Below are 57,671 nucleotides of genomic sequence, written 5' to 3'. Positions count from 1 at the left end.
GCCTACTACAAATGGACGCAATGGGTCTTTGCACGCCTTTTTGAGAGTTATTACGATACGAAGAGCAACTCGGCTCGCCCTATTGAGTCGCTCGTTGCCCACTTCGAGGAACACGGATCCGAAGGGATTCATGCCTATACCCATACGCCTTGCAGCTTCTCTCGCGAAGAGTGGCTCGCCTATACCCCCCAAGAGAAAAGCGATGTGCTCATGAACTACCGCCTTGCCTACCTAGGCGAGTCTGTAGTGAACTGGTGTGCAGAGCTGGGCACCGTGCTTGCCAACGACGAGGTAAGCGAAGGGGTGAGCATCCGAGGAGGGCACCCCGTAGAGCAACGCAAGATGAAGCAATGGTGCCTACGTGTCTCTGCCTATGCCGAGCGACTTCTCACTTCTCTGGAGACCCTAGAATGGACCGATGCCCTCAAAGAGATGCAACGGAATTGGATTGGGCGGTCAGAAGGTGCCGAGGTAGACTTCGAGGTAGAGGGCACCCATACTCGCTTTACGGTTTTCACCACTCGCCCTGATACCATCTACGGAGTTTCGTTTATGGTACTTGCGCCCGAAAGCGATTTGGTAAGGGAGATTACCACCCCCGAACAAAAAGCCGCCGTAGAAGAATATCTCGCTGCCACCAAACGCAAAACAGAGCGTGAACGCATTGCCGATCGGCGTGTAACGGGGGTATTCTCCGGAGCTTATGCTCGCAATCCTCTCACGGGTGCAGTTATCCCCATTTGGATCAGCGACTATGTACTCGCCGGCTATGGTACGGGGGCTATTATGGCGGTACCTGCCCACGATACGCGCGACTTCGCTTTCGCTCGTCACTTCGGGCTCCCCATTACTCAGGTGGTGCTCCCCAATGGAGAAGAGCCTTCTGAGACAGACTCGTGGGAAGATGCCAAGGCTAGCAAAGAGGGAACTCTTATCAATAGCGGCATACTAAACGGCTTGTCCGTCGCCGATGCCATCAAGACCATGAACAGCCACATCGAAAAAGAGGGGCTGGGCAAAGTCAAAGTAAACTACCGCTTACGCGATGCTATCTTTAGCCGCCAACGCTACTGGGGAGAGCCTTTCCCCATCTATTATAAGGAGGGAATCCCAACCCTTGTTGCCGACGATCAGCTCCCCCTCAAGCTCCCCGAGGTAGATGCCTTCCTCCCCACCGAGACAGGCGAGCCCCCTCTAGGACGTGCAGCCAACTGGCATACACCCGAGGGATACCCCTACGAACTCAGCACAATGCCGGGCTTCGCAGGGAGTAGTGCCTACTACCTCCGCTATATGGATCCCCACAACGATCATGCCCTCGTGGGCGAAGAAGCCAATCGCTATTGGCGTCACGTTGATCTCTATATAGGCGGTACCGAGCACGCCACAGGGCATTTGATCTACAGCCGATTCTGGAATAAATTCCTCTTCGACCTAGGCGTTGTGTGCGAAGACGAACCTTTCCGCAAACTGGTGAATCAGGGGATGATACAAGGGCGTTCCAACTTCGTGTATCGCATCAAAAACAGCAACACGTTTGTCTCTCTAGGCAAGAAAGATGAGTACGACACCACAGAAATACATGTGGATGTAAACATCGTACACAACGACAAACTAGACCTAGAAGCCTTCCGTGCATGGCGCCCCGAATACAACACCGCCGAGTTCATCACCGAAGAAGATGGTAGCTACCAATGTGGCTGGGCCGTAGAGAAGATGAGTAAGTCGATGTACAACGTGGTTAACCCCGACGACATCATCGCATCCTACGGGGCAGATACCCTCCGTCTCTACGAAATGTTCCTAGGGCCACTTGAGCAGAGCAAACCTTGGGATACCAAGGGGATTGATGGGGTGCACCGCTTCCTCAAAAAACTCTTCGGACTGTTCTATAAGGGAGAAGACTTGGCCGTAACGGACACGGCTCCTACCCCCGAAGAACTCAAATCTCTACACAAACTTATCCGCAAGGTTGGGCAAGACATCGAACAATTCTCGTTCAATACCTCTGTCTCTGCCTTTATGATTTGTGTAGGAGACCTACAGCACCTCAAGACCTCCTCACGCGCCATCCTCGAGCCTCTACTCGTTGTGCTTAGTCCCTTTGCACCGCACATCACCGAGTATCTCTACCGAGCACTCGGGAACTCAGGCTCTATCGTAGATGCAGAGTGGCCTCAATTTGAAGAAAAATATTTGGTAGAGAGCGTCACAAAGTACCCGGTAAGCTTTAACGGCAAAGTTCGTTTCACCCTCGAGATAGCAGCCTCTGCAACACCCCAAGAGGTAGAGAGTGCCGCCCTCAGTGCCCCGGAAGCCGCCAAATGGCTCGAAGGGAAACAACCCAAAAAGGTGATTGTGGTACCTGGACGCATCGTAAATATAGTACTCTAAAGAACGAAATTAAAAACAAGAAAATATCTCTCAAGATGACCGAATCTAAGTTGCAGCTCCCCAAGCAACGAGGGGCAAAATTGCGCATTGCGCACGATCTTCTGATCATGTTTATCGGCGTAGTGAGCTATGCTTTTGGATGGACAGCCTTCATTCTTTCTCAGAACATTACCTCCGGTGGTTTGGCAGGTATCACTACCATCATCCAGCTCGCCACCAACATCCCCGCAACTGTCCCCTACTACATCATCAATGTATTCCTCTTGGTGCTCGCAATCCTCTTCTTAGGGTGGCGCTTCACACTTAATACTCTTATCGGGGTAGGGATGATTTTGCTTGTACTCCCCTTTGGTCAAGCCCTCTTCACAGACCCCGTGGAGCAAGCAGAGGTACTCAACAACATCTCCCCATTTATCCGCAATCTCGTACCCAACGTAGGGCCTTTGCTCGCAAATGACGAACCCTTTGTAGCACTGCTCTTAGGATCGGTATTCTGCGGTTTGGGATTGGGATTCGTGTTCTCTGTTAATGGATCTACCGGAGGTACGGACGTAATTGTTGCCATCATCAATAAGTACAAAAATGTATCGCTTGGTCGTGCCATGATTATGGTCGATAGCGTGATCGTAGGTACGGGCTGTGTCGTAAGCCACTACATGGGACCCCAATACGACTGGACGGTAGCTTTTGGTAAACTTGCCTTCTCATTTGTAGAAATCGTGGTGGTAGCCCAAGCTATGGACTTCTACCTCAACAGCAACAAACAGAGCGTACAATTCTTTATCAGCAGCCTCAAGTATTCCGAGATCAACGACGCTATTGTCCATCGATTGCACCGAGGTTGCACCATCTTAGAGGCTACCGGAGGGTACAGTCAGCAACCCACCAAAGTATTGATGGTAGTTATGCGTAAGAATATGCGCACCCCTCTTATGCAGATTGTGCGCGAGATTGACCCCAACGCTTTCGTGTCCGAAGGCATTGTACATGGTGTGTATGGCGAGGGCTTCGACGCTATCCGTAAACAAAAATAGCCCAACAGAGATCCCAAAACAGGAGGTAGGATGAAATACTCCTTCACTCGTATTCTAAGCATAGGTGTAGGGGTGGCAATTGTGGTTGCCCTCCTACTCCTTTTCTTTTTCAACCCTGAGACAACGCCCATTTACCCACGTTGTCCCTCACGTCTACTCACGGGCTACCAATGCGCCGGTTGCGGGAGCCTTAGAGCTACCCATGCATTATTACATGGTCGCCTGCTACAAGCCTGGCACTACAACCCGATTCTTTTCCTTGGGATGCCCCTAGTCTTTTTCCTTCTTGCGATTGAGCGTCTACGCCATCGCCACGCTTGGGCAGAGCGTATCTACCTCCGCTGCAATAGACCTCTCTTTATCGGGGTCCTCATTCTCATCACCATAGCCTGGACCATTATCCGCAATTTATAAACTCCTAGAAGCGAGGCTAAGACTCTATTTCTGCCGCATTTTAGTTTCATTTCCGATTTTTCCCCAGCAAAATACAACTATATTGTACTATCTTTGCCTCAAGAAAATAAATAGATAGCACCTAAATGACAACAACAAATTCTCCTAGCTCCCCCTCTAGCGAGAGCCTCTCTCGTTTTAGTATGAAGGGCGTTTGGGCCTTTCTTATCGTACTTTTCAGTATGCCCCTAGGGCATGCTCTCATGATTTTGAGCGAAAAATTTGCCGGTGATGCCTATGTATTTCACGCTGCACTAGTCATGGGATTCATCGGAGTAGCACTTCTTCTCTGGGGATTTATAGCACGAAACGCTACACAGCAGACCATATTAGGATTCCTCGGAGGGGTGCTTTTCTGGACCGGTTGGGTGGAATTTGCCTTCGTCTACTATGCTAGACGCTACGGTATAGAACCCCTACTAGACCCTGTAACCAAAGAGGTTATAACCAAACCTGAGTACCTAATTATGCCCTCGAGCATTAGCTTTTGGGCTATGATGATGCTCGGCTATACCCTTAACTCCCGCACGGGTTGCAACCTATTCAATTGGATACAGCGTCACTTCCTCCCCAAAGAAAAAGTGAGAACATTCCGTGCTCCGGTACACAACGTGGCCGTTACCACCTTTATGGAGTTTAATGCTGTCATCTGGACTTGCTACCTACTCCTTCTCTTTGTCTACGACGAAGCCTTTATTGGAGATAGGCACCCCATTGCCTACATCATAGCCTTTGGCTCTCTTGTTTGGGCTATGTATCTCTTCTCTCGTCTCATCCGTATCAAAAACATTGGAGCCGCCATCCGCTACGCTATACCCACGGTGATTATCCTATGGAATACGGTAGAGATCTTAGGAAGGTGGAATCTTTTCAAAGAGATCTGGGTACACCCCTTGGAGTATGCCCTTGAGATGACTCTCATTCTTGTCTCCTTTTTCGTATTTATTGCTATCCTCTACTTCAGCGATAAGCGTCATATGAAGCAAAAGGCGGACAAGAATACTCAAAAAACAGACGAGACAAAAAGCTAATTCTTGAGCGGCGAATTCCATCTCGCTGCAAGGATATATAGAAAAAAGTAGTACCTTTGTGGAAAAGAGGACAGAAAAGGCTCATTGCTCACTGTTCTTGTTTGTTTTAACTCCTCCCATACATAGGGAGGTTCCACTAGGATATTCACCCATAAATATAAAACGATATGAAATTAGGACTTCGATTACAAAGTTTAGTGGCTTGGGCCTTGTCCCTCGCACTCGTAACCATCGCCCTACCACAACTTAACGCACAAAATCCTGTCATTACACTAAAGACCTCCAAGACAAAGGGAGAAAAACTCCTCTTTAACATCTATCCTAAAGCCTCCTTCACAATAGAGGGTGTTAAAGCCAACGGGATAGACCCAGAAACAAATAAGCAGATTTATATTCTTGACTCCGAAGATGGAAAAATCTCAATAAGTGGGCCAGTACTCTTCTTTGAATGCAGTGGCGAAAATATAACCTCTCTAGACATTTCTAAGAACTCGCAGCTAAAAGTGCTAGACTGCTCCCAAAACAGTCTCACATCTCTAGATGTATCGAAGAATACAAATATTGGAACGCTTAATTGCTCCAATAACAATCTCTCCTCATTGAGCATATCAAAGAATACTGTTCTAAGCATCCTCAAATGCTCGGATAATAGGATCGCCTCTTTGGATCTCTCGAAGAACACAGGTTTATTTGAGCTGAGATGCTCCAACAATAAGCTCACATCTCTGGACCTCTCAAAGCATAACAGATTGCAGGAAGTGCATTGTGACAATAATCAACTTTCCTCCTTAATTGTATCCAAGCAAGCTACAGAACTTATAGAAGTTCGCTGCACACAAAATCAGATTCAAGGGGCATCTATGGATGCTCTCATCGCCTCTCTTCCCAAACTCAACAACCCTGAGAACCCCGGAGTCCTCGCCATCTATGATAACAGCAAAGATAGTGAGCACAACACCTGCACATCGGCACAAACCGCTGCAATCAAAAAGCTCGGCTGGGTTCCCTACACGTACAACAAAAGCGCGAATACTTGGAAAGAATACACCCCTGCTACGTTTTTCCTCACCTACGCTCAACCCTCAAATGGAGTTCTTACGGTAAAGAATGGAGCCAGTACAATAGCATCTCAATCTTCTGTTGAGATAGGAACCCAACTTACTGTCGTAGCAACTGCCAACCAAGGCTACGAACTCGAGGCGTTGATGATCAACAATAAAAAGGTAAACCCCACATTCGACCCAACACTTCGCACCTACAAGGCAAACTTTACCGCTGAAAAGGCGACAACCATCTCCGCTACCTTCAAGCGAAAGATTGAGAAAGTAACCATTACCTACAAGCCGGCGACCAACGGCAACCTCATCGTAAAGCAAGGGCGAACACCCTAGCATCCGGCACTTCGGTAGAGAAGGGAACTCAACTCACTGTCGTAGCAACTGCCAACCAAGGCTACGAACTCGAAGCGTTGATGATCAACAACAAGAAGGTGGAGAACCCCACATTCGACCCAGCTCTCCGCACCTACAAGGCAAACTTTACCGCTGAAAAGGCGACGACCATCTCCGCCACCTTCAAGCGAAAGATTGAGAAAGTAACCATTACCTACAAGCCGGCGACCAATGGCAACCTCATCGTAAAGCAGGGAGCGAACACCCTAGCATCCGGTGCTTCGGTAGAGAAGGGAACCCAACTCTCTGTCGTAGCGACTGCCAACCAAGGCTATGAGCTGAAAAATGGCAAAGTACTTTTGGGGGATAAAGAACTAGCACTGACTCGTGAAGGACAGGTTTACACCGGTACATTCGTGGTGGAGGCTTCTGTTGAAATCTCTGCGGAATTTATCGCAACGACTGCCCTCTCGGCTATAGACTCCCCAAGCATCTTGGTCTATCCCAACCCTGCCAGTCATAAGGTACAAATCAGCAATGCTAACCCCAATAGCGAAGTAGCTCTCTACAATATGGATGGTCTGCTCCTCCAACAGGTGACCACCAACGCTGAGGGAGAGGTTACCCTCCACGTTGCTACCCTCCCCACAGGTCACTACCTTGTACGGATCGGTTCATCAAGTATTTTAGTAGACATCAGACGTTAATACTGACACTCCATAATAAGATAAGACGCCGAAGAGAGAGGGCAATACAATACGAAAGTTGTTCCTTTCCTCTTCGGCGTTTTATCTTTTACAATCCACTCTTTATCTATATCTAATCTCCATTTTATCCCTACCTTTGCGCCAAACAGAATGGTGCAACAGCAAATGACACAAGAAAAGAAGTATCCACTTCTACTAGGGATTGAGAGCTCCTGCGATGATACCAGTGCCGCCGTAGTGCGTGGGTGCGAGCTACTCAGCAACGTAATTGCAAGTCAAGCAGTGCACAGTGCCTACGGAGGAGTAGTACCTGAGATGGCATCGCGAGCACATCAACAAAACATAGTACCTGTAGTAAGCGAAGCCCTCAAGCGTGCAGGAGTATCGGTGCACGATTTGGATGGCATTGCCTTTACGGCAGGACCCGGATTGCTAGGGTCTCTGTTGGTTGGGGTCAACTTTACCAAAGGCTTACACCTCGCACTGGGTACGCCTCTCATCTCAGTAAATCACTTGAGAGCGCATGTGCTGGCTCACTTTATCTACGAACCCGGGGAGGAACACCAAAGCCCCGAATTTCCCTTTTTGTGTCTATTGGTCTCGGGAGGGAACTCGCAGATCATCAAAGTAAATAGCCCTTACGACATGGAGGTTGTGGGGCAAACAATAGACGATGCGGCAGGCGAAGCTTTCGACAAATGCGCCAAAGTAATGGGGCTAGGTTACCCGGGAGGCCCTATCGTAAATAAGCTAGCCAATGAGGGGAATCCCCTCCGTTTCCAATTTAGCAAGCCTCAAATCAAAGGACTCGATTATAGTTTTAGCGGGCTCAAAACCTCATTCCTCTACACGCTTAGAGACGAACTAAAGGAGAACCCTAACTTTATAGAAGAGAACAAAGCGGACCTTTGCGCTTCCCTCCAAAAGACGGTTATCGACATTCTTATGGGTAAGCTCCTAAAGGCAACCAAGCAATATCAAATCAATCGGGTGGCTGTAGCCGGAGGCGTTTCTGCCAATACGGGGCTTAGAGATGCCTTTGCCGATTATGCCTCTCGCTACGGATGGCAGATCTTTATCCCCAAGTTTGCCTACACTACAGACAACGCTGCCATGGTAGCCGCCGCCGGATACTTTTCGTATCTAGCTGGAGATTTTGCCTCACGAGACCTCGTTCCCTTTGTACGCACTACGCTCAAAGAGAACCTATAAATAGAGAGATCCGAATGACAACGCTCCACCCCCTTGTAGTACAAATAGCACGACTACTCCTTGCTCGGCAGGAGACAATAGCGACGGCCGAGAGCTGTACGGGGGGGCGACTTGCCTCTTACCTTACCGCCCAAGCAGGGGCTAGTAATTGGTACGCAAGCGGAGCTATCACCTATAGTGAAAAGCAAAAGGTGGAGCTATTGGGGGTCGATCCCTCGCTCATTGCCCGGCATGGCGTAGTAAGTCGGGAGGTGGCCCTTGCCATGGCTCGGGGCGCACAAGCGCGCTTTGGCGCAAACCATGCCTTGGCAACAACAGGATTTGCCGGACCTCTAGGAGGCACTCCCGAGTCGCCTATTGGCACTGTTTGGATTGGGATAGCCCTCGGGAGCCAACTTTATGCACACAAACTCAGAATACAAAAAGGGCGAGAGGCTCTCATCTCGGAGGTCTGCCGTGAAGCTCTACAGCTCTTTATCCATCACTATACAACGAAGAAATAACTCTAGAGAAGCATACGATGAAACTTAAACACCTTCTTCCTCTAACTTTGGCTACACTCCTTTTGGGATTCGGTAGTGCAGAAGCTCAAACCTCCAAGTCTAAGAGCCAAATCTGCCGCATTGGGCTGGAGTATCAGATGAGTTACAACGAAAATTGGGGAGCCAATCGCCCTATCATCCTCTCTATCGAGCCCAATTCTCCTGCAGCTCTTGCCGGACTCAAAGTGGGGGATATAGTGGAGAGTATCAATGGTCGGTCTCTCAAAGATCTCTCCGAGCAGGAGTTTGTGGAAATCTTGCAGGGAGGAGACGCTGCCATACAGCTGGAGGTTAGCAATTTCTCTTACAAGAAAAAGAGCCGTACCCTCCAACCCGAGTGCCACGACCGCTCCCTACTCGACGAGCGACTACTCGCGCAAGCCTTTGCCTTTTATAGCCTCGAAGACGAAAGCGAACGTGCCATCGTTTATCCCTTCGACACGGGACGTGAGGGAAAAACGAGCTTCGAAAACTTTGGCAACTTTGCTTTTGCAGACGAGAGCAAAGCCCTCTCTAGCACCGATATTGCCCTAAACGAAGTAATCCGCAAGCAACTAGAAGCCAAAGGTCTACGCTATGACGCTTCCGACCCCGACATCGTTATCGACACCTATTACACGTTGGCACGCAATCCCTATTTCGACGCCAAAAAGGCAAAGAATGCAGATAAGCTCTGGGATGTACGTATAGACCCCGACCAAAAGAGCCTTGTACAAGTTCCCTTCCTAGCCGTAGGGGCCGACAAACAGCTTGCCGACTATGTGCTTACCATAGGAATACGGATCTTTAATGGGCGCAATCTCAGTATTTTGCTCTGGAGCTGCGAAGCCGTAGAGCACCTCACCGAAGAATTTTCTATCGAGGAGTATGCTCGCCTTTCCATCCCCATGATGATGGGACAATTCCCCTTCGTTCGCTACAATATCAACCCCAAATGGCGCATTGCCACGCATCGACACAACTACACAGGGCTCTACCTACGCACCTCCGATCTCGGAGACGTTGCCTACGTAGCACCTAACTCTCCTGCCGCCAAAGTCGGAATACGTGCAAACGATGTGATAGTAGCCATCAACGAAAAGCCTATGGCCATGGTGGATCAGCTCAATGCCGCTTATCGTCTCTTCGTAGAGAACACGCTGCAATACCGAGACGAAAGCAGCATGTTTACGGATCGTAATGGAGTAAAATACTGCCGCTATTGGCGCAAAGACAGCTACTCGTCTATCCAGAAACAGATCGCAAAGGAGAAATGCCTATCCATCTTCTCCTACCTCTTTGGTTTCCGTCCCTATATCCTTGGAGAGCGTTCTACCCCCTACTATACTTTCGACGTACTAAGCGAGGGAGTAACTCAACGCCTCAATGTGATGCCGGAGCTACACGACAATAGCTATATCACGCTCGATTAACCTCGGAAGAGACACGAATGTCACACCCCAAGAATACAAAAAAGGGAGATCGAGAGCCTGCTCGCCAGTTCGGTACAGGTCTTCGCAAAATCACCTTTCTACACGAAGATGAAGTTGCATCTCCGCCATCTCGCCTCCCTGCTCAGCCCCCTCTTTCCTCCCAAAATCCCTCTTTGGGAAAGTGGGCGGCTCTAGAGGTATTGCGTATCACGCCTCCCGGGGCTTACCTTGCCGTTGATACCGAGGAGGTACTATTGCCTCGTCGGTATTTCCCGGAAGAGGGGCTACAAGAGGGGGATCTCATCGAAGTATTTATCTATCATGACAATGAGGGAAGGCTCATTGCCACTACACTCCACCCCTATGCTCTCTTAGGCGAAGTCGCTTTTTTAGAAACAAAGGCAGTGACCAAAGAAGGGGCTTTTATGGCATGGGGGATTCATCGTGACCTCTTCGTTCCCTTTGCCGAGCAGCCTACACGCTTTGCCCAAGGCGCCAGCTACCCTATTGTTGTCTATATAGATCATATTAGTGGCAGGCTTACCGGCTCCGGAGAATTGCGAAAACATATTGGGAACGAGCTTCCCAACTACATCCCCGGCGAGGCCGTGGAGGCTCTCATTGTGGAGAACCACGAGAGGGGCTATCGGGCAGTAGTTGATCATCGCTATTGGGGTATGCTCTACCATAGCGACCTCGAAGTCCCCCTTATAGTAGGCTCTCGCACGACTTCCTATATAGTACGCACACGAGAGGACGGCAAGCTAGATCTCGCTCCCAACCCGATAGGGGTGGCACGACTTAAAACCAATAGCGACTATATCCTCCAACTACTAACAGAGCAAGGAGGGAGCCTTCCTGTTGGGGATAAGAGCAGTGCTGAGGAAATTGCAGCCCTCACCAAGCTCTCCAAGAAAGCCTTTAAGATGGCAATCGGTGTACTCTACAAACAGAGACTCATAGAGCTAACTCCTCAGTCTATTCACCTAGCAAAAAGGGAATAAAGACCTCCTAGATACAAGTACAACCTGCACAGAAGGAATAAAAAACGAGATACTCGACTCTCTTTTGCTGCCAAGTCGCAAATTTTTCGACGACATTTATTTCTCCAGAACAAGAAAATTGTACTTTTGCAATCGGCAAAATAAATAATTCAAACAACCAAAACGACAATGAAAGGTAACACCCCCCTATTAGTAAAGGCCCTATTGGCTCCTGTGCTAGTAGTAGCCTCGTCTACCCTATTTGCCACGGCGCAAATATCGTATGGAGGTACTCCTGCAAGTTTTAACCACTCCGCAAGCTCTAGCGTACTCCGCTCCACTGCGGCTCCTAAGGTGATAAAGGTACTTCCCAATTTTAATCCAGACGACGTAAAGAGCACGAACGGATGGGATGTAAACAGACTGCATGTAAAGCCCTTGACGATAGGCAAAACCATTGATACCAATATTGACTTTGCTCGTGATGCTGAGCGCATTACGCTAGACAATGGTACCACAATGTACCGCCTTACCATAGACATAAAAAATGCCAAGGCGAGCCTGCTCTACTACGACGACTTCTTCATTCCCAAAAATGGGGGTGAGCTATATATTTATACGCCAAACCGTCAGAGGGTACTTGGGAAGTACACGCACGAAACGCACCCCACACATGGAGCTTTTGCCACAGAAATGCTCCCCGGTGCGACAGTCGTGCTTGAGTACTATCCCTATATCAATAGCCAAGAGATGCCCTCAATCTTGATTTCCTCAGTGGGGCATATCTTCTCCACACGCGAAGCCGGACTTAGGGATCCCGGTGAAGACAGTGCACACGATGATTGCGCTTTCAACGTAAATGCAGCCGAAGGAGCCGAGTGGCAGGACCAAAAAGCGGGTGTTGTACAAATAATGATGGTACATGGGGGACGGATTAGCGTATGCTCAGGAAACCTCCTCAACAACACCAATGAAGACTTCAAACCCTATATTCTCTCTGCAGCACACTGCGAGAGCACAACAAAAAACAAGACCTCTAGCGCAAGCGATCTCGCCCAATGGATCTTCACCTTCCACTACGAAAAGCCCAATAGCAGTAACGGCGCCATCGCCATCGTTAGAAATCAAGCTAAGTCGATGGTAGGCTGCGACATTAAAGCATTCCTACCCATTGATGGTCAGTCGGATGGTCTTCTTCTAGAGCTAAAACAAGAAGTTCCCGAGTCGTACCGAGTGTATTACAATGGTTGGGATAGATCGGATGTACTCCCCAATAGTGGCGTAGGGATGCACCATCCTGCCGGTGACGCAAAGAAAATTTCGGTGTACAACGGAGGAGTTGTCAGCAAAACTTGGGACAACCGGTATAATGGAGAAGGGAGCAAAGGTGCAGACAACGCACACCTCTTCTTCCACTTCACCAAGGGAGAGACAGAGGGAGGTTCTTCGGGTTCTTCTCTTTGGAACGAAAACAAACTTGTAGTAGGTACGCTCACCGGTGGGGCCGGTCGCTGTACAACGGGGACCAACTATTACGGCAAACTCTCGTACCACTGGGATAAGTTTTCCGAGAAGATGTCGACCTTCCTCGACCCCAAAACAAATGGAACTGCGACTTCTCTTCAAGGGGCTTGGAGAAAAAACAAAGATGGCGTAGAGCTACGCCCCTTACCTCATGTAACAGGTCTCAAAATAGAAAAAGATGGAGAAAACCTGAAAGTGAGCTGGGATCCCGTGCCCACAACACACCTTGCTCCCGGATGGAAAGTGAAGTACAATATCCAACGCAATGGAAAGGTGTTAGAAGACAAGCGTACAGAAGCGACCTCGTTCTCCGAGCCCGCAAAAGATGCTGAGAACTCAAGCAAAGACGAGAAGGGATTCTGCCAAACCATTACTTATGCTGTACAAGCTCGCTACGAATATGGAACAGGTAACGACCTGACAACCCTCAACCCTTCTAAACCCGAGCGTTATGCGGAGACAGACTGGATCGAACAAAGTATTTTCGTGGGCGAACGCTCCAAGTGGGTACCGGTAATTGGCAAGAGTAAAGAGAACTCTGGCGGCATGCGTATCTCCTGGAATCAGCCTTACAACTTCCAAGAAGTAACTCTTTTTGGGGCTCCCAAAAGCGATGCAACCTACAAACCCACCTCTACAAGAATTAAAGTCGCATTCCAAGGATACCCTGTTCCCAGAGAGATCACGCTCTTCAGCAAGTTCCCCTCGGATGCACTCCGCTCCGATGGCAAATCGGTATATGTACATGGCTTGCGCCTCATGCCCGCCACGGCCGGAGGTTCATATAAAGCATTCTTACAAACATCCAAAAGCTCCAATGATATTGTAACCAAATCTTTTGATGTACCCTCTAGCTGGAAGTCGGGGGATTGGGTTACCGTCATGTTCGACAAACCCGTGCAAATCAACAATGAGAAGGTGCTCTTTGCAGGAGTAAGTGTACCCAATGTCATAGGAGCCAAACTCTTGAGCTACTACGAATACTCCAGCGATGCTTATCGTGATTACTCTGACGGATCTTTTGCTTTCGACCTAAAGGAAGGAGAGCTTTTCTACATGTCTCCTTCTCAGGCAAGCACTCTCTACGCTGAGTCACCAGCTGGTTACTATGCCATTGGTCTTTTGCTAAGTACCAATAATAAAAAATCCTCATCTGAAGACAATCTTAGCGTCTTTGCAACGAATAAATCGCTTGCCCCCTTCCCTGTTGTAAAAGAGTTTATCGTAAAACGTAATGGACAAGAGATCGCTCGCGTAAACACTCGTGAGTACTTAGATAAGAACGGAAAGGAAAGCGATAAATACGATATTGAGGTAGCATACGAAGAGGGTGTATACACAGGCAACCAAGAGATACCCTACGAAAAGGAGGCTCCCGGTGTATATCCTACCAAGATTGGCAATGATGCTCTTTTGCACCTAACCAATAGCTCTTCTGTCACAGCCGTCTCTATCTACACGGTAGATGGTGTACTCCTCAAGAAGGTAGAGCATCCATCAGCAAGTATCTCAGTAGAAGACCTTGCCGCCGGTAATACCTACATTGTTGTCCTTGATGGTAATGCAGGACGCAGTGTACACCGCATCTTCCGATAATGCTCTAGTTATACCGGCATAATAAGCCGGCTAAAATCTCAGAGAAAACCCTGCCCTCTTTTTTATAGAGGACAGGGTATTTTTTAGTCGAAAATCGGTCTAGAAATATTCTCGTCCTGCCCAAGAATGGAACAAAAGACAGCTGAGAACACTACAAACTGTCAGAGTCTCATAAAAGAACAAGCAATCACAGCAAATCGCATATTAAACTGAAAGAAAATCGTATCTTTGCGTGAGGTAGAAAAACTAATCTAGAAGACTCAGACAATCATACTAACAATGAGATGTAACAAACACCTATTAACGAAAGCTCTGCTGAGCACTACGCTAATAGCCTCTTCTACGCTGTTTGCCGCGGCGCAAATATCGTTTGGAGGAGAGCCTGCAAGCTTCCGTCAGCCAACTAACTCCCTACGTTCTACGGGAGCTAACAAGGTAATAGAAGTACGACCCGACTTCAATCCGGATGACATGCAGAGTCTGCAAGTGTGGGATGCTCAGCAAGTACACGTAAAACCGTTGATTATTGGGCGCACTATTGCCACAGACATCAATTTTGCTCGCGACGCCAAGCGTGTAACTCTCGATGATGGTACCCTTGTGTATCGTCTCACTGTTGATGTAAAAGGAGCTAAGGCAAACGTTCTCTATTACGACGATTTCTTTATTCCCCAGAATGCAGGGGAACTCTATATCTACACCCCCGATCGTAAAAAGGTACTCGGTAAGTACACCTACGAAACACACCCCACTCATGGGGCTTTCGCTACGGAACCCCTCCCCGGTACTACGGCTGTACTTGAGTATAGACCGGCTCTCAATAGTAAAGAGATGCCCACTCTTCTGATCTCTTCCGTAGGGCACATATTCTCCAAGGCTGCAGCTACTGTAGACCCCGGAGAAGACCAAGGAAGCGACGATTGTTCTGTAAACATCAACTGCCAAGAGGGTGCCGAGTGGCAAGAACAAAAGGCGGGAGTTGTACAGATGCTAATGCTCCATGGTAGATACATGGGGCTATGCTCGGGCGACCTCCTCAACAATACCAACGAAGATTTTACCCCCTACATTATCTCGGCAGCGCACTGTGAGAGTGTAACTACTGATAGGAAGGCATCAGAGGACGACCTCAACCAATGGATTTTCACCTTCCACTACGAAAAGTTGGGCTGTAGCAGTGGCTCCTTTGCTTTGGGGCGTGCTAAAACCATGGTCGGTTGCGATCTTATGGCTTTCCTTCCCATAAAAGGGCAGTCGGATGGGCTCCTCCTCAAACTGGATCAGATGATCCCGGACTCTTATCGCGTCTACTATAACGGGTGGGATCGCTCAGACGCCATCCCCAACAGAGGTGTAAGCATCCACCACCCTGCCGGAGATGCTAAAAAACTCTCCGTCTATAATGGCAATGTTATGACCAGTACTTGGCGCACCCAAGAGGCTGTAGGCGGACCGGATGCTCACTTCTTCTTCCACTTCACCAAGGGGGAGACAGAGGGAGGTTCTTCCGGCTCTTCTCTTTGGAACGAAGATAAACTTGTGGTAGGTACGCTCACCGGTGGTGGTGGACGTTGCCAAAGCGGCACAAACTTCTACGGAAGACTACAATACCACTGGGATAAGTACAAAAAGGATGGAGACGCCACCACACAAATGGCCTCCTTCCTCGACCCCAAGACTAATGGGCAAGCAACAAAGCTACGTGGTAGATGGAAAGATGAGGCAGGTACACTTCGTCCTCTTCCCATTGTTACAGGGGTCAAGATTAGCCGCGAGGGAGATAACATTAAGGTTACCTGGGATCCCATCCCCCGTACGCACCTCGCCGATGGGTGGAAAGTGAAGTACAACATCAGCCGCAATGGCAAAGATCTGGACAAGCGCACGGAAGCTACTGAGTTTACAGAACCCATTACTGAAGCAGAAAAAGACAACCATGGCTCCATCACCTATGGCGTACAAGCTCGCTACGAGTACGGGACAGGCATCCCCACAGAAAATCCGGATAGGCCTGAGCGATACGCTGTTACCGATTGGGTTGAGCAAGGTATCTACATTGGAGAGAAGAGCAAGACGGTACCTGTTGTTTCTGTAAAGAAAGAGACTAATGGAGTGCGCATCTCCTGGAATCAACCCCATAACCTCCAAGAGGTTACCCTCTTTGGTGCTCCCAAAGAGACATCGGAATATGAAGATATTACTCTCCGCTATGTAGGCGCAGTTTACACAAACAGCCATCCCAATGGTTTTATTCCTTCGGAGATTACACTTGCAAGCAAATTCCCTACCGGCTCTTTTGATGCAAATGGTTCTGCTCTCTATGTGCATGGGATTCGTGTAATACCGACCCAAAAAGTCTCGGGAGTGTACAAGGCTTATGTACACTCTAGCAAAATGGTAAACTCACAGTACTATGTGAATCAACCCTTTGATGTACCTGCAGATTGGACTCCAGGGCAATGGGTCACGGTACTATTCCAAAAACCTATCGCCATTGACCTAGAGAAGGTCTTATATGCCGGTGTAACTGTTCCTAATAAGAATACCACCTCATATCCATCCATCAGCTTTGTTAAGTACACGAGCGATGCTGTACGCGAATACATCGACGGAAACGTTGTTTTGGAGAATGGTCAGGATATTTTCTCCTATAACGATGCTGTATCCTACTTGCGGATTGTTAATAAATATAGCGGCTACGCTGCTATCAGCCTCCTCGTAAGCAATGTAAAGAAACCCATTACCAGCGTAGACGATCAACGCATCTATGTAACAGGGAAGAACATAGTTGCTTTCCCAAAAGTAAAGGGTTTCACCATCAAGCGTAATGGCACAGAGATCGCCACTGTAGAAGCTGTGCGCGAATATGTAGACCAAGGGGGTAACGAAAATGACACGTACACCGTAGAAGTAAAATACGAAGACGGTATATACACAGGTTGCAAAGATATTCCTACAGACTCGGCAAATCCCAGTGTATACCCCACAACAATTGGTACAGATGGACTCTTGCATGTAAATGGTAGCGAAGCACTCTCAAGCCTCACGATCTATACAATGGATGGTCAGCTCGTGAAGTCGGTTCATCAGCCAGCGAGCACCGTTTCTATGGAAGACGTGCCTTCCGGCAACTACATCGTGGTACTTGACGGCTCTTGTGGACGCAAAACGCAACGCATTATCCGATAAGAATCAGTAAGTCTTTTGACATAAGATTCTCTTGAGAGAGGGGAGGCTCCGAAACAAAGGGTCTCCCCTCTCTTCTTTTTATACGGCTACTGCAATAGTAGCAAAAGGCCTTTTACCCCGTTTCTCGGTTGCTATCTGATGAGGCAACCGAGAGAAAAGAGAGAGAAATCAATGCCCCAAACGTTTCTACTGCGGTTTAGTAGGGGCTGAAAGGGGCTAGCTTGTGCCCTCTCTCCTTTCTGCCCAGGATTTTTTTGAGCTGTAGGCCTAAATATTTTTTGCTCCTGCCCATGAAACTTTTTTATTCTACCCTATTCCCAAAAAAATGTAGGGCAGGGGGGCTTCCGTTTCACGGGAAGGCTCTCCTCAAGTTTATAACATTCTCGTACAGCAAATTGGTTACCATCCATTGCAGTTGCTACTTGCATCTGCACTATAGGTTATTGGGCAATAGTAATGTTTCACTACCTTTGTGCGACGTAGATCCTATCGAAGAAGTCTTTTATGAAAAGGAAAAAACCTGTGACCTCTAGGCTCCTTATCGGCAGCTTTTTAGTGGCAATCGCTACGCTTACAGGCTCGGCGCAAATCTCGTTCGGCGGCACTCCTGCCTCTTTCCAAGATAGTGTAGAAACACTTCGTGCGAGTGCCCCTGCCAAGGTTATCACCATCCGCCCAAACTTCAACCCCGATGACGAACGCGCGCTACACCTCCGCACGCATACTAATCTAACAGGGAAACCCCTCTCCATTGGGCGCAGACTTTCCTCCCATATCGACTTTGCTCGCAATGCCGTACGCACACTACTCAATGATGGACGCATCGTCTATCGCTTGCAAATTGAGCTAAAGGGTGCTAGAGGGGTACTCCTAACCTACGACGATTTCTTCATCCCTCAAGGGGGAGAACTATTCATTTACACCCCCGATCGGAGCCAACTACTTGGGGCTTACACCCACGAAACACACCCAACACACGGAAGATTCGCCACCGAGCCCCTCTCGGGTAGTAGCGTTATCTTAGAGTATACCCCTCCTGTATCAGGAGAACTCCCCAGCCTCCTACTCTCTAGTGTAATCCATCTCTTCGCTACAATGGGACTACCCGACCCCGGAGCTCTCCATCGCGACGAGGCTTCGGACGAATTTTGCCAGATCAATGTCAATTGTAAAGAGGGTGCCGAGTGGCAAGCCGAAAAGGCAGGAGTAGTACAAATGTACATAATCAGCAAAGAGGGCGCCAGCTTCTGTACCGGCAACCTTCTCAATAATACCAACGAAGACTTTCGCCCCCTTATTCTCTCGGCAGCCCACTGCGAGAGTGCCTCCAACCAACTACATAACACTCCGGAGGAGCGTGACCAGTGGATTTTTACCTTCCACTACGAAAAACCGGGATGCAGCAATGGCAGGCTCTCCCTGTTCCGTGGCAAGAGCATGGTAGGGTGCAAACTGCTTTCTTTCCTCCCCATTGCCGGACAATCCGATGGACTTCTACTCGAACTCAACCAAGCCATCCCTCGGAGCTACCGAGTGTACTACAATGGTTGGGATAGGCGCAAAGTACTGCCCACCAAAGGGGTAAGCTTACATCACCCTAGAGGAGATGCCAAGAAAATCTCGGTGTACGACCACGCGCAATCGCCCGTAATGGATGGCACGTGGTACAGCGGATCCATCATCGAAAACATCAAGGGAGATGACGACGCACACATTCGCTTTAGCTTTTGGCAAGGCGCTACAGAGGGAGGTTCTTCCGGCTCTTCTCTTTGGAACGAAAACCACCTCGTGGTGGGGACCCTCTCGGGAGGGACGCCCGGATGCGCTCTAGAAAGTGAAAACCTCTATGGCAAACTCGCCTATCATTGGGATAAGTATAAAAAAGAGGGAGACCCTACCACCCAAATGGCAACCTACCTCGACCCCAAAGGGAGTGGCAGTGCCGAAACACTCAAAGGACGTTGGCGCGACGAAGCGGGTTACCTACGCCCTCTTACGCCCATCCACGATCTCAACATTCGCAAAGAGGGCAACCTCCTCAAAGTTACTTGGACTGCCCCCTCTCGCGAGCATATCCCCTCGGGCTGGAGCCTCGACTACAATCTGTACCGCAACGGGGCAGAAATTGCCAAAGGGATAAGTGCAACCGAATTCACCGAACCCTACCCAACGGCCCTCGAAGGGGCTCACGGCTCAGTCGTCTACGGCGTACAAGCCCACTACACCTACCATGGAGAGGTAATAGAGCCTAGCGACGAGAGAGAGGCTTTTGCCGATTGCGTCGAAGAGGGCATCTACATAGGCGATGCCACCCGCACCCTATCTCCCGAGAAAAAGAAGACTTCTCAAGGAGTTACCCTCTCGTGGCATCGCCCCTACAATATGCAGGAGATTTCACTCTTTGGCTACCCCCAAGATCCTCAGTATAGCAAGCTAGATCTGCCCCACATCAGCAAAATTGCCCCTGAGGCTATAGACCCTCAATATCAAACTATTGCGAGCAAATTCCCGAGCGAATACTTCACTTCGCACAACAAAGAGGTCTATATCCACGCCATTAGCTACATGCCCACACGCAGCGCCATGGGCAACTACAAAACCTTCTTGCGCTACGGCAATTTGTGCAACGCCTCAACCACCGTAACCCAACTATTCGATGTACCCGAGGGATGGCAAGAAAAAACTTGGCATACCGTCTATCTCAAGAAGCCCTTTAAGGTGGATGCGCAACGCTCCCTTTGGGTTGGCTTCTCAACTCGCAACGAAAAGACAGATATTGCTTCTATCTATTCGGTAAAAGGGACCGGCGACAGTATTCAGCAATATGTAGACGCTCTTTTCTCTCGCGACCTCGGGAACCATTTCTTTGGCAGGTGCGCAACAGACGGATATCTAGCCATTCGCCTCCATGTGAGCGACAATCCTGAGAAGATAACTCCGGAAGACGATACCCATATCTATGCCGGAGGGAAACGACCCGTACCCTTCCCTATAATTAAAGAGTACATTGTTAAACGGAACGGACAAGAGGTAGCACGCGTTGGTGATGCCCTCAGCTATACCGATCAAGAAGGAGGTGAAAACGACATCTACACGATAGAGGTAGTGTACGAAAATGGCGAAGTGCTCCCCACAGAAAGGGTGGCAAACGAGGAGCAGCCCGGGGTGTATCCCTCCCAAGTGGGCGAAGATGGCCTACTCCATCTCACAGCTCCCAGCCGTGTAATACGCTTTAGCCTTTATACTCTTGACGGGGAATTGGTACAAACGTGGCTTCACCCCTCCGCCACCCTATCGCTAGAGGGGATAGCTCCAGCCCCCTACATCGTAGTACTAGAGACCGAGACGGGGCGCATCACACAGCGCATTATCCGCTAAAAAGAAGCTTTGAGAACGAGTATCATCGGTTTGTTCGCCAAGCCGAGTTACTCCTTCTCATAGACAGCCATGCATGGGACATCCGTCCAGCCCCGGCTGATGGACGCAAATACCCTACCATCTAATTCGGACATCGAACCGCATCCCCTTGACTCAAAAATAGGCAAAGTCGTTTCGATTTGTCGCATTTCTTGCGTAAACTCTTGTACTTCTCAACACAAATGCTTAAGTTTGCAACAAATAGTCAAGGCGACGATAAATCCTAAAGTTCGAACGACGATGAAGACATTAGTAAAGCACTATACAGCAAGTCTCCGCACAGCTCTGCGAGACTCCGGCGCTAGTGCGTTTTACATGCTCGCCATGTGTCGTTCTCATTCGTTCGAGGGAGGGGACATTTCAGGCGTTCCTGTGCCATTTACGGAACGCACCTCTCCAACAAAAACCATATACGGAAGGCTCTGCCAGCATCTCTGCGTCAAAGAGATTCGGGCAGAGTCTTTTAGCATTATGGAGTTGCCCACCACGGCATCACAACCTCCAATTAACAAACAGATATTCAACATATAATCATTAAAAAGTTATGAAGAGACAATTACTCCACAATGCACTCATGGGCATCGCCGCTCTATTTGCAAGCATCGCGTTGCCCGCCATGGTACAGGCACAAAGCACAGAAGGCTACGCAGTGATGAACGTCGCAGACAAATCCATGACTTTCTATTACGACGCCAACAAGGCCACACACACCGAGGGTACCGTTTACGATTTCCCCGACTCCAACACCGGCTACCCCGAATGGTGTTTGGTGTATAACAGAAAGATAATTACCACCGTGACTTTTGACAATTCGATGGCGGACTGCCACCCTACCACCACGAGAATGTGGTTTGACGGCTTCGAGGAGCTTACCACCATCAACAATATAGAGAACCTCAATACCGACAAAGTAACCAACATGGGAGGTATGTTCTCCGGCTGCAAAGCCTTGAAGCAACTCGACGTATCGGCATTCAAAACTCAAGATGTGACCTTTATGGACTATATGTTCGATAACTGCGAAATCTTGACCGAACTTGATGTATCGGGCTTCGACACCCAGAAGGTAACCAAAATGGGCTTTATGTTCTATAACTGCAAAGGCTTGACTACACTCGACGTCTCGAGCTTCAACACCGAAGCTGTGGAGGACGTGAGCGATATGTTCCATGACTGCGAATCCCTCACCACCATCTACTGCGATGAGACCTGGACGACCGAAATGTCTATCAACATGTTCAAAAACTGCAAGAACATAAAGGGAGGAACAGACGGCACCGTTACCTACGACGATGAGAGAATTGATATAATGATGGCAAACCCCACAACGGGTTACTTCACAAAGAAAAAGTCCATCGCCATTGATACACCGGTAGCCAATAACAAAGCAGAGACTGCGTACAAGGGCATCTATACCCTAGAGGGCATGCATCTGGGCGACGACTTCGACCGCCTACCGGCAGGTATCTACATCGTCAATGGCGAGAAGGTGATGAAGCAATAAGGAAGAAGTCCAAACTCATAGGACAAAAGAACGCGTAAACAGGAACTATAGAACATCGAGGAGCCATCGCAACGCAGTGTCGTTTCGGTGGCTCCTCTATTATGATTTCCTTTGTTCATCTTTTTGGATGTACAAAATCCTCCTGCATGGGGAAGCGAGAAATCTAATCTCCACAGTAAAAAGCATTATGCAAAAGAAGTTGCAGAAAAGGTTGCAAAGTAGAAAATAAAGTTGTAACTTAGTGGCGTAAGTAAAGACAACGAGTACTAACAACTAAACGGATTGACCCATGACTAAAACGATCACTTTCAACGAACTGAGAAGGATCAAAGATAGCCTTCCCGATGGAGCCACGCAACGCATCGCTGATGAGTTGGGGCTTAAAGTAGAAACAGTACGCAACTATTTCGGTGGTGCCAATTACGAAAATGGAAGAAGTGCGGGTATTCACATCGAACCGGGTCCCGACGGAGGTATTGTAGAGATTGACGATACAACGATACTAGAGAAGGCTCTTGCACTGATTGGAGAGATGGAAGAAGTCTCCGAGCCAGAGAAAGAAGAAGCTTAACTCTAGTAGAGCGAAGCATACAGAAGGCATGGGAGGGGCAAAACAAGCATCGCTCCCGCGAGAGGGTGAGTTTACCGCTCCGTGCCTCTTTAGCATAGGGCTGGGGTTTTGAGGAATTTCGGCCGGTTACCTTGAGAGGTTCTCCCTCGGGAAGGATCTCAAAAGCAGGGGTGGAGGGGTTGTGTGCTACCACACTCCGGACACGTTCTCTGCTCTTACGTGCGTAATAGAATAGAAAGTGGCATTAAACTAAGGAATCCATGAGCAAAAACAATCCAGAACAACAAGAAAAACTCGTTACCGTAGCTATCCATACCTTCGAAAAGGCACAGATACTACAAACACTGCTACAAAGCGAGGGAATAGAGGCTACCCTGCAAAATGTTAATCAGATACTTCCCGTAGTCTCGGCTGGGGTGCGTGTGCGCATCAAAGAGAGCGACTTACCCCATGCACTAGACGTGATCGAGAACAATAATTGGAATCGTCCCGAACTATATGCCGAGCTTAATCAGGTGGATGGTTACAACAAAGAGGGGAAGTCGACAGAAGCCACACCCTACGTACTCATACCTGTAGACTTTAGCGATTTCATGCCCAATGTGCTACAGATTGGGTTCCACTTTGCTCAGCGCAGAGGTCTGCACGTGAAGTTGCTCCATGTCTACTTCTCGCAATTCTACTCTGTTGCCCCCATGCTATCCCCCGACATCTCCGTTTACCAAGCCAATAAAGAGCTTAACATTCGTCGGGAACATGAGCGTGCCGAGCGCAAAATGAACGCTCTAGAGAAGGAACTCAAAGAGAAAATGGAGAAGGGGGAAATCCCGAAGGCACCCTTCGAAACCCAGCTCATTGATGGTATCCCCGAGGACGTAGTGCTATCAACAGCGCGCAACCGTCCTCCCATCGCCATCATCATGGGTACGAGAGGGAAGAGCCGACGCAACGAAGATCTCATCGGATCCGTTGCCGCTGAGGTTATTGACCGCGCCAAGGTACCTGTACTCGTCGTACCAGAAGATGCCAAGGTGGTAGACCTTGCGGATGTAGAAAATGTAGGGGTAGCTACAGGGTTTGACCAACGCGACCTCGTACTCTTCGACCGCATGATGCAGCTCACAAAGCCTAATAAGCCCAATTACATGCTCTTCAACGTCTCTAGAATTACGGAAGACTGGAGTGAGATTGAGTTGCGCGCCATGATGGAGTACCACAAGCAACACTACCCCGATAGCAACATCGAGTTTACAACGCTGGATCCCGGCGACTTCTCCCTTGCGCTGGAGAAATTTGTCATCAGCAAGCATATTGGTCTTATCGTGGTTAATACGTACCGACGCAGTCTCTTTGCTCGCTTCTTCAATCCCGGGATGGCGCGTCGCATGCTCTTCCATGCTGGCACACCACTTCTAGTTATGCATAGCAATTCTTGGAGGTAAATCCTCATTAAATCATCTCTATACTAGCAGAGTAGAGGAGGATAGGTCAGGAGATCTACCCTCCTCTTTTTTAAGGGGGAAGCAGACCAGCCCCTCGAGAAGTAGAGGGGATGTTTTGGGAGAGAGCCCCCAAAGGCGAAAGGTAGAATGAGAGGGCTAAAGGTGCAACAAGAGAGCAATCCCCAGCTCAAAAGAGAGACGAAGCGGAGTGGCTACGACGTTGTCTTCGGAACTTGACGCCCCCTCCTCTTTGGGATAATAGGCGGTAGAGTGCGATGCCCCTACAAAAAAACGGAAGCTCCTATGGGGTCGAATGTCGTAATCTAAGAGGGCACGCAAGCCCAACTCTCCGAGTAGTACAGACCCGGGAGCAGAGGGAGCTGCAGGATAGACATAGTAAAAAGGAGCCGCCCCCAAGGCAATACGAGGGGCAGGATAGTAGCAAATATCTCCCTTAAAACCGAAGTACCAATCCGTATTGTTGGGGACATCATAACCCGAGATTTGTAGCAAGTTCCCTCCCACTACGCCGCAATCAAGGAGGACTTCTTCCTCAGAAGAAACAGGAAAGAGAAGTGCAACTTCGTTGCGAATAGCTTGGCGAATGGAGGCTTTATAGTAATGTTGCGTAAGCTGCGAGGTGCCGTAGTGGATAGATAATGTGTGGGGGAGATCTTTGCTTGAGGGGATTTCGTAGAGAAAGGTTCCCTTCTTCCCCCAAAGGAGGTCACTTAGGATAGAACCGATCTGTGCAGACAGAATCCCCACGCCAGCCCCTGCCCATACATCACTCGCCCAGTGGCGATTGTTGAGGATACGCCCCACCCCCGTAGCGTAAGCAGCCGAGTAGCCCAATGCCGATAGCCACGGATAACGCGCTCCATACTCTATATCCAGCAATTCCGCCCCCATAAATGCGGTAGCCGTATGCCCCGAAGGGAAAGAATTAGCACTCGAACCATCGGGGCGAAGACGATGGGTAAGCCATTTTGTTGTGTTCACCAAAATCAACGTACTCGCTACCGACAGGGCATCAGTCGTGAGGAGTTCGTAGGGCGAAGAGTGGCTTCCTTTAAGCCCAAACAACGCTGCCGATAGTTGCAAAGCCAAGGGCGAGTACTGCAAATAATCGTCGTAGTGGGAGCGAAAGGGGGGGAGAGATTGCATACGAATCCCCCGAATAGCCCCATCCAGCGACGGAGCAACTGCCGCGGCCACCCCCATAAAGGGTAAAGTGGATACGCCCCACTCCCAAGGCTGCCGGCGAAGAGTAGAATCCTCCGTGCGAAGCGAATCGGTCTCAGCCTGAGCCATAAAACTCCAAAAGAGGACTAGGGGGATAAAGAGAGAGAGTCGTTTCATCAACAACAAAAGGCTATAGCTAGTAGATTTTCTCCCCTCCCGGGGTTTTGCAGTAGACGTGCCGATAAAGTTCTTGCGCGTAGTGTTCGCTATCTTGCCCCTTTGCTGCCCATTCATTCCCCATCAAGTAGAGGGGGATAGCCGGGCGATCCTCGCCATAAGAGGGCTGTATATAGGTGCGAGAAAGCACCTGCATACCCATTGATTCGTAGAAGGCAAGGCGTCTTCTACTCCACTCATCGAGAGGAGGTTCGATCTCAAAAACAAGGGGGATACTCGATGCTGCCCCACTCTTTAGCAAGTGCAATACCTCTCGCCCTATGCCCCGATTGCGCTCGGTGGGGAGTATCGCAAAATGCTCTCCGTAGTAAAAGCCCTCCAAATGCCACGTAGAGAGGAAACCCACAAGAGCCTCATCACGATAAATCAGATGCAGCAGAAAGCGAGGCTCCGAAGCCAACAGGGCCTCGAAGTCTCGCCTAGATCGCCGCTCGGCGGCAGGGAAAGCCTCCTCCATCAATTGGTAAATGAAGGCGAGTTTGTCGCCATCATCCGCCCATCGGAAGGGGATTAAAACAATTCCCATAAGGGGGGGAATAATTATTTATTGATAGCTACAATGCCGGGGAGATCTTTGCCCTCGATAGCTTCGAGCAAGGCACCTCCACCGGTAGAAACGTACGAAACCTTATCGGCTACCTCGAAGAGATGCACACAGGCCACACTGTCGCCGCCCCCTACCAGAGAGTAAGCTCCGGCCTCTGTTGCTGCCACAATGGACTGCGCCAATGCCTTAGAGCCATCGCGGAAGTTGCTCATCTCGAAGACACCGGCAGGGCCATTCCACAGAATCGTTTTAGCCCCACGGATTGCTTCGTCGTAGAGAGCCATTGTCTTGGGACCTACGTCAAGCCCCATCCAACCATCGGGGATATTGTCAACGGGAGCCACCTGGGTATTAGCATCATTGCTAAAGGCATCGGCCACCTTTGCATCTACGGGCAAAACGAGATGCACCCCTTTTGCCTTTGCTTTCTCTACGATGGCACGAGCCACGTCCATCTTATCGTCTTCGCACAAAGAGCTACCCACCTTGCCGCCATAGGCCTTGGCAAAGGTAAAGCACATACCACCCGTTATAATAAGGGTATCCACTTTGTCGAGCAGGTTGTCGATAATATCAATCTTAGAAGAGACCTTAGAACCTCCCATGATAGCCACAAACGGACGATGGATGTCGCCCAAAACTCGCTGTACGGCATTTACTTCTTGCTCCATCAAGAAGCCAAACATTTTGCGATCAGCAGGGAAGCTATCGGCGATAAGAGCCGTAGAAGCGTGCGCACGATGAGCGGTACCAAAGGCGTCATTCACGTAGCAATCGGCAAGGGCGGCAAGTCTCTTGGCAAACTCGGCTTGACGCGGTTTGAGGGCTTTCTTAGCCTCTTTCTTTTCTTCGGCTGTGGCATCTTCGGCAAGACCTCTAGGCTTACCCTCCTCTTCTTCGTAGAAGCGAAGATTTTCTAAGAGAAGCACATCCCCGTCCTGCATCTCGGCAATAGCCTTCTCTACCTCGGCTCCCACGCTATCGGGCACAAAGGTCACAGGGCGACCTAGCAATTCGGCAAGATGGGGCACCAGATGGCGGAGCGAAAGTTTGTCGCTCACCCCTTTGGGGCGACCTAGATGCGAAGCAATGATCAGGCGACCTCCGTCTGCAATAATTTTGTTGAGCGTGGGCAAAGCAGCACGCATGCGCGTGTCATCCGTAATTTGTAGGTTGTCGTCGAGGGGCACATTGAAGTCCACTCGCACAAAGGCTCTCAGTCCTTTGAAATTAAAATCCTTGATGTTCATTCTCTTTGGAATAGTATAATTGGGTTTTAGATTCTGTATAAAATCTTGGTTCCGGAGGGCGATGGCTCCATCCGCCAAAAAGCGAAGACGATCAAAACTTATCGCGCTCCTATCTAAGTTCCTGCTATCCTCTTGCATCTCGCGGAATAGCTCACTAGGCTCGTCGTAATGCTCCAGCGCCATACGCATGGCCGCCAAAGCCTCTCGCTCCTCGCCCTGGGCAATATGCACATAGGCACTATTGAGGTAGTCGCTAGCCTTTGCACCGGGGAGGGAGAGAAGGGTACGATAGTAACCTTTTGCACGCTCGTAATCTCCTTTGGAGAGGAGGCACCAAGCCACCAAACGAGCTACCTGCCTCTCGCCATCGGGTGCCGAGAACTCGTATTTATAGAGATAAGAAAGAGCCTCATCGTAGGCTTTCATCTCCATATAGACCCCTGCAATCTTTAGCAATGGGGTTAGATTTTCGGGATTTTTCTTGAGAAGCTCCTCAAGTGTCTCTATTGCCTTCTCGGGCATGTTTACGCGCTGATAGCAAACGGCAAGGCGTGACAACTCTTTGGGGGATGCATCCTCCACGAGGTCGGCATGGCGGTAGTGCCTAATGGCTTCTCGGTAATCTCCCATAAAGAAGCAGCTATTACCCCAAATATTCAGGGTGTTGGCATCGGTATCAAAGAGCTGAGGGATCGAGCCAATTTGCATCCTCACCTTGGCATAATTCCTACGCGAGTAGAAAAATAGAGCCGCCCCACGCACCATAGACTCGATGGGGAGAGCTTCCTTTAGGATAGGAAGCCTTGCCACCATGATATCCTGCCGGAATATATCCACAAACTGCTCATGCAGGGGGAATAGCTTGGTGAATCTGTAGAAATCTTCGACGTAGACTTTCGCACACTTAGGCATCAAAGACTCAGCCGATAGCTCATTCAACATCGCTCCGTTGAGCTCCTCCGGCATCTCTATCCCCATCACTTTTATTCCCATCCCCATCCTATCGAAGGTGATAAAGAGGGAGTATAGATCCGAATCACAGAGTTTCCCTTTGAGTAGGGGATAGAGCTTTCGGAGATTTTCGTTCCTGGTCAAAACTCCCGCAATGCGGCTATGCTCCTCGTCAAAAGGCAGGAACCACGAAGAAATGGAGTTGAAAAAGTAATCGCTTTTATTCTCTTTGAAGCTACTAAATAAGAGGTCTTCGCCCTCCTGCTCCAGCGTCCCAAACTCTTGGAAGAAGGTGCTCATCTCCTCCGAGCCCGACACTTTGTCGAAGAGCTGATCCAGCTTATCCTCGGTTAGATTCTCATCCGTATCCTCTTCTATGGAGCTCCATTTGGCCTTCATCTCTTGCAGCATATTGGGCATGAGCTCTCCTATTTTTTGGGAGAGCTGCTCCGTCTCTGTAGCATGCGTGTAGCGCGTCCAGAGATGGATAAAAGCCGTTACAAACAACGGATTTTGGAGGGCATCTTTTAGGAGCGGCTCTAGCCACGACATAAAGAGAGGCAACCTATCGCGATAGAGGTAGAGGCTGACAAAAACGCCCATGGCAAGCCGCACCATATAGGCTTCGCTCGTAGAGGAGGAAGCAGCCTCACGCAGGAGGAACGCCATCTTACTCTCATCCCAATACGACATCAAGCCCAGCGTAATAGCAGAAGAGGTGACCAAGCGCACATATTCACTCGAAGCAGAGAGGCGGTCTTGCTCCACCTCCGTGAGCGACTCGGATACCCACAGCGTCTCAAACAGAAGATCGACAAGCGTATCGAAGCTATCGCGCTCCGCCTCTTTGAAGGCAGGGCGTGATAGATCTTCGAGCAAATTCTCTACCGACAATCCCTTACGAGCCTCCACCACTGCCCAACGGCGGAAGTAGAGCGAACCCGAGTCTTTGCTTCGTACAGCCCGATAGACTCTATCGCTTAGCTTCAGCAATTTCACTTTTAGTTCCTCTATAATATGCGCTCTATCGGGGTCTACAATGCCTTTATCGAGGTAACCCAACATCATTCCATAGATGCTCTCTTCTCGGCTCAAGCTATCTCCCAAGCTATACAGAGCATGCTCTTCGATGACTTGTTTGAGTAGAGAAATAGCTTCGTAAAAGCGGTTGGATAGGATATACTCGTTAATGGTTTTTCTATTCATAACTATGGATGGGGAGAAGGGATAGTCTATACAGTATTGTGTATTATTTCTTTTTTAGTGATGCTTCGGCGCGCAAAAGTCGCTGATGATGGCAGAAGAGGAGCTTTCCCTCATCGTCGTGCAGGTGCATTCCGTTCCCCTCACAGTAACGCCACTGGAGGCACTCGGCACACTGCCCTTGGCGAGCCCAGCTCCGATCGCGATAGGGGAGGAAGCGATTCTGCCATACGGTCCAGAAGTCATCTTCACGTACATTGCCCTGCTTATAGTCGAAGCGGATACTCGGGCAGGCACTGATCGTACCATCGCAGAGGATAGAAGCCACCTCCACACCTGCGTAGCAAGTATAGGGATGGGGACGTACCTCGCCCTCAAAACCGCCTAAAAAGCCCTCGCAACCATAGGAAGCTGCAATGCGCCCCTCTCTATTGGTGTCGCGAATAAACTCCATAAGGCGGTAAAAATCCACATCGCTAAGCTGCAAATTGGGGTCCTCAGCTGCTCTCCCCACGGGGAAAATGGTAAAAAGCCGCCACTCTTTAAGCCCTAAGCCAATCAAGTAGTCTCGGAATTCGGCGAGGTAGCCAAAGTTCATCGGATTGACGCAGGTAACCACATCCCAGCGCACCTGCTCCGTCTTTGCCATAAGCTCAACGGCGTGAGAGGCTCGGGCAAAACTCAAATGATGCCCACGGAGGTAATTGTGCGCTTCTTCGAAGCCATCTAGACTAATTGTGAGGGAATGCAAGCCGCTGCGCAATAGACTCTCGAGACGCTCTTCGTTGAGAAGCATCCCATTGGTTACAAGACCCCAAGGGTAACCTCGGCGGTAGAGCTCAAGCCCAATGGCATCAAGGTCCTGACGCACCAAGGCCTCGCCTCCCGTAAAGATGACGAGTACCTTATGCGGATCTACATGAGGCGTTATGCTATCGACCACGCGGAGGAATTCCTCTCCGGAGAGCTCTTTTGCATCACTATCTACGTGACAATCGCTACCACAGTGCTTGCACGCCAAGTTGCATTTGAGCGTACACTCCCAAAAGAGCGTATTGAGTTTGTGCTCTGCCACGCACTTGCGGCGGTAAGAACGATGCGCCTCTAGCGAAATGCGCTGGCGAAAAGAGATTTTGCTCCCGCTCATTTCGGAGTATTTTCTTTAGGGACCGGAGCCATGGTGAGGGTTACCTCTTTTTTAATAGTTCCTTCATACCAATGCCCCTTCGACTTGTCTTTGTGGATATCAGCAGAGGTTATCGCTACCGAATCCACCTTAGTTTCCCAACGGCCGTTCTTAGCTCCGTCTGCATCCACAGCGCGCACGTAGAGCATATTTCTAGCAAAGCCCGATGCATTATCAAATATTTGAGCGACGCCGGCGGCATTGGTTCGTTCGATTCTACTCCATGGTACAAGATCTCTATCTGAGTAATCTGATTTCTCAAGAAGAGTAACTTCTATGCCCTCGATAGGCTTGCCCTCGGGGGTCTGCACCTTGGCTTTGACTTCGTACTCCACATAGGGGCATCCATACTCTTCTCTACCCCCGCCTCCTAATCTGTCGCAAGAGGTGTGAAATAGTCCTAGGAAAGCTGCACTCCCGATACTGAGGAGGCTTGCTACGCGTTTGGTTAGTTTTTTCATTGTGTTGGTTGTTTATAGGGTTTCACTTTACCAGATTAAATCCATTGTGATGGTTCTTCTTATCCAATATCCCGGGGAGGGATGAGTGCAAACGGACGCTTACTTCGAAGGGGTTTCGTCTTGAGCCGGATCCATGGTCACGGCGATTCCCTTTTTGAGGACACCCATGCACCAACGCTTCTTCGGTTTCCTACTTTGTATATCTGATGGGAATAGGGGTATCGAGTCCACCTTGGTAGCCCAACGGCCGTTCTTAACTCCGTCCACATCCACAGCTTGCACATAAAGCTTATTTCCCGATCCGCCAAGATTACTCGCTTGTGATATTTGTGCAATACCCGAGGAATTCGTTTGTACAGGGGGCACCAATTTTACTATGCGGTCTCCCTCTTCTGTATGATATTTCCGAACTACAGCTACCTCTATACCCTCGATGGGGTTTCCATCGGGGCTCTGTACTTTTACTTTCACATCGTACTCCATGTAGGGAGTACCATACTCCACTCCCCCTATTAAGTAACAGGAGGTGTGGAATAGCCCCAGAAAGGCGGCACATCCGATGCTGAGGAGGGCGGCTACTCGTTTGGTTAGTTTTTTCATTGTGTTGGTCGTCTATAGGTGTTCACTTCATCAATACATCCATCGTGACTATCCTGCCTATCAGACATTAGGCTCTAGAGAGCCCGAAGCGTGAGAGACGCCCATTCTTTCCAGGTGCACCACAAGCTCCTTACGAGCCTTTTTACGCACAAAGTCCCCTTTGCTCAGCTGGATGGTTCCATACCAAGGACGGTACATATAATCCCTGCCAGAGGCTTTAGCATCCCGCACGCGCAGGTGGATAGGCTGCATCACATTCGCAATATAGACATCTTTGCTTAGCTTAGCCACCCCTCGCACATTGGTCTCAGCCGAGGCACTTACCTCCCGCTCCAAGGGCATTTCTATTAGTTCGAGCACCATCCCTTCGAGGGGTTTATTTTGGGAGTCTAGCACGGTTACTACAATCTCCAGTGTGCCATCGGGGCGACCCGGAGCCTGGATCGGAGTCTCCACAAGAGGAGTCTCAATAAGATTGCACCCTGCCAGCAATAGCACAAGCATCGCCGGCAAGAGAGTGAATTTGAGTTGAAAAAATTTCTTCATTGTTTCTGGTGTGTTGTTTTTGGTGTGTTATAAACTTGCAAGAGAGGCCCCCAATGCTTTACGCCTCTAGGCTTCGGAGTCCTCCTGCATTAGCGAGTCTCTTTCTTCTTTCCCTTGGGGAGAAGAGGGTACTTTTCTCATCTCCTCATACCTCTGATAGGGGACGCCATACATCACTCTAGGCATATCCTCTATCCTTTCTTCCTCCCTGCGAATGGAGTCTTGCTGTAGGGGATTTTGACCTCGAACCGAATCGGAGTCCGTTTTCGTTCCTCCCTTTTTCCCTCCAAAAAGGGCACAACCCGACAGCAAAAAGGCCGATAAAGAGGCAAAGGCGACTGCCACCACGGCTCCGATATATGCTTTCTTTCTTCTTGCCATACCCATACCTTGTTTTTAAAAGAACCTCAAATAGGAAGAGTATCTCCTCCCAAGAGGATCCACTTACACCAAAGGTACTACTAAAATAAATCTCAGCCAAATTCTAAGAAAAACCCTACGGGTAGGTACCTCCCTCCCCACAAACAAAACCGCCATCAGGCAAAAGCAAATTCGGCATAGGCTGATTTCTCCTCCCCTTTCCGGGTGATTTTAGAAAAAATCTTGCCCGTGAAATATTTTCTTTTTGCCCTGTGGTGGAAAAAATATCAGGCAGCGAAATTTTAAGGTTTCACAAAAGAAGTAAGAGACCACTCTCCCTCGCCCCACGAATTGTACCTTTGCGGCGAAATGAGCGAAACCCTCTTTACCCATCCCCAACAGCTAGCCCGAGCCCTCGTCGATTGGTTCGAAGAGAATGCCCGAGAGCTCCCGTGGCGCACCACTCGCGACCCCTACCACATTTGGCTCTCGGAGGTCATACTGCAACAAACGCGCGTAAACCAAGGACATGACTACTTTCTTCGCTTTGTGGAAGCATTCCCCTCCGTTACCGATCTGGCGCAAGCCTCCGAAGATCAGGTGCTCAGCCTATGGCAGGGACTTGGCTACTACAGCCGAGCGCACAACCTCCATCGTGCAGCACAAGTTATAGCCACGGAGCATCAGGGGATATTCCCCAAAGATTTTGCCTTGATACGTGCTCTACCCGGGGTGGGAGACTACACAGCCGGAGCCATTGCCTCGTTTGCCTTCGATATGCCCTATCCCGCCGTGGATGGCAATGTACTGCGCGTAGTCAGCCGACTTCTGGCAAGCGAACTCCCCATAGATACCCTAAGCGGGAAGCAACTCTGCACCCAAGCGGTGGAGGAGTTACTCGCCACCCAACTCCCCCCTAGCAAACTGGGGCAAGCCCTCATAGAGCTAGGCGCACTGGTCTGCACCCCTCAATCCCCCCAATGCTCCGCCTGCCCTGCCTCATCGTGGTGCCGTGTAGCGGAGCTCCCTCTCGCTCGTCTCCTGCCCATAAAAGGGAAAAAGCTAACCCTTAGAGATCGCTACTTCAGCTACATCTACACCACGTGCCATCAGCAAGTCTTACTAGAGAAGCGAGGGCGAAACGACATCTGGCGAGGGCTGTATCAATTCCCTTTACTCGAGAGTGACAGCCCCCAAACCCCCGACGAGGTAGCCCACTGGCTAGAGCATGAACTCTCCTACTCAGGAGAGTTACGCCTTGCGCCCACCACTTTCACCCTCGAGCACCGGCTCTCCCACCAAATACTTCACATCACCATCTACACGGCCGAACTCGAGTCCGACGCCGTGGGGAGCACCAAGTACCAATGGGTAAACCAGAGCGAATTGGGCGATTACGCCCTCCCCACGCCTCTCGTCCGCTTTCTCGAGCAACTGCACTAAGTTCGCCCCTCTAGCGTACATTTCTTCCCCTCAAGCCCACCCCAATTTCACCATCTCCCCTCCCATCTGTATTTTTTCGTCTTAACACTAGGGTGTTTTTCGGATAAATTACTATATTTGCACCCGAAGAAGGTTACAAAGCGATGTAACAACCTTATTCTATTCGGGGTCTCATGGTCGTTCCTCCCCCAAAGAAAGAGCGTGAAAACCTGAGTAGAAGGATACCAGAAATTTTTTATTAACCCATAATTGTGATATCAGTATGAAGAAGTCAATTTTAGTAAGTTTGGCCGTACTATTTGCGGCTGTAATAGCAGTAGGATGCAAGCGTGGTGTCCCCACACCTACGCCCACTCCCACACCTACGCCCACCCCTAAGGAGTATGTGTATGATGTTTATGTGTCAGGGAATTCGATTAGCCCAACAGGTATAGAAAGAGCTCTACTATGGGAAAATGACCAACTTAAAAAACTATCAACTAGAGAAAGTTGGGCCGGTACCGTCTCCGGCTCCGGAGACAATGTCTACGTGGCAGGGGGAATTATGCGTGAATCTCCTACGAAAGGATGGGCTGCCACAGTTTGGAAAAATACTAAGGCTACAATGTTGGATAATAGTAGTAACACATCTTTCCACTATGCTCGCTCCCTCTTTGTCTCTGGTGACAACCTCTATGTAGCAGGGTATGGCTGGAGCGATCCGGAGCCAAACCGTCGTGCTTTGATTTGGAAAAATGATGATGAGAAAAAAATTATCGAGCTTACAAAGGGAGAGAAAAATGCTTATGCCCATTCTGTTTTCGTATCGAAGGGTGTTGTTTACGCAGCCGGATATGAGTACGATGCAACACGGGAATATGTACCCATACTTTGGAAGAATAAAGATCGGATTGCATTAGTAGATGATGCAATAACAATTGGCGCTGGCAACTCCGTTTTCGTATCGGGTGGTAATATCTATGTAGTAGGATGGAGAAAGGTGGGAGCTGGACCAGGGACTGCTACACTTTGGAAAAATGAGAACCCCACCTACCTAACGGGTAACGAGAGTGACGCCTTCTCAGTCTTTGTGGCGGATAATAAAGTCTATGTAGCCGGAATGAAAGAATTTGAAGGTAAAATGAGAGCTGTGCTATGGGTAGATGGCGTGCTCACCACGTTAAGCAAAGAGGGTGTAGACGAAGCTCGTGCTCTCTCTGTTTTCGTAATCGACAATGATGTTTACGTAGCAGGATGGGAAAAAGATGCGAGAGGAAAGAGAGCCGTACTCTGGAAAAATGGGAAGCCTACCAATTTGAACGCAGGTGCAACTAATGCTTATGCCCAATCCGTTTATGTGGTAAAGCGTGAGAAAAAATAAATAAGGAACAGAGAGTTGATAAGACTTTCGGAACAGATGAAAAACTCGCAAATTGTATAATTAGTATGAGAAAATCAATTTTAGTAGGTATAGCCATGGCACTTACGGCTATGGTAGCGATAGGATGTAAAAGCTCGCCTAAAGAGACGGTATATGATGTTTACGTAGCAGGATCCGAAGCACACGATCCTTTTTGGAAGACAGTGCTTTGGGTAAATGGCAAGCCGGCAAGCGCTCCGAGTGCTGATGGTGGGCTCAAGGCTGTTTTTGTGTCGGGTAATGATGTCTATGTCGCAGGATCGGAAATCCTCGAAGGAGGCTCTTCTATGTCTGCGGCACTTTGGAAAAATGGTGTGGCTGTACCCTTGACGCCTTCAGGAAGAGTCTCCTACGCCCACTCTGTTTTTGTGTCGGGTAGCGATGTCTATGTAGTGGGGTATGCGCAGCAAAAAGATACAGGGACGTGGTGCGCTACTCTTTGGAAAAATGGGAAGCCCAAGACCCTATCAGACGCTCCGAGTAATGCCAAATCTGTTTTTGTATCGGGCCAAGACCTCTATATCTCGGGATATGAAAAAGACGAGACTACAGGGAACTCACATGCAACTCTCTGGAGAAATGATGAAGTTATCAAATTGAAAAGCAGTGCTAAACACTCCTATGCTAATGCTGTCTATGTAGAGGGACGCGATGTCTACGCCGTAGGGTATAAGATGACTTCAGATGCCAAGATGTTTGCCATGCTCTGGAGGAATGGCACCCCTGAAGAGATAACAAATGGAGACCAATGGGCAGAGGCTCGTTCCCTCTTTGTCTCGGGCAATGATGTTTTCGTCGTAGGGCATGAAAACCAGGGAGGGAAGAATGTCGCTATGCTCTGGAGAAATGGTACACGTACCAAGTTGAGTGGTAGTGGCGCAGAAGAGGCAGATGCTCTCTCCGTGTATGTGATTGACGATAATATTTACGTCGTAGGGACCGAGAAAAAAGGCGGAAAGGACGTCGCTATGCTATGGAAGAAGGTAAAGGACTCTGACACCTGGATCTCTGAAGCATTGAGCGACGGAAGTAATTCGGCTGAAGCCGCCTCCGTTTTTGTGGTAAAGCGCAATAAGTAAAGAGTAGCGAGCGTCCGTACGCACTTCGTAGAGAGGTGTAGAGGAAACGCTCCTGCAGATAAAAATTAAAACAATAGGGGGCTGTGTCGTAGAGGCATAGCCCCTTCTTCGTTTCTTAGCTAGGGGATTGCTCTCGCTTTTGAGAGACATGCAACGCTCTCTAGCCCACTCCAAGGGAAGCAATGGAGAGAGAGCTCTTTCTCCTGTTGTATACTTCCCCAAATTATATGAGTACAAGAGGGCGATATAGCTGTAGATAAAAATAAATGCTTACCTTTGCAGTGAAGATTGCGGCCGTGGTGTAATTGGTAGCCACGTTAGACTTAGGATCTAATGCTGCGAGGCGTGAGGGTTCGAGTCCCTCCGGCCGCACTCTCCTCTAGATTAATCATTATGTATCTGTACGGCTCTGGGACTTCCCGGAGCTTTTTTGGTCAATAGTCCTTGCTAAGTGTTCGCCAATGGGAATCCTTTCTAATGCTTTTACCCAAAAGGAATGGACTATTCTCAGTTTGTAAAAAGGGAGAAAAGACTTTTTGATTAAGATAAAGAAGTGTACATAGGAACGAGAATCCTTTGTACATTTGCACTATATTAAAGACATTGATACCCATGGATAGTAATAAAGTATTATTTGTCAGCGGTATAGATACCGGGGTAGGGAAAACTTATGCTACAGGCGTTTTGCTTCGCGAGATGCGAGAGAAAGGACTCCGCGTCATCAGTCAGAAACCTGTGCAAACAGGCTGCAAGGGGCGTAGCGAAGACCTTGACGTACACGACGCCCTAGCCCCCCATCTCGATCCCGAGCAACGGGCAGAACCCTACCGCTGCTCCTATCTTTATAAGTATCCTGCATCACCTCACCTTTCGGCTCAGCTAGAACAACGCCCGATAGACCCCAAAAAGATTGATTCTGACACCCAAGAGCTACTCTCCCAGGGCTACGATCGCATCCTAATGGAGGGTGCCGGAGGGCTTATGGTTCCACTGACCCCCGAGCTCCTTACCCTCGATTTTATTGCTCAGCGGGGCTATCCTGTAGCCTTGGTTACCTCAGGGCGACTGGGGAGCATCAACCACACCCTACTGAGTTTGCAAGCTCTACAAGATCGGGAGATCCCGGTAGAGCGCGTTATCTACAACCACTATCCCCCCGAAGAATCCCCCATAGCACAAGAGACCATAGCGTACCTACGGCATTACCTTGCCTCCTGTTTCCCCTCCACCCTATGGCAGGAGATAGGATACGAAACATTGGATTCTTCATCTTCTGACAAATAACATTGCGTATGAAAGAGACGGCTACTCCTCAGCCTCAAGGGCTACAAGACATAGTATATTACGGAAGCGAAGCAGAGCAGAAGATGGTGCGCACAGCCTTCGAAGCCCTACTTCACGACTATCAAATGAGCAATCATCGTCGCAAAGACGAGATCATTATTAAGGCATTCAACCTAGCGAATAAAGCGCATGCAGGGGTACGACGCCGCAGTGGAGAGCCGTACATCATGCATCCCATAGCGGTTGCCTATATCGTTAGCCACGAGATGGGGCTTGGCTCCACCTCTATCGCCTCGGCGCTCCTGCACGATGTAATAGAGGACACGGAGTACACCGAAGAGAACATCCGCGACATGTTTGGCGACAAGATTGCCCAAATCGTGCAGGGGCTTACGAAGATCTCGGTGGAGATGTTCAAGGATCAGGAGGATGTTTCTGCCCAGGCGGAGAATTTCAGAAAGCTAATCCTTACCATGAACGACGATATACGCGTCGTCCTCATCAAGATAGCAGACCGCCTGCACAACATGCGCACTCTTGAGTCGATGCCTACGCATAAGCAACTCAAGATCACGGGAGAGACGCTCTACGTCTACGCACCTATTGCCCATCGCCTCGGGCTCTTTACCATCAAAACAGAACTCGAGGAGCTATGCTTCCACATAGAGCATCCTGCCGAATACAACGAGATTAAAAACAAAATAGAGGCCAGCGAAGAGCAGCGAACTCTCCTCTTTGAGCATTTTGCCGCCCCACTGCGCGAGGTCTTCGCTCGCAAAAAACTCAACTACGAGATGAAGGCGAGGGTGAAGAGTTGCTACTCGATTTGGCGCAAAATGCAGGAGAAAAAAATCCCCTTCGAAGAGGTGTACGACCTCTATGCCGTGCGCATCATTTTTGAGAGCCAAGAGGGCATCCCCGACAAAAAGGTGTGTTGGGATATTTACTCCGAGATCACAGACCTATACCGCAACAAGACAGACCGCATCCGCGACTGGGTTAGTTCGCCCAAGACCAATGGCTACCAAGCGCTCCACCTTACCGTGATGGGGCCCGACGGAGAATGGATAGAAATACAGATACGCTCTCGCCGCATGGACGATATAGCGGAGCGTGGGTTTGCCGCCCATTGGAAGTACAAAAGCGAAAACGTGGAGGAAGACTCCGAGCTCGACCGCTGGATAGAAACGATCCGCGAGATCCTGGAGAATCCCACTCCGGACTCGATGGACTTCCTCGATACAATCAAGCTCAATCTCTACTCCGACGAGATCAGCGTCTTTACCCCCAAAGGGAAAGTTTTCACTCTCCCCAAGGGAGCTACCGGGCTCGACTTTGCCTATGCCCTCCACGGGGAGCTGGGGAATAAATGTCTCGGTATCAAGATAAATCATCATCTATTCCCCCTGAGCCATACCCTCAGGAATGGAGATCAAGTGGAGGTAATCACAAGCCCGACCCAGGAGCCTCATCCCGAATGGCTCAAGTATGTAGTGACCGGGAAAGCTCGGATGAAGATCAACGCTGCACTACGCAAAGCAGACCGAGAGAAAACCGCTTTAGGAGAAAAAATGGTAACCGAGCTACTCGAGGCGGATGGACAAACCATCACCCCTCTCCTACTCGACAAGATTGCCAATTACTACAACTTCCACAAGCGAGAAGATTTCTTCTTGGCCGTAGGGAACCGCTCCATAGAGCTACCGGAGTCTTTCCGCAAGGTATTCCAAGGGGCTGATGGCAACTTCTTCTCGCGCCTATTCCGCCCCTCAAAGAAAAACAGAGAGCTCACAGCGGCCACCATCGAAGAGGCGCAATCTCCGGATAAGCCCAATACAAAAAAGCCCTACCTTCTAGAGCAACACCTCCTCACCCCCAACTACACCATAGCCCCCTGCTGCTCTCCTATCTTGGGCGATGATACGGTAGGTTTTGTTACCGACAACGGCACCATCATGGTACACAAGCGCAATTGTCCGGAGGCAATGCGACTCAAAAGCAGTAAAGGGAATCAGCTTATCGAGACCGTTTGGGGCGACCATCCGCACTCCCTTTTTGAGGCAACTCTCGCCATCAAAGGGATGGACTCAATCGGTATTCTCAACGCTATTATCCAAGACATTAGCGAGGACTTTTACCGCTCCATTACAAGCATCAACCTCTCGGCTCAAGGGGGAGTTTTTGGTGGAGAAATCAAGGTGATGGTACACGACGTGGAGGATGTACGTCGTATCATCGAAGGGCTAAAACAAAAAGACACGATCGCATCGGTCACTCGGGTCTAAGGCTATTTCTCTTTTTCCTATCCATAGCGGACACCCTAAGCAAAAGCGAGGTGTCCGTTCTTTTTTTATACAGCAAAATAGACTACCTTTGGTTGTAGATAAATGAAACACCACTAAACAAACAAGAGCTATGACAGTAAAAGAGTATATCGCAGCCCACGAAGAGGAGTTCCTACAAGACCTATTCGCACTGCTTCGCATCCCCAGCATCAGTTCGCAGAGCGAGCACAAACCCGATATGGTACGCACGGCTGAGCACTGGAGGGACTACCTACTCGCCTCAGGCATGCAACGAGCCGAAGTTTATCCCACCCCCGGTAATCCCGTTGTTTTTGCCGAGCGCATTATAGACCCGAGCGCAAAAACCATCCTTATATACGGTCACTACGATGTAATGCCCGTGGAGCCTCTTGAGCTTTGGAAGAGCGAACCCTTCGAGCCCGTCATCCGCGACGGACACATTTGGGGGCGAGGAGCCGACGACGACAAAGGGCAAACCATGATACAGGTAGCCGGGCTCCGCACCGCCTTAGCTCTCGACCTCGTGCGTTGCAACGTAAAAATCATATTCGAGGGAGAGGAAGAAATCGGCTCTACCCACTTGGAGGCATTCTGCCAAGAGCACAAAGAGATGCTTCGTGCCGACGTGATTTTGGTATCAGATACAAGTATGGTCGGCCGCAACACCCCCTCACTCACTACGGGACTACGCGGACTTGCCTACTGGGAAATAGAGGTAACCGGTCCCAATCGCGACCTCCACTCGGGGCACTTTGGCGGAGCTGTTGCCAACCCCATCAACGAGCTCTCAAAAATCATTGCCCAAATGGTGGATGAGAAGGGACGCATTACGATACCCCACTTCTACGACGATGTAGTACCCCTCTCGAAGGAAGAGCGAGATATGATTGCTCAAGTACCCTTCTCTCAAGAGGCCTACTGCAAAGCCATTGATGTGGACGCCGTATTTGGCGAAGAGGGCTACAGCACTCTCGAGCGCAATAGCTGCCGCCCCAGCTTCGACGTATGCGGCATTTGGGGAGGCTACACGGGCGAAGGAGCCAAAACGGTGCTTCCGTCTAAGGCGTACGCCAAAGTATCTACTCGCCTTGTAGCTAATCAAGATCACGATAAGATCTCTAAACTCTTTGTAGACTACGTAAAGCAGATTGCTCCTCCCTACGTACGCGTCAAAGTAACACCCATGCACGGAGGCGAGGCTTACCTCTGCCCCATCGATCTCCCCGCCTATAAAGCGGCCGAGGAGGCGTGTGCCGTGGCTTTTGGTCAGCGTCCTCTAGCGGTACGCCGCGGAGGGAGTATCCCCATCATCGCTACCTTCGAAAAGGTTCTTGGTATCAAGAGTGTACTCATGGGCTTTGGTCTCGAAAGCAATGCCATCCACTCTCCCAACGAAAACTTCCCCTTGGATATATTCCGCATTGGTATAGAAGCCGTTGCCGAATTCTATAAACTCTACCGATGAACAACGAAAAACCGATATTGATAACCGGTGCCCTTGTCAATGGCTCCATACAAGATCTATTGATTGAGGGCAACCAAATAGCTCGTATTGCCCCGAGTATCCCTGTAGCCAATCACTACGACGTGCTGGAGGGATGCCGCCGTGTGGTGGTACCGGGGATGGCGAATACGCATACCCATGCCGCCATGACCCTCTTCCGCGGTTACGGCGATGATTTGCCCCTGATGCGCTGGCTCGAAGACTACATTTGGCCCGTGGAGGCACACATGACGGAGGAGGATGTCTATTGGGGTGTACGGCTCGCCTGCCTCGAGATGGTACGCACCGGTACAACGGCGTTCCTAGATATGTACGCCTTCCCCATGGCAACGGCTCAAGCCGTAGAGGACTCGGGGATGCGAGGCGTGGTGAGCTACACACTCTTTGACCGAGGGGACGCAGAGCGCGCCAAGCTCGACAGAGAAAATTGTAGCCGCTACCGCAAAGAATTTGAGCAGTTCTCCTCTCGAGTAGTCTTCTCTATCGGTCCACACGCCATCTACACGGTAAGCGGCCCACAACTCCGCTTCTGCCGCGACTTTGCAGATGAAACAGGCGTGCTGGTTCACCTCCACCTCTCAGAGACCCAAACCGAGATAGAAAACGCCATCAAGGAGTATGGATTGCGCCCCGTGCACTATTTGGAAAAACTTGGCGCGCTGAGCGATAAGTTCGTCTTGGCACACTCGCTTTGGATGGAGGATGAAGAACTAGACGTTATCGCTCGCCATGGAGCTGCCACCGTGCATAACCCGGCTTCCAATATGAAGCTAGCGTCGGGCTACACCTTTAAGTTTGAGGAGATGAAAAAGCGCGGTATCCGAGTGGGAATCGGTACAGACGGATGCTCCTCTAGCAACAATTTGGATATGTTCATCGCCATGCGTATGGCGGCTCTTCTGGGCAAAGTATGGCGTTTCGACCCCACGGCAACAGCCGCCGAGGCGATATACCAATCTGCCACTCGTGAGGGCTACAACATACTAGGGCTTAATGGCGGCAGGATAGAAGAGGGAGCCTTGGCGGATCTTTGCCTCCTGCGCACAGATCGCCCCACGATGGTGCCCCTACACAACCTCACCTCCAACCTCGTCTACTCTGCCGATGGCTCCGTGGTAGATACCACTATTGTGGATGGTAAAATACTGATGCGCGAAGGAGTGATCCCGGGCGAAGAAGAGGTAATTGCAAAGGCGAATCAACGAGCGCACAAGCTCATCAAATCCTACGGAATCAAACAATAAATAGGTAATGCTATGGAAATGAAAATGTATCACGAGGCTGCGGACTTCCTCCTCAAACGCCTCCCCTTCAAAGCAAAAATAGGTATCATCCTAGGCAGTGGCTTGGGAGAATTGGGAAATAAGATAGAAGACCCCACCATCATCCCTTATAGCGAAATCCCCAACTTTGCTCACTCTACGGCTATTGGTCATAAGGGCAATTTCATCTGCGGTAAGCTAGGGGGCGTCCCTGTGGTGGCTATGCAGGGGCGATTCCATTACTACGAAGGTTACCCCATGGAGCGCGTAACTTTTCCGGTACGTGTGATGAAGCTCATCGGCGTAGAGACACTCTTTGTCTCCAATGCTGCCGGAGGTATCAACAACACCTACCACGTAGGCGATCTAATGATTATACGAGATCATATCAACAACCTGCCCAATCCGCTCATCGGTCCTAATATGGGAGAGTTCGGAGTTCGCTTCCCCGATATGACCAGAGCCTACGACCGCGACCTCATCGCTCGTGCAGAACGCATTGCCAAAGAAGAGAACATCGAAGTGAGAAAAGGGGTATATGTAGGGCTAACCGGTCCCTCTTACGAGACCCCTGCCGAGTATCTTTTCTACCAACGTGTGGGTGGAGATGCTATCGGCATGAGCACAGTACCCGAAGTACTTGTGGCACGGCACGCCGGAATCCGAGTATTCGGGATGTCTGTCATCACCAACGAAGGCTGGCACTTCGAGGGCGACTATACCAACGATGCTCAGGAAGTAATTGATGCTGCCAACGCGGCCAGCGAACGGATGGGACGTATTTTCCAGCGACTCATTAGCGAGATTGCCGAAGCTTAATGGCGACTCCCGAAAAATCCCCTTACGCACCTTCGCTCACCGATGAAGAGATTATGGCTTCACTGCGGGCGAGGGTGCGCTCTCGTATGGACGGGGCTACAGCCGCTGCCATGCGTGCCTCCGGTGTGGACTATGCCTACAACTTCGGATTGTCTATCCCCCAACTGCGCGACTTAGCAAGCGAACTCCCCTCACGACTAAGCCTCGCCCAGAAACTCCTCTCTGCCCAACTGCGCGAGATGCGTATCCTTGGGCTTCTCTCCTTTCCACCCGAAACCCTAACCTATTCCCAGGCAATTTCTTTCGCAAAATCACTCGAAACGGAGGAACTTCTCAGCCTATTCTCCACTCACCTTTTGGCTAAGAACGAAAACGTTGTTGCCTGCTTTCCTCGAGGAGAATCCCTAAGGATACAGAGGGTGTGGCTCAACGCGCTCTCTCGCCGACTCCTACAAAATCTCCCCACTTCGGGATTATCTCAAGCGATTGAGACGACGCTGGAGAGGCTCTCCGCCCAACCCAAGACGCTATCCGTTACCGAAATGGATTGGTTAGAGCGGCTCTACAACAACGAGGAATGGACTAAACAGATCAGCCCTGCACTCCGCTCTTGGACGCAACTCCCCGAGGAACACCCTCTCCGCAACGTCGCAAGCGACCTGCTCTTCTAAACGTATCCCAATGAAATTTAAGTAGCCGAACCTGAGCCCTCGCCGCCGTTTTCGTTCAGGTTGAAGTACGGAGGTCATGCCTTCTTGGGTCTAACGGTAGTTTGTTCGTACGTCACGTCGGTTAGCGTGAAGTACTTCTTCGACGGATTTAGCAGTACCACAGGTTTTTCGATATGCTCCTGCGCACGGAAAGTCTTCCCCTTAGGCACAGCTTTACTCTTGAAAGAGGGCTTGAGCGTACCCAAGTCCCCGAATTCTACAATGTCGCCATTGGCAACAATATCGCGTGCGATTTCGGTGGCATAGTTCAATACGGCTTCCACTTCCTGACGGTTGAATGCGGTAGACTTTGCCACACGCTCGCAGAAACTTCGGAAGTCCACACGATGTCTGCCCGTAGGGCGAGCTACCTGATAGATCTTTTCTGCTTGAGGACCGACACTTAATTTACGTTCTATCAGGACGAACTGCAAGGGCTTATTTGCCATAACTCAAGACCATTTCCTCCTTTTGTCCTTGCTCTCCCGAAGTCGGAGGGGTTCGCTTTAGGGGAGAGTTGATTTATTTATAGTGCAAAGATAATGAACTTATCGCCCAAAACACATTACCAATCTCTAGAAAGTGTATTAAGAATTGGGAGAAAGTGTATTAAGATTTTCGAGAAAGCTAATTACGAATTTGTAGAATACTCATTAGGAATCCAAAGAAAACACATCAGCATATTATAAAAAGCACATTATCAATTAGTAGAGAAGTACTGAGTAGCTTATCAATCGCTCATTAGCATCCTAATTAATTCTCATAAAAAAGAAGGAGGACCACCCCGACGGCAGCCCTCCTTACTCATGAAGAACTTATATAGATTTACACAGGATCCATTCCGGAATATCAGCGTACCGCCTTGAAAACAAGAGGCGTAGCACCTCCCATTACCACGATAATACAGGGATTCTCTTCGCCTGTGGAGATACTAAACAATACCCTACCGGCTTGAGGAGTAGCCACCGCGAGGAGACGCCCTTCAAGATCGAGCAAGCGAACTTCTTTGCTCTCTTGAGGCAGATTCACTACTTCCCAGCCTTCAGAAGTCGCGCGCAATGCCACATCAGCACCCCAAGCAACCGGCGCGAGGGCCGTCATCTCCGTTATCTTGAAATCCTTCCAAAGCGGAGAAGCCAAATAGGCACTCTTGCTCCCCTGAGGCACCATGAGGATACATTCACTACGGCTAATCCCCTCAAACACATCGTCTACAAAAGCACTCTCTACAGGAGTTGCCGTTTTTACTGTTATCTTCTTGATGTTTTTGCTTCCACAGAAAGCCCTCTCTCCAAACGCCGCAAAGTTGGGAGAGAACTCTACCTCTTCCAAATTGGTGCAATACCAAAAAGCGAAGTCGTCTATAGTGGTTGTGGCATCGGGCATCTTGCAAACTTTATTGCTCATATTGGGATAGGCGAGCAGTTTGGCGAGGTTCTTGGTATAGAGAACACCCTCTTTTGCTGCATAGGCGGTATTGCCCTCATCTGCAGTGAAACGCTCCAATCCAAAACATCCGAGGAAGGGATTGCCGGAGAAAGAGGCTGCCGACCGTCCAAAATTGACCTCCTTAAGACCTAGACACTCACTAAAAGCCGCATAACCAATCTCTGTCAAACTCTCGGGGAAAGAGATCTTCTCCACGGCATGATTGTGCCAAAACGACTTCTCCTTAATCTCTTTCAAACCAGATCCAAAGGTAATTTCCTTAACCTTCTCGCAAGAAAGGAACGCGTCGGTAGCAATGCTCTCCAGCGAATTGGGGAAGTTCAGTTTCTCTATAGAAGAACAATTTCTAAAAGCAGCTACCCCGATTGTCTTTAGCCCTTCTGCGAATACAACGGTCTTGAGAGCCGCGTCGCCCTCAAACGCCTCATTGGCGATAGACTCGACTGTGGTAGGGAAAGTGATCTTTTGTAGCGCGGTGCAATATCCGAAGCAGGAAGTTGGGATAGTCTTGATCCCCTTAGGCACGACGAGTTCCTCTAGACCGGTGGCGCCGAAGAAAGCACTTTCGTCGAATGTTTCCATCTCTTTGGGGAGGTTGATCACCTTAAGAGCATCCGTCTGATCGAAAGAATTGTGACGAATTTCCTTTACGCCTTCCGGGATGGTTATCTCCTTTAGAGCACGACAGTGGGTGAAAGCATAGTTACCCAAGAACTCCAATTTGCTGGGGAGCTTGATCTCTTCCAATACAGGGCACGCACCAAATACAGTTGCGTAGATATGAGTCACTTCGTCGGGAATGATCACCTCTTTGAGGTTTTCGCACTTAAAGAAAGCCCCAATACCAATAGAGCGGATATGCTTGGGAAGGGTAAGACTCTCAATCGTGGAGCAGCCATAGAATAGCTTCTCAGGGAGCATATCGGGTTTGGTCTCGTCCACAACGTACTCACGCATGTTACCCAAATCCTCCACACGAATGTAGTAGGTTCCACCACCGGGCACAATCGTTGCTTCCGAGAGGTCTATACGTCTCACAGAGGCGTGAGGTCTCTTAGTTCCGTACTCATCGGAGCCACAGAATTGACGCAAAACTCGTAGGTCGTAACTATTGAGCTTGCCTATAATCTTGACCGACACAGCTGTTTCCTCCCAAATATTATCGGGAGCTTCGTCGTACAACTTACCGGCTTCGGAGAGATTGACAACGGCGTCAAAATTTTCTTCCTGAGCATTAGCATGCCAGAGGGAGGCTACACTGCACACCACCCAAGCCATCAAAACGAGTAGTTTTTTCATCATACTATTTGGTCTATAATTTCGTGAAATCAGATTTTTAGTAACTCATAGGAGGGCAACGTAAGGTCGTTTTATCATCCAATCGAATGAGATAAACGCCGTCGCCGGGAGCCTCCACAAACATACTGCTAGCGGTAACTTCTATACGACTTAGGAGCTTACCCGAGAGGTCGTAGAGAAGCAAGCATTGAGTTCCCATGGGGATATTGCCAATCACCCAGCCGTGCGAAAGTCTCGCAATGGAGATGGCATTCGCATCAATCTTCTCATTAGGCGAACCCTCGGGACAGCCGGTTCCGTCTCCAAGATCAGACACCTGCCATCCTTTTGCTATAGCAAGGGCGGTATTACTGGTGGCAACAAAGGGCGTTTTGTTGAGCAAGATACATCCGCCGGCTCCGTTGTTATCATCTTTGGGTTCCTTAGGGCGCAACGACTTGTAGAGGTCGTTGAGGGCACAGTCGTTCATATCCGTTCCCTTTACCGATACGTAATACACCCCCTTAGCATTGGGGAGGGTCAGCTCTTTAATCGGGTTGGTATGCACATTGACGTGCACTAGCTGAGTCAAATTAACGATGGAAGAAAGATCGGAAATGAGGTTGGCATAGCAAATGATAGTATTCAGATTCTCCAAAGAAGAGAGGTCTAACGTTGTAATTTGGTTCTCACTACAAGTAAGGCTATTGAGGGTTTTCATCCCCTGGACAGCGGAAATCTCCGATAGATTACAAGCACTAATATCCAATGTCTCTAGCGACATGGGGAGTTCATACTTCTCGAGCATAGGGTTTCTTGAGCAGTCCAACACCTTAAGAAGAGAGCATTTACTCAACTCCAACGTCTCTAATTTATTGGCGTAACAAGTCACATTCCACACGAGCGGACAATTATCCAAACGGAGAGTCTTTATCTGATTGTTGTTACAAATCAGGTTGGTCAACTTGGTGCATTGGGAGAGATCAAGCGAAGTAATCGCACAAGAGGGGCACTCGATAACGGAAAGTTCGGTTAGCCCTTCGATATTGATGCTCGCCAAATTGACGCTGTTGTTCGTCGCAATCGTCTTAAGTTTTTTACAATCTCGGAGGTCTAACTCCGTAAGCCCCGTGGCAGGAAGCAAGATCGTTTCGAACTCATTCTCCTTGGGGAGCACTAGTTTCTCGAGGCGATTATTGAGATATCCAAAGCCGGCAAAGAGATAAGAGATCTTTTTATTGTTCGAAAGATCCAACTCTTTAAGCCACACTTGAGCCACATTTAGATGCCGAAGTTCCGGAGCTCCGGAGAGATCCAACGAAGGAATACGCGGACAACCCTCCAACACCAACTTCTGAATCGGAGAATGCGAAGGCATAACAAAACTTGTCATCTTCCCCGAATTCTGGCAAACAACGCTATCGAGCAACATATTATTGGAGAGATCCAGCGTCTCTAGAGGGATGCTTTCTAGGGTAAGAGCACGCAGATTTACATTCTTTGTAAGGTCTAGTTTCGTGAAGAAATTCTTTCTCGAAATGAGGTCGGTAAGCGGAGGCATATTTGTAACATCCAGCATGCCTAAGCCATTACCCGAGCACTCCAATACAGCAATATCACCGCGGAGTTCCAAATTTTTAGACTTCGTTTTCCCTCGGATGGCAGTGGCCGTGGTATGCAAGGCATGCTTTTCTACGGAACCATCCTCCCAAACCAACGAGACTTCCCCCTCTCGGCTTCCCATTAGAAGCAAGGCGAAATCACTGCCCACGTTGTCGAGAAAAGACATCTTGATAGAGTGCTCTTGAGCCAACACAGAAGTGCAAGCTCCTCCCAAGCAAGCTACAATCAAGACAAGAATGCGAACTACTGTTCTTCTCATAATCTATTATTTTAATAAAACACTTAGCTTTACAGCCCGACGAAAACCCCACAAAGGCGGATTTCTCCAACCTCATTCTGTCAATATTATTTCGTCTCTGCCCGAAAGTTACGACATTATTTTGAATACAATATTACAAAGAGAAAGAATCTAGGATAAAACAGAAAAGAAACGACAGAAAGACGACATCTCCACCGACAATCAGCTATTCTAATAAAAACTTAAAGCCGCAACTTCTCCAGCTGGAGGGGAACAAAGAAAAATTCCTCAGGGCAAAGTGTCAAAAGAGGAGCGTGGTGCGAAAACAAAATACACTCTCCTTTTCTTCGTGTCTAAGGGAGGGGAGCCCTCTCTGCAGTATATTTTTCTATCTTTGCGTACACAAATTAGCTAAGTCGATGAAACGAAGAAACTCATCATATCACCCTAAGTGGCGTCCCGGGATGGACAGACGCAAAGTACACCGCCGCCGCGTGCGCCGTACCCTACTCACCACCTTACTCATCATCGTAGTACTGGCTATTGTAGGAGTAATAGGGCTGTATCGCTTTGCCCCCATAGGGAAATCCGGGGAAGGAATGTATGTATATGTCACTGAGAACACCACGGCCGACGATGTACTTCAGCAGATCGAAAAACGCATTTTGGTACGCTATCCCGGTGTGTTACATCGTGTGGCTCCTTGGGTTCTACGCACCAAAGGGCAACTTCAATCCGGGCGTTATCGCATTGAGCCCTCCATGAGCCTTCACACCTTTTTTGCTACCCTCACAAGTGGAGAAGAAAGCCTTGTTACTCTACAGATCACACGAGGGATTCGTACACAAGAGGAGCTAATAAAAACGCTAACCGGGGAGCTTAGGATGAAGCCCGAGAGCCTGAGAGAGCGACTACAAGACCTCCAGTTCTGCACCTCTCTAGGCGTGGATACCATTACCATACGTACCCTCTTTATGCCCAGCGAATACAAAGTGCGTTGGGATATTTCGCCCGATTCTCTTGTCGCACTCTTCCACGATCAGTATAAAAAGTTCTGGACCGACGAGCGCAAACGCCTCGCCACAGAAGCCGGATTCTCCCCTGCCGAGATAATAACCCTTGCCTCTATCGTACAAGAAGAGAGCGCAAAAAAAGATGAGCACAGCACCATCGCAGGGCTTTATATCAACCGAATTCGCGAGGGGATGAAGCTCCAAGCCGACCCCACAGCTCGCTATGCTTATGGCGACTTCGCCGTCAAACGCATCGGGCAAATACAGCTGAGTGCAGACTCTCCCTACAACACCTATAAGGTAAAGGGATTGCCCCCGGGGCCGATCTGTTACCCCGAGCAGAGTACCATTGATAGCGTACTCCATTACAAAAAGCACGACTATATATATATGTGTGCCCGAGCGGACTTCTCCGGCTACCACGCCTTTGCCTCCAACTACATGGAGCACAAACGCAATGCCAAAGCCTACCAAGCCGAATTGGACAAACGAGCCATTAAGTAAAGCGCTTTGACCGACATTAGCGAAGCATTCTGCCGCACCGAGTTACTGATAGGCGAGGAAGCCTTGCAACATCTCCGCTCTACCCACGTCCTACTCGTAGGGCTTGGAGGCGTGGGGGGAATAACGGCTCACCTATTAGTTCGCGCAGGGATTGGGCGACTTACCCTCGTGGATGGGGATAGAGTCTCGCCCAGCAACCTCAACCGACAGATGGTGGCTTATCAAGATACATTGGGAGCGTTTAAGACGGAGGCGTTGGCTCAAGAGCTGAGGCGCATACAGCCCGATGTAAACCTCACGTTGGTGACCCAATACCTCACACCGGAGGAGGTGGCTCCTCTTATTGAGCAGTGCCACCCCGATTTTGTCGTGGATGCCATCGATACATTAGCCCCTAAAACGGAGTTGCTCATAGAGGCGCATAACCGCAAGATCCCCGTTGTTTCATCTATGGGAGCAGGGGCAAAACTCGACCCCACAGCCCTCCGCATCGAAGATATAAGTGCTAGTCACACTTGCGCTCTTGCCAAAGCCGTACGCAAAGCACTGCGAGAACGCGGCGTGCACAAGGGAATACCGGTTGTCTTCTCCACAGAGAAAGCCCTACCACACGCCATACAATCCACCTCTGCAGAGCCGAGTAAACGCTCCACCGTGGGCACCATCTCCTACATGCCCAATCTCTTTGGATGCCTCCTTGCCAGCTACGTACTAAGGCAACTCGTCACCCCATACCTACCAACAACAATCTGATGCAAACCCCATTCATCACCATAGAGCAACTCCACAAGAGCTTTGGCTCGCTCGAAGTATTACGCGGCGTCTCTTTCTCCGTAGCGCAAGGCGAAGTCATCGCTATCGTAGGAGCGAGTGGAGCAGGCAAGACAACCCTCCTACAAATTATGGGTGCCCTTGATACGCCCTCCTCGGGGCAGGTCTACATCCGTGGGGTGAATCCACATACCCTTTCGGCTCGGCAGCAAGCGGACTTCCGCAATAAGCATCTCGGATTTGTCTTCCAATTCCACGAACTACTCCCCGAGTTTACAGCCCTTGAGAATGCAGCCCTCCCTGCCCTCATCGCAGGCGAACCCCGACGCGAAGCGCTAAGGCATGCCGAAGAGCTCCTCACCATGCTCGGGCTGGCAGAGCGTTGCCATCATGCCCCTCGCGAACTATCCGGAGGGGAGAAACAGCGCGTGGCCGTAGCTCGTGCCCTCATCAATCATCCGGATGTACTGCTCGCTGACGAACCCTCGGGTAGTCTCGACAGCAAGAATAAGGAAGAGCTTCATCAGCTTTTCTCTCGCCTTAGCCGAGAAATGGGGCAAACGATCGTCTTCGTAACCCACGACCGCACGATGGCAAAGCGAGCCGATCGCATCATCACACTGCACGATGGGCAAATCGAATCCGACGAAAGCATTTCACCATCATCTCCCCAAACAGCCCCCAAAGAGAACCATGAACTCCCATCTGAGTAAGTTCTTTCGTTTTGACAAGAGCGACCTTCTTGTGTTTTTCTTCTTCGTCTGCCTTGCCGGCGTTGGAGCCACTCTCCTGCTCTGGGGTAAGCCACAAAACAAGGCGGAGATCCTCCCCCAAACGAATCAAATTGCCTCAAATAGCCAAGAGGCTCCCCTTTATGGCAATACAGCCACCCCCTCTGCTGCAAGAAGGAGCCCGGCAGCTCGCGATAGTCTTGTGCTCAGCAAAGATTACATAGGGCCACCCACCTCCGATCGAAGTTACACAAGTAGCCGCAAGCTCCCCGAAGGGATTACCCTCCCTCTCAACCAAGCGGACTCGGCAACGCTCACCCAAGTTCCCGGCATCGGAGCTACCTTTGCACAGCGAATTGTACGCTATAGAGAGCGACTCGGAGGCTTTTACACCCTCTTGCAACTGCAAGAAGTCTATGGTATGACTACGGAGAAATTCCAACAAATCTACCCCTACTTTACCCTAGGCACCGCCCCCCAACGCATTGCACTTGGCACGCTCCCCTACGATAGTCTGCCTCAGCATCCCTACCTCAATAGGGGGCAACGGAATGCCATAGCACGCATTCTCTACCGCGACGGCAAACTACAGGGTTGGCAACAACTCGCCAATTTGCCCGAGTTCACGCGCGACGACAGCATCCGCTTAGGGCACTATTTTACGTTCTAATTCTCAAACAAAAGGAGGAAACAAGAGCCTATGATTACCAAGATATACCCCGAGACTCCCAACTGGGATCTCCTGCACAAGATAGCCGCACAAATACGTGATGGAGCTATTATTATCTACCCTACAGGCATTGGCTACTCCTACGGATGCTCTGCCTACAAAGCACGAGCTATTGAGGAGGTATGTAGGCTCAAAGGGGTAGATCCCAAGAAGCACAGACTCACCATTATGTGTCGCGATTTGGCAGACTTTACACGCTATGCCAAGGTAGACAACACTTCGTTTCGCTACATTCGGGAGCACGAAAAAGAGCCTATTACCTACCTACTACCGGCAACTTCCGAACTGCCCAAGCTCCTCATCAACAAGCACGAAGTAGGTTTACGCCTTCCTCTACATCCACTCGCCACACTCCTTTTGGAGGTACTCGACGAGCCCCTACTTACCGCCTCTCTCCCTACCAAAAAAGAGGATCCTGAGTACCGTACAGACCCCGAACTCATCGATGAACTATACGGACACGAGGTATACACCATCTTAGATGGGGGATGTGCCCTGGGAGGTACCACGGCCATTGTATCCCTTACTCAAGGGGAACCCGAGATCGTCCGCCCTGCCGGTATTCCTCAACCCCTCCACTAGCCGCATCCCCATACAGTCTTTTCAAAAGAACTAATGAAGCAATTCTTTTCGTCCCTACTCCCCCCCTTTGTAGTCCTATCTCTGCTACTCACCAGCCTTATTGTAGGCTGTGCCAAGCAAGCCTCTCCCGAGGGAGGCCCCTATGATATGACTCCCCCTAGGCTCATCAAAAGTGACCCGAATAATGGTACTACCCACTTCTCCGGGAAGAAAATCAAACTCACTTTTAACGAGAATGTAAAGGTGGAGAAGAGTAACGAAAAGGTCATCTTTTCCCCGCCTCAGAATACAAATCCTCGCATACTCTCGGGTACAGGCAAGAGCATTACCATCATTTTTGAGGACTCCCTGCACAGCAATACCACCTATACTATCGACTTTACCGATGCCATTGTAGACCTAAACGAGGGAAATCCGCTAGAGGGATTCGTTTTTGCATTCTCCACGGGAGAGAAAATTGATAGCATGGAGATACGAGGGCAAGTACTTGATGCTCGGGGGCTTTATCCCATCCCCAATATATTCGTGGGGGTACACAAAGGGGGGGCAGACAGTCTCTTTCGCACCCAAGCCTTCCTACGCACAGGGCGCACGATGAGCGATGGTTCTTTTGTTATCACGCACTTAGCCCCCGGCAAATACCGTCTTTTTGCGCTGAACGACCTTGACCATTCATTCAGTTATAGCCAACGCTCGGAGGGCTTTGCCTTCCTAAGCGAAGCCGTAGAGGCGGTAGCTCCTTCTCCCCAAGAGGAGACCCCGCTCCCTTTCGCAGCTGATTCCGCAAAAAAAGACAGCCTAAATGCACCCCCAAAATCAGCTGATTTTTCAGATTTTTCTGGGCAGAAAGCGGACTCGATTTTGGGCAGAAACGAAAAGCCGGATCACCTACTTCTCTATTCTATTGACCTACCACAAAAACAATTCTTGCAAAAGAGTGCACGCCAAGACTCCACACGCCTAACCCTCACCTTTAGCCAACCTCTGGAGCAACTCCCACTCGTCCGCCTTTTGGATGCCCCCGTCGAGAAAAAGGGATTACTCCTACCCCAAATCGACGAAAAGCGAAAAGAGGTAACCTATTGGATTACAGATAGTAACTACTACAGGAGAGATACTCTACAGCTACTTACCGAGTACGCTACTCTCGACTCGCTAGAGCACCCCACACTACAGACGGATACCCTTAAGCTCATCTACCGAGCTCAGAAAAAGGGACAGACACAAAAGAAATCGCGAGACAAGGGAAATACCCCCTCTCTCAGCCAAGGCACCTCGGGGCAAGGCGTCTCCGGCTCATCCTCTCAAAGTAAAGAGGCAAACAAAGACAGGACTGGCGAAAAGGAGCAGACCGGCAATAATACAGGAGAAACTCCGGCCTCCACGCCCCCACAGGAAGACGATGAGGAGAAAACTCCACACCTCACCCCCCAACTTGCCAAGAGTACCTCGCCCTTTGCTCTCTCCCCACGTGATACTCTTGCCATCACCTTTGCCCAGCCACCTATCCACATCGATACTGCGGGGGTTCACCTCTACAGCGTGACAGACTCGGTAGAAACGCCGCAAACCGTACAGCTACGCCTCCATCCCGAGCAGGCTCTAGAGTTACAAATACTGGCAGACCTGCAGTTTGATACAAAGTATCGCCTCCAATTAGACTCCGCAGCCATTCGCTCTTGCTATGGCGTCCCCAACCGCGCAGCCTCCCTCGACATTGTGCTAGAGTCTGCCGATAAATTTGGAGCCATCTCCCTCTCGTTTGATAGCTTAGCCACCCACGGGGCGACTGCCTATCTAGAGATTTTGTCCGAAGACAATAGGGTACTCATCACTCGCCCTGTCCTACCCGATAGTACGATCACTCTCGACATGCTCCCCGCTGGTAGCTACTATGGCCGTCTGTGGATAGACCGCAATAACAATGGGAAGTGGGACGCAGGGCACTACCCCACCAGCCAACCCGAGCCTTCTTACCTCTACCCCAAGACGATGACCATCCAACCTAAGTTCACCAACGAAATTCGGTGGAATGCAACGGAGGTACCCCTCTCTAAGCAACGACCTTCCGGACTAAAGCTGAGCGAGGAGACAAGCCAAAGAGCGGATCAAATGAACCAGAAAAGGCAACGCGCCAACCTCAACGAAGAGTATATTAAACGGATGCGCGAGCGATATGGCGATAAATGGAATCCCTCCAATGCCGACCGCAGAATACTAGGCCTGCCCACGCGTGCCGAGGAAAAAGCCGCGCGCCAAGCAGAAAAGGAGGCGAAAAAAGAGAAGCGAGCAAGGCAGCAAAAATAACATTTCCGCCCTCCATCCGCAACATCCCCCTGATTACTAAGAAATTAGACTCAAGGGGAAAGCGGTCTGCTATCTCGATTTCTAATTTTCCAAAAACGAAGTTATTCTCAATTCTTTTTAGTACATTTGTGCAAGAATAAGATATTAACTCAAGGTTGCTCATCCTCTATATATCTACAGATATAGAGAATAGGAGCTAAATTCCATCCTTACAGAGAGAAATACTCCTATACGCAACTCCGAGGAAAGGGGAAGGTATGCGACTAAAACAAAAAAGGGCTATAGGACCTCTGGATTTCCTTTTTGTTGCTTTTTTTGCATCTGCTTTACTTGCAGGGGTCGTGCGTTGTGTTTTCCAAGGAGACCTCACGATATTCAATACCATACTGCAAGCCACCTTCCAATCCGCACAGACCGCATTTGAGATAGCCCTAGCCCTCACAGGAGTACTTTGCTTTTGGATGGGGCTCATGAGCGTGGGCGAAAAGAGCGGACTAATACCACGGATGGCCAAGGGGATCAGCCCTCTACTGCGCACATTATTCCCCTCAATCCCCCAAGGCGACCCCGCTATGGGCAAAATCTTTATGAGCATCTCCGCCAACCTACTAGGGCTAGACAATGCCGCAACGCCCCTAGGGTTGGAAACCATGAAACGCCTGCAAGAGCTCAACAAAGAGCCGGATAGAGCCTCCGATGCCATGATCATGTTTCTTGCCATCAATGCAAGTGGGCTAACCCTTATCCCTACAAGTATCATGGCGTTTAGGATGCAAGCGGGAGCCAGTAACCCTGCGGATGTTTTCTTCCCCATCCTTTTGGCAACCCTCGTCTCCACCATCGTAGCTATTCTACTCGTAGGAGCTCGCCAAAGAATCAAACTATGGCAAGCCCCTCTTCTGCTCTTCTTTGGAGGGATTGCCCTACTTATTGCCCTCATTGTTCTACTCAAGCAACAACTCTCTCCCGAGATGTTTGGCACCTGCACCACGCTTGCAGCCAGCCTCTTACTCCTCACCACTATCGTGCTATTCCTCATAAGCGGCGTGCGCGCTCACATCAAGATATTCGAGACTTTTGTAGAGGGAGCCAAAGGGGGATTTACTACGGCGGTCAACATTATCCCCTATCTCGTGGCCATGCTCGTGGGGGTGGCCGTCTTCCGTGCCTCGGGAGCACTCGATTACATCATAGAGGCACTTCGCCGGCTCGTTCTGCTCCTAGGAGCAGATAGCGAATGGGTAGAAGCCCTCCCAACAATGCTGGTAAAACCTCTAAGCGGCAGTGGCAGCCGCGCCCTTATGGTGGATGCCATGCAAACCTATGGAGCGGACAGCTTGGTAGGGCGCATCGCCTCAATTGTACAAGGGAGCACCGATACAACCCTCTACATAGTAGCGGTTTACTATGGCGCTGTCAAGGTAAAACAGACTCGCTACACTATTGGTTATTCTTTACTCGCCGATGCAGCCGGCATTATTGCCTCCGTATTCATTGGCTATCTATTTTTTGCATAAACAACTAATCTCATAGATCATGAAGATCAACTACTTCACCGAACGAAACGTCAGAGTTCCCCACCTAAGGCGACAAATCATTGCTCGCTGGATAAGGCAAGTGGCAAATGAAATGGGGAAAACACTGGGTGAACTTTCCTACAAGTTTACCAATGATGCCGGCATACTGGAGGCAAATAAACTCTTCCTCAATC

At 49.7% G+C, this 57,671-nt stretch carries 45 protein-coding genes, 1 tRNA gene and 2 pseudogenes (2 of these 48 cut by a window edge); 36 read left to right on the top strand and 12 right to left on the bottom strand.

What is annotated here, in order from left to right; all coding sequences use genetic code 11:
- The 18 genes and pseudogenes from leuS to POREN0001_RS01925 form a co-directional block, all read left to right on the top strand.
- Positions 1-2,394, top strand: the 3' portion of a protein-coding gene (gene leuS, locus POREN0001_RS02000; RefSeq protein ID WP_004332506.1) for a leucine--tRNA ligase. 387 nt of this gene lie to the left of the window's left edge; 2,394 of the gene's 2,781 nt are visible here — the last part of the coding sequence; its start codon lies beyond the left edge, outside the window; it ends in the stop codon at positions 2,392-2,394.
- Positions 2,395-2,429: 35 nt separating this feature from the next.
- Positions 2,430-3,428, top strand: a complete 999-nt coding sequence (locus POREN0001_RS01995; protein WP_004332586.1) for a YitT family protein — start codon at positions 2,430-2,432, stop codon at positions 3,426-3,428.
- Between the two features lie 30 nt (positions 3,429-3,458).
- Positions 3,459-3,842, top strand: coding sequence for a DUF2752 domain-containing protein (locus POREN0001_RS01990; protein WP_004332583.1), 384 nt, complete (start codon positions 3,459-3,461; stop codon positions 3,840-3,842).
- A 125-nt stretch (positions 3,843-3,967) separates the two neighbouring features.
- The gene (locus POREN0001_RS01985; RefSeq protein WP_004332487.1) at positions 3,968-4,912 is read left to right on the top strand and encodes a hypothetical protein; all 945 of its coding nucleotides are present in this window, start codon (positions 3,968-3,970) and stop codon (positions 4,910-4,912) included.
- A 167-nt stretch (positions 4,913-5,079) separates the two neighbouring features.
- On the top strand, positions 5,080-6,303 hold the full coding sequence (locus POREN0001_RS08965; protein ID WP_004332481.1) for a leucine-rich repeat domain-containing protein: 1,224 nt from the start codon (positions 5,080-5,082) through the stop codon (positions 6,301-6,303).
- An 11-nt stretch (positions 6,304-6,314) separates the two neighbouring features.
- A pseudogene (locus POREN0001_RS09520) lies at positions 6,315-6,743 on the top strand (InlB B-repeat-containing protein); the annotation flags it as partial.
- A complete protein-coding gene (locus tag POREN0001_RS09515) occupies positions 6,720-7,010 on the top strand; it encodes a T9SS type A sorting domain-containing protein (protein ID WP_248616543.1) in 291 nt (96 codons plus the stop codon). The pseudogene POREN0001_RS09520 and the gene POREN0001_RS09515, both read left to right, overlap by 24 nt.
- 150 nt (positions 7,011-7,160) lie before the next feature.
- Positions 7,161-8,222 (top strand): tRNA (adenosine(37)-N6)-threonylcarbamoyltransferase complex transferase subunit TsaD, encoded by a 1,062-nt coding sequence (gene tsaD, locus POREN0001_RS01970; protein ID WP_004332393.1) that lies wholly within the window; start codon positions 7,161-7,163, stop codon positions 8,220-8,222.
- A 14-nt stretch (positions 8,223-8,236) separates the two neighbouring features.
- Positions 8,237-8,725 (top strand): CinA family protein, encoded by a 489-nt coding sequence (locus POREN0001_RS01965; RefSeq protein ID WP_004332555.1) that lies wholly within the window; start codon positions 8,237-8,239, stop codon positions 8,723-8,725.
- 17 nt (positions 8,726-8,742) lie between these two features.
- On the top strand, positions 8,743-10,176 hold the full coding sequence (locus POREN0001_RS01960) for a PDZ domain-containing protein (RefSeq protein WP_004332415.1): 1,434 nt from the start codon (positions 8,743-8,745) through the stop codon (positions 10,174-10,176).
- 17 nt (positions 10,177-10,193) lie between these two features.
- Positions 10,194-11,180: a CvfB family protein gene (locus tag POREN0001_RS01955; RefSeq protein ID WP_004332515.1), complete on the top strand. Its 987-nt coding sequence runs from the start codon at positions 10,194-10,196 to the stop codon at positions 11,178-11,180.
- Positions 11,181-11,348: 168 nt separating this feature from the next.
- Positions 11,349-14,279 carry a T9SS type A sorting domain-containing protein gene (locus POREN0001_RS01950; protein ID WP_052296668.1) on the top strand — a complete coding sequence of 977 codons (2,931 nt, stop codon included), beginning with the start codon at positions 11,349-11,351 and terminating at the stop codon, positions 14,277-14,279.
- Positions 14,280-14,558: 279 nt separating this feature from the next.
- On the top strand, positions 14,559-17,468 hold the full coding sequence (locus POREN0001_RS01945) for a T9SS type A sorting domain-containing protein (RefSeq protein ID WP_040580102.1): 2,910 nt from the start codon (positions 14,559-14,561) through the stop codon (positions 17,466-17,468).
- A gap of 504 nt (positions 17,469-17,972) precedes the next feature.
- Positions 17,973-20,846 carry a T9SS type A sorting domain-containing protein gene (locus tag POREN0001_RS01940; protein ID WP_004332575.1) on the top strand — a complete coding sequence of 958 codons (2,874 nt, stop codon included), beginning with the start codon at positions 17,973-17,975 and terminating at the stop codon, positions 20,844-20,846.
- A 279-nt stretch (positions 20,847-21,125) separates the two neighbouring features.
- Positions 21,126-21,416, top strand: coding sequence for a hypothetical protein (locus POREN0001_RS09335; RefSeq protein WP_004332498.1), 291 nt, complete (start codon positions 21,126-21,128; stop codon positions 21,414-21,416).
- A 13-nt stretch (positions 21,417-21,429) separates the two neighbouring features.
- Positions 21,430-22,389 (top strand): BspA family leucine-rich repeat surface protein, encoded by a 960-nt coding sequence (locus POREN0001_RS01935; RefSeq protein ID WP_004332429.1) that lies wholly within the window; start codon positions 21,430-21,432, stop codon positions 22,387-22,389.
- Between the two features lie 289 nt (positions 22,390-22,678).
- Positions 22,679-22,960, top strand: coding sequence for a hypothetical protein (locus POREN0001_RS01930; RefSeq protein ID WP_004332469.1), 282 nt, complete (start codon positions 22,679-22,681; stop codon positions 22,958-22,960).
- Between the two features lie 260 nt (positions 22,961-23,220).
- Complete coding sequence (locus tag POREN0001_RS01925) at positions 23,221-24,402, top strand: universal stress protein (RefSeq protein ID WP_004332564.1); 1,182 nt, start codon at positions 23,221-23,223, stop codon at positions 24,400-24,402.
- Between the two features lie 156 nt (positions 24,403-24,558).
- Here POREN0001_RS01925 and POREN0001_RS08960 read toward each other — a convergent pair whose 3' ends face one another.
- From POREN0001_RS08960 to POREN0001_RS01885, 9 genes and pseudogenes are all read right to left on the bottom strand, one after another.
- On the bottom strand, positions 24,559-25,764 hold the full coding sequence (locus tag POREN0001_RS08960; RefSeq protein ID WP_004332431.1) for a phosphatase PAP2 family protein: 1,206 nt from the start codon (positions 25,762-25,764) through the stop codon (positions 24,559-24,561).
- 19 nt (positions 25,765-25,783) lie between these two features.
- Positions 25,784-26,350: a GNAT family N-acetyltransferase gene (locus POREN0001_RS01915; RefSeq protein WP_004332472.1), complete on the bottom strand. Its 567-nt coding sequence runs from the start codon at positions 26,348-26,350 to the stop codon at positions 25,784-25,786.
- A gap of 14 nt (positions 26,351-26,364) precedes the next feature.
- A complete protein-coding gene (locus POREN0001_RS09510) occupies positions 26,365-27,621 on the bottom strand; it encodes a phosphoglycerate kinase (protein ID WP_040580166.1) in 1,257 nt (418 codons plus the stop codon).
- A 342-nt stretch (positions 27,622-27,963) separates the two neighbouring features.
- A pseudogene (locus tag POREN0001_RS09635) lies at positions 27,964-28,251 on the bottom strand (tetratricopeptide repeat protein); the annotation flags it as partial.
- A 1,570-nt stretch (positions 28,252-29,821) separates the two neighbouring features.
- Positions 29,822-30,922, bottom strand: a complete 1,101-nt coding sequence (locus tag POREN0001_RS01905; protein ID WP_004332597.1) for a TIGR04133 family radical SAM/SPASM protein — start codon at positions 30,920-30,922, stop codon at positions 29,822-29,824.
- Positions 30,919-31,422 carry a radical SAM-associated putative lipoprotein gene (locus POREN0001_RS08955; protein WP_004332453.1) on the bottom strand — a complete coding sequence of 168 codons (504 nt, stop codon included), beginning with the start codon at positions 31,420-31,422 and terminating at the stop codon, positions 30,919-30,921. Before POREN0001_RS08955 ends, POREN0001_RS01905 begins: the two co-directional genes overlap by 4 nt.
- Positions 31,423-31,521: 99 nt before the next feature.
- The gene (locus POREN0001_RS01895) at positions 31,522-32,022 is read right to left on the bottom strand and encodes a radical SAM-associated putative lipoprotein (protein WP_004332596.1); all 501 of its coding nucleotides are present in this window, start codon (positions 32,020-32,022) and stop codon (positions 31,522-31,524) included.
- Between the two features lie 60 nt (positions 32,023-32,082).
- Positions 32,083-32,568: a hypothetical protein gene (locus tag POREN0001_RS01890; RefSeq protein WP_004332401.1), complete on the bottom strand. Its 486-nt coding sequence runs from the start codon at positions 32,566-32,568 to the stop codon at positions 32,083-32,085.
- 66 nt (positions 32,569-32,634) lie between these two features.
- Positions 32,635-32,949 carry a hypothetical protein gene (locus POREN0001_RS01885; protein WP_147286679.1) on the bottom strand — a complete coding sequence of 105 codons (315 nt, stop codon included), beginning with the start codon at positions 32,947-32,949 and terminating at the stop codon, positions 32,635-32,637.
- A 348-nt stretch (positions 32,950-33,297) separates the two neighbouring features.
- On the opposite strand from POREN0001_RS01885, the gene mutY reads away from it, so the two are divergent.
- The 10 genes from mutY (at position 33,298) to POREN0001_RS08950 (ending at position 44,695) form a co-directional block, all read left to right on the top strand.
- Positions 33,298-34,371, top strand: a complete 1,074-nt coding sequence (mutY, locus tag POREN0001_RS01880; protein ID WP_004332449.1) for an A/G-specific adenine glycosylase — start codon at positions 33,298-33,300, stop codon at positions 34,369-34,371.
- A gap of 262 nt (positions 34,372-34,633) precedes the next feature.
- Positions 34,634-35,731, top strand: coding sequence for a Kelch repeat-containing protein (locus tag POREN0001_RS01875; RefSeq protein ID WP_004332421.1), 1,098 nt, complete (start codon positions 34,634-34,636; stop codon positions 35,729-35,731).
- A gap of 65 nt (positions 35,732-35,796) precedes the next feature.
- Complete coding sequence (locus tag POREN0001_RS01870; protein WP_147286678.1) at positions 35,797-36,849, top strand: hypothetical protein; 1,053 nt, start codon at positions 35,797-35,799, stop codon at positions 36,847-36,849.
- A 290-nt stretch (positions 36,850-37,139) separates the two neighbouring features.
- A tRNA-Leu gene (locus POREN0001_RS01865) sits at positions 37,140-37,221 on the top strand.
- A gap of 240 nt (positions 37,222-37,461) precedes the next feature.
- Positions 37,462-38,133 (top strand): dethiobiotin synthase, encoded by a 672-nt coding sequence (bioD, locus tag POREN0001_RS01855; protein ID WP_004332509.1) that lies wholly within the window; start codon positions 37,462-37,464, stop codon positions 38,131-38,133.
- 83 nt (positions 38,134-38,216) lie between these two features.
- Entirely contained in the window at positions 38,217-40,418 is a 2,202-nt protein-coding gene (locus tag POREN0001_RS01850; RefSeq protein WP_224208868.1) for a RelA/SpoT family protein, read from the top strand.
- Positions 40,419-40,548: 130 nt separating this feature from the next.
- Positions 40,549-41,904, top strand: coding sequence for a dipeptidase (locus tag POREN0001_RS01845; protein ID WP_004332525.1), 1,356 nt, complete (start codon positions 40,549-40,551; stop codon positions 41,902-41,904).
- Positions 41,901-43,187, top strand: a complete 1,287-nt coding sequence (locus POREN0001_RS01840) for an amidohydrolase (protein WP_004332370.1) — start codon at positions 41,901-41,903, stop codon at positions 43,185-43,187. Before POREN0001_RS01845 ends, POREN0001_RS01840 begins: the two co-directional genes overlap by 4 nt.
- 12 nt (positions 43,188-43,199) lie before the next feature.
- The gene (locus POREN0001_RS01835) at positions 43,200-44,024 is read left to right on the top strand and encodes a purine nucleoside phosphorylase I, inosine and guanosine-specific (RefSeq protein WP_004332547.1); all 825 of its coding nucleotides are present in this window, start codon (positions 43,200-43,202) and stop codon (positions 44,022-44,024) included.
- Positions 44,024-44,695: a hypothetical protein gene (locus POREN0001_RS08950; RefSeq protein ID WP_004332603.1), complete on the top strand. Its 672-nt coding sequence runs from the start codon at positions 44,024-44,026 to the stop codon at positions 44,693-44,695. Before POREN0001_RS01835 ends, POREN0001_RS08950 begins: the two co-directional genes overlap by 1 nt.
- Positions 44,696-44,769: 74 nt before the next feature.
- Here the strand turns inward: POREN0001_RS08950 and POREN0001_RS01825 are convergent, their stop codons facing one another.
- The 3 genes from POREN0001_RS01825 to POREN0001_RS01815 all read right to left on the bottom strand — a co-directional run bounded on the left by POREN0001_RS01825 (position 44,770) and on the right by POREN0001_RS01815 (position 49,343).
- Complete coding sequence (locus POREN0001_RS01825) at positions 44,770-45,183, bottom strand: HU family DNA-binding protein (RefSeq protein WP_004332612.1); 414 nt, start codon at positions 45,181-45,183, stop codon at positions 44,770-44,772.
- 400 nt (positions 45,184-45,583) lie between these two features.
- Positions 45,584-47,485, bottom strand: a complete 1,902-nt coding sequence (locus POREN0001_RS01820; protein WP_052296666.1) for a leucine-rich repeat domain-containing protein — start codon at positions 47,483-47,485, stop codon at positions 45,584-45,586.
- 34 nt (positions 47,486-47,519) lie between these two features.
- Complete coding sequence (locus POREN0001_RS01815; RefSeq protein ID WP_004332407.1) at positions 47,520-49,343, bottom strand: leucine-rich repeat domain-containing protein; 1,824 nt, start codon at positions 49,341-49,343, stop codon at positions 47,520-47,522.
- 398 nt (positions 49,344-49,741) lie between these two features.
- On the opposite strand from POREN0001_RS01815, the gene mltG reads away from it, so the two are divergent.
- The 8 genes from mltG to ybeY form a co-directional block, all read left to right on the top strand.
- Positions 49,742-50,839, top strand: coding sequence for an endolytic transglycosylase MltG (gene mltG / locus POREN0001_RS01810; RefSeq protein WP_040580154.1), 1,098 nt, complete (start codon positions 49,742-49,744; stop codon positions 50,837-50,839).
- 6 nt (positions 50,840-50,845) lie between these two features.
- Entirely contained in the window at positions 50,846-51,592 is a 747-nt protein-coding gene (locus POREN0001_RS01805) for a tRNA threonylcarbamoyladenosine dehydratase (protein ID WP_004332447.1), read from the top strand.
- A complete protein-coding gene (locus POREN0001_RS01800; protein ID WP_004332617.1) occupies positions 51,592-52,323 on the top strand; it encodes an ABC transporter ATP-binding protein in 732 nt (243 codons plus the stop codon). Before POREN0001_RS01805 ends, POREN0001_RS01800 begins: the two co-directional genes overlap by 1 nt.
- The gene (locus tag POREN0001_RS01795) at positions 52,304-53,011 is read left to right on the top strand and encodes a ComEA family DNA-binding protein (RefSeq protein WP_004332504.1); all 708 of its coding nucleotides are present in this window, start codon (positions 52,304-52,306) and stop codon (positions 53,009-53,011) included. Before POREN0001_RS01800 ends, POREN0001_RS01795 begins: the two co-directional genes overlap by 20 nt.
- A 30-nt stretch (positions 53,012-53,041) precedes the next feature.
- Positions 53,042-53,653, top strand: a complete 612-nt coding sequence (locus tag POREN0001_RS01790) for an L-threonylcarbamoyladenylate synthase (protein WP_004332489.1) — start codon at positions 53,042-53,044, stop codon at positions 53,651-53,653.
- Positions 53,654-53,686: 33 nt separating this feature from the next.
- Positions 53,687-55,960, top strand: a complete 2,274-nt coding sequence (locus POREN0001_RS01785; RefSeq protein ID WP_004332592.1) for an Ig-like domain-containing domain — start codon at positions 53,687-53,689, stop codon at positions 55,958-55,960.
- Positions 55,961-56,217: 257 nt separating this feature from the next.
- Positions 56,218-57,477 carry a nucleoside recognition domain-containing protein gene (locus POREN0001_RS01780; RefSeq protein ID WP_004332573.1) on the top strand — a complete coding sequence of 420 codons (1,260 nt, stop codon included), beginning with the start codon at positions 56,218-56,220 and terminating at the stop codon, positions 57,475-57,477.
- A gap of 19 nt (positions 57,478-57,496) precedes the next feature.
- Positions 57,497-57,671, top strand: the 5' end (the start) of a protein-coding gene (gene ybeY / locus POREN0001_RS01775) for an rRNA maturation RNase YbeY (protein ID WP_004332411.1). Its footprint extends 284 nt past the window's final position; only the first 175 of its 459 coding nucleotides appear in the window; its start codon is at positions 57,497-57,499; the stop codon falls past the right edge of the window.

Source organism: Porphyromonas endodontalis ATCC 35406, from assembly GCF_000174815.1.
GTDB classification, from domain to species: Bacteria; Bacteroidota; Bacteroidia; order Bacteroidales; family Porphyromonadaceae; genus Porphyromonas; species Porphyromonas endodontalis.
This window is presented reverse-complemented; position numbering and strand designations above follow the sequence as displayed.

Coding starts and splice junctions, on each gene's coding strand:
- POREN0001_RS01995 (WP_004332586.1), top strand. CDS start 2,430: ATGACCGAATCTAAGTTGCAGCTCCCCAAGCAACGAGGGGCAAAATTG.
- POREN0001_RS01930 (WP_004332469.1), top strand. CDS start 22,679: ATGACTAAAACGATCACTTTCAACGAACTGAGAAGGATCAAAGATAGC.
- tsaD (WP_004332393.1), top strand. CDS start 7,161: ATGGTGCAACAGCAAATGACACAAGAAAAGAAGTATCCACTTCTACTA.
- POREN0001_RS08960 (WP_004332431.1), bottom strand. CDS start 25,764: ATGAAACGACTCTCTCTCTTTATCCCCCTAGTCCTCTTTTGGAGTTTT.
- POREN0001_RS01845 (WP_004332525.1), top strand. CDS start 40,549: ATGACAGTAAAAGAGTATATCGCAGCCCACGAAGAGGAGTTCCTACAA.
- POREN0001_RS01895 (WP_004332596.1), bottom strand. CDS start 32,022: ATGAAAAAACTAACCAAACGAGTAGCCGCCCTCCTCAGCATCGGATGT.
- POREN0001_RS01915 (WP_004332472.1), bottom strand. CDS start 26,350: ATGGGAATTGTTTTAATCCCCTTCCGATGGGCGGATGATGGCGACAAA.
- POREN0001_RS01890 (WP_004332401.1), bottom strand. CDS start 32,568: ATGAAGAAATTTTTTCAACTCAAATTCACTCTCTTGCCGGCGATGCTT.
- POREN0001_RS01800 (WP_004332617.1), top strand. CDS start 51,592: ATGCAAACCCCATTCATCACCATAGAGCAACTCCACAAGAGCTTTGGC.
- POREN0001_RS01870 (WP_147286678.1), top strand. CDS start 35,797: ATGAGAAAATCAATTTTAGTAGGTATAGCCATGGCACTTACGGCTATG.
- POREN0001_RS01925 (WP_004332564.1), top strand. CDS start 23,221: ATGAGCAAAAACAATCCAGAACAACAAGAAAAACTCGTTACCGTAGCT.
- POREN0001_RS01795 (WP_004332504.1), top strand. CDS start 52,304: ATGAACTCCCATCTGAGTAAGTTCTTTCGTTTTGACAAGAGCGACCTT.
- POREN0001_RS09510 (WP_040580166.1), bottom strand. CDS start 27,621: ATGAACATCAAGGATTTTAATTTCAAAGGACTGAGAGCCTTTGTGCGA.
- POREN0001_RS01985 (WP_004332487.1), top strand. CDS start 3,968: ATGACAACAACAAATTCTCCTAGCTCCCCCTCTAGCGAGAGCCTCTCT.
- POREN0001_RS01850 (WP_224208868.1), top strand. CDS start 38,217: ATGGTGCGCACAGCCTTCGAAGCCCTACTTCACGACTATCAAATGAGC.
- POREN0001_RS01945 (WP_040580102.1), top strand. CDS start 14,559: ATGAGATGTAACAAACACCTATTAACGAAAGCTCTGCTGAGCACTACG.
- POREN0001_RS01825 (WP_004332612.1), bottom strand. CDS start 45,183: ATGGCAAATAAGCCCTTGCAGTTCGTCCTGATAGAACGTAAATTAAGT.
- POREN0001_RS01815 (WP_004332407.1), bottom strand. CDS start 49,343: ATGAGAAGAACAGTAGTTCGCATTCTTGTCTTGATTGTAGCTTGCTTG.
- POREN0001_RS01950 (WP_052296668.1), top strand. CDS start 11,349: ATGAAAGGTAACACCCCCCTATTAGTAAAGGCCCTATTGGCTCCTGTG.
- POREN0001_RS01780 (WP_004332573.1), top strand. CDS start 56,218: ATGCGACTAAAACAAAAAAGGGCTATAGGACCTCTGGATTTCCTTTTT.
- POREN0001_RS08955 (WP_004332453.1), bottom strand. CDS start 31,422: ATGAAAAAACTAACCAAACGCGTAGCAAGCCTCCTCAGTATCGGGAGT.
- POREN0001_RS01790 (WP_004332489.1), top strand. CDS start 53,042: ATGATTACCAAGATATACCCCGAGACTCCCAACTGGGATCTCCTGCAC.
- POREN0001_RS01885 (WP_147286679.1), bottom strand. CDS start 32,949: ATGGCAAGAAGAAAGAAAGCATATATCGGAGCCGTGGTGGCAGTCGCC.
- POREN0001_RS01835 (WP_004332547.1), top strand. CDS start 43,200: ATGGAAATGAAAATGTATCACGAGGCTGCGGACTTCCTCCTCAAACGC.
- POREN0001_RS01990 (WP_004332583.1), top strand. CDS start 3,459: ATGAAATACTCCTTCACTCGTATTCTAAGCATAGGTGTAGGGGTGGCA.
- POREN0001_RS08950 (WP_004332603.1), top strand. CDS start 44,024: ATGGCGACTCCCGAAAAATCCCCTTACGCACCTTCGCTCACCGATGAA.
- POREN0001_RS01955 (WP_004332515.1), top strand. CDS start 10,194: ATGTCACACCCCAAGAATACAAAAAAGGGAGATCGAGAGCCTGCTCGC.
- POREN0001_RS01905 (WP_004332597.1), bottom strand. CDS start 30,922: ATGAGCGGGAGCAAAATCTCTTTTCGCCAGCGCATTTCGCTAGAGGCG.
- POREN0001_RS01785 (WP_004332592.1), top strand. CDS start 53,687: ATGAAGCAATTCTTTTCGTCCCTACTCCCCCCCTTTGTAGTCCTATCT.
- POREN0001_RS01940 (WP_004332575.1), top strand. CDS start 17,973: ATGAAAAGGAAAAAACCTGTGACCTCTAGGCTCCTTATCGGCAGCTTT.
- POREN0001_RS01840 (WP_004332370.1), top strand. CDS start 41,901: ATGAACAACGAAAAACCGATATTGATAACCGGTGCCCTTGTCAATGGC.
- POREN0001_RS08965 (WP_004332481.1), top strand. CDS start 5,080: ATGAAATTAGGACTTCGATTACAAAGTTTAGTGGCTTGGGCCTTGTCC.
- POREN0001_RS01820 (WP_052296666.1), bottom strand. CDS start 47,485: ATGATGAAAAAACTACTCGTTTTGATGGCTTGGGTGGTGTGCAGTGTA.
- POREN0001_RS09335 (WP_004332498.1), top strand. CDS start 21,126: ATGAAGACATTAGTAAAGCACTATACAGCAAGTCTCCGCACAGCTCTG.
- POREN0001_RS01935 (WP_004332429.1), top strand. CDS start 21,430: ATGAAGAGACAATTACTCCACAATGCACTCATGGGCATCGCCGCTCTA.
- POREN0001_RS01965 (WP_004332555.1), top strand. CDS start 8,237: ATGACAACGCTCCACCCCCTTGTAGTACAAATAGCACGACTACTCCTT.
- mutY (WP_004332449.1), top strand. CDS start 33,298: ATGAGCGAAACCCTCTTTACCCATCCCCAACAGCTAGCCCGAGCCCTC.
- bioD (WP_004332509.1), top strand. CDS start 37,462: ATGGATAGTAATAAAGTATTATTTGTCAGCGGTATAGATACCGGGGTA.
- POREN0001_RS01875 (WP_004332421.1), top strand. CDS start 34,634: ATGAAGAAGTCAATTTTAGTAAGTTTGGCCGTACTATTTGCGGCTGTA.
- mltG (WP_040580154.1), top strand. CDS start 49,742: ATGAAACGAAGAAACTCATCATATCACCCTAAGTGGCGTCCCGGGATG.
- POREN0001_RS01960 (WP_004332415.1), top strand. CDS start 8,743: ATGAAACTTAAACACCTTCTTCCTCTAACTTTGGCTACACTCCTTTTG.